Raw genomic sequence first — 53,672 nt, 5'->3', positions numbered from 1 at the left:
TGTTTCGCGACCAGCAAGTTCCGACTGTCCTCGGAGCCTGGGAGGTCATCGTCCTGAAGCATCTCGCGGAAGCGTTGCAAAGATTACAAGCTAATGTCTGCTTTCAGTCGTGACAAACATTGTCATTGGTCGCTTGATGGGGATAGGGGGAGCCTGTTGCCTCGGCTCCTCCCTCCCAGCCACCCGGCATCCGGATCCGCACCGGGCGGTTGGAGCAGTTGAAGTCGGCAGGATCGCAGTTCTCCCAGCCTGACGCGTGGCGTTGCTTATCCTGGTGCGGCGGATTTCATTTCTCGCTGCCGTGGCCCTTCGAGCTTCACCCTACCTGCCAGATCGGCGAGCTTCGCTGACGCGACCATCAGAGACCGTTCAAATCAGATAACCAGCGGTTCTCCCTTTCGCTCGTTCGGCCCTTCGTCCGCACTTCCGTGCTCACTACTAAGGCCTCTGCTTCTCGCTCAGGCTCGACACCGTCGCCCTTTGGCGTGAGGCGAGATCTCCCCAGGTAAGAGCGCACTCCTTCACTGCCCGACCGCCGGATCTACGCCACCGCCTCTTGGTCAAGAGAGCTTCGCCGTTCTTTGCCCGCTCGCCCTGGTCGGCACCGCCATATCCGATTCTTGTTCATCGGCCCTCAGTTTCGATCCACGCTTCCTCCTCACGGTTGGTCGCCCTTCCTCAGTTGCGCTTCGCTTCGCTCGCCATGACCAACTTACGTGGGGACTTCCACCCACAAGAGTGCGCCCATGCTGGGCGCACAACACGAAGCTGCTCGATCGGGTCCGTGCATCAACTGACCTTACTACACCAGCCGCATAGAAGGCTGGCGGCCATTCTACCCAGTCAACCGTGACCTTAGAATGTCATGAGATCTTTACGGTCATGACGATCAAAATTGCCCATCAAAACCTGCGAACCCATGGCGGCGACAGGACGGTACCTATCTCGATGGCTGACCTTGTGAAAGGTGGCCCCGAGGAGCTGCACCGTTCCAGAAGCGTCTGAAAAGTCGTTTCGTTTCAAAGTGTTGGAGCTGTGGTCAGCTGACCACTGGAAAACTAGCTGTTGGCGGGGCGTCTTACTCCAAAAAACTCCCTGCCAGTTGGCCCACGACAGCAGGTCGGGCGGAAAAACCTTGATCACTGGACCCGCTGGCTGGCGCTCAATCCTCATCCGGCGGCGATTAGACCGTATGTTCGTAGGGTGAAGGTGGCCCGCCCCCGCGGTAAGCTGAATTCGGGGGTTGCTCTGGATAGGCCGGAGCCGAGCCCCACGCTTAGCGAGGGCGAACCATGAAAGAAGATAGCGTAATTTTCGTCGGCTTGGATACGTCGAAATTGAAGATTTCGGTGGCCATTGCCGACGGAACCCGCAACGGCGAGGTGCGGTTTTTCGGCGACATCTCCTCGGAGCCGGCATCAGTGGCATCTATGGTCAACAAGCTTTCCAAGCGCGGAGCTAAGCTTCATTTTTGCTATGAGGCCGGTCCAACGGTTACGGTCTTTACCGGCATATTGTCGAACTGGGGCATGATTGCGTGGTCGTGGCGCCGTCACTGGTGCCCAAGCGTGCGGGCGACCGGGTGAAGACAAACCGCCGGGATGCCATGGGTCTAGCGCGCCTGCACCGGGCGGGCGAGCTGACCGCAGTCTGGGTCCCAGATGAAGGCCATGAGGCGATCCGCGACCTGGTGCGGGCGCGTGAGGCGGCCAGCGACGCGCTGAAACAGGCGCGTCAGCAACTTCAGTCCTTCTTGTTGCGTCATGGCCGGATCTATGCCGGACGCGAACCATGGACGCGTGCCCATACAAGATGGCTGACTGACATGCCAGGCCTTCGATCATCCCGCCCACCAAATCCTGCTGGCGGAATATTGCCAGGCAGTCGCGGATGCCTGCGTGCGCCTGGATCGGCTGACCAAGCTGGTCGTCGAGACCGCGGCATCCTGGTCAATGGCCCCGGTTGTGGCCGCCTACCAGGCGATCCGCGGCGTCGCGTTCATGACGGCGGTCACCTTTGTCGTCGAGATCGGCGACGTCAGGCGCTTCGATAATCCCCGTCAGTTGATGGCGTATCTCGGTCTCGTGCCGTCGGAAAGCTCAACCGGCGAACGGGTCAAGCGTGGTGGGATCACCAAGGCGGGCAATACAAGGGCTCGAAGGGTACTCATTGAAGGGGCTTGGACATATCGCTTCCCGGCTCGCGTGAGCCCGAAGATCCAGGCGCGACTGGACGACCTACCAAGAACGGTTCGCGAGATTGCTTGGAAAGCCCAGGTGAGGCTTTGCGCGCGCTATCGCAAGCTGATGGCGGCAGGCAAGCCGAAGGTCGTCGCGGTCACCGCCATTGCGCGAGAAATGGCAGCGTTCCTGTGGGCCATCGGGCAGGAGGTCGCTCCCATAGCAAAAGGCTAAAGGCGAATAACCAGCTTGAACAGAGACGCTTAACCCGCAAATTGAAATCATCTGCTGTTGGACAAAGATGGAGGCAGGGCTCCGGTGGGGAACCCTCGCAGGCTCTATGTGGCGGACAATTCCAAGCCCGAGATTAGACAGAGGCAGCCCCAGACGAACACACGGAAATGCGGTACCCAACCCGCGCATAAGAGTATGCCAGCCGTCGTCGAAATGCCCTGTCTCCTCCTTTGTTCAACAGCTACACGCATCGGCTTTCGTCCTCAAAACCGGAAAGAAAGACTCATGACTAAAGAGCTTGCAAACGAACATAAGAGAGCCCGGCGGTTTAGAGTAGGCCAAATGGCGCGGTTACGGCGGTTATTTCAGCATCATTTGTCGGGGTCTGGATCCGAGCGATGCGTGCGGCCGGAATTGGTTGTACAACACGACGACAGAACACCCACGGGACCGAGGTTCGCGAGCTTCTGTATCCGTGGCATCCCTGGTCCGGACGGCTTGTTCACGTGCATGAGGCGGTGTCTAAAGGGACGCATATTTTCCGCTGCAGCCTTTCTGGTTCTTCTTCTGGTCGACTTCTTGAGGTCCCGTCGTGGATGTTCGACCGATCAGTGAGTGGTTGTTGGCGCAGCCTGGCGGTCCCGCACGTCGATCTCGCAAGCCTGCATTCTTTGGCAAGATTGCTGAAGGACGCTGATGCCTCATCGCAATCTTCGGTAATGGGCGCAGCATTGGTCTCTCACGAAACGAGTCGGAGAGATGTTCATGCCTCGCCAGCCCATGACATGCCAGTTCGATCTGTTCTCGGCCCCGCAGCGGGGAAGACGGCAGGGACGCCGCAATGGCCGGAGTTGCCGGAGGAGACCCGCCAAGCGTTGACGGTGCTCATCGTGCGGCTGTTCGTCGATCACGCAAAGTGCGGACATGCCTGCCAACAGAAGGAGGCCGGTCATGATGCATGAGAAGATCGCGCCGCATCATCTGGAGCGGAAGGCCATCCTCTATGTTCGGCAGTCCTCGGCTCACCAGGTTCTGCACAATCGAGAGAGCAGCGCCCTCCAGTACGCCATGCGCGACCGTCTGGCAGCGCTTGGATGGTCACATATAGAGACGGTGGATGACGACCTTGGTCGTTCGGCCGCCGGCGGCGTGACCCGCGCTGGATTTGATCGGATGGTGGCGGAAGTCTGCCTTGGCAAGGTAGGCGCCGTGGCCGCGCGTGAGGTATCGCGCTTCGCCCGGAACAGCCGCGATTGGCAGCAACTCATCGAGATGTGCCGCGTTGTCGATACCGTCCTGGTCGACCAGGAAGCAGTTTATGCGCCCCGCCAGGGCAACGACCGCCTGCTCTTGGGTTTGAAGGGCAGCCTCAACGAGTATGAACTCGATCTCTTGCGTCAGCGTTCCCTTTCCGCCCGCTATGAGAAGGCTCGCCGCGGTGAACTCGTCGTCACTGTTCCGGCCGGCTTCGTAAAGGCCGGTGACAGGATCGAGAAGGATCCCAATCGGCGCATCCAGGAAGCCATCGCACTCGTCTTCGACAAGGTCACCGAACTCGGGAGTGCCCGGCAGGCCTTGCTATGGTTCCTTGAGCAGGGATTGGACCTGCCCGTCAGGTGCGCCAACGGTGACGTCATCTGGCGCAGGCCAAATTATGCCACCATCCACCGGATGATTGCGAACCCGATCTACGGCGGCGCTTATGCTTATGGTAAGAGTCGTTCCGTACCAGGATACGATGGCCGATCTGGAATTCGCCGCAAGGCGCGTGATGAATGGCTGGCGCTGATCCCGGATGCGCACGAAGGTTACATCAGTTGGGAACGGGCGGAGGAGATCCGCAAGATGGTCAGCGACAATGTACCGGCCAGTCGCCATCATGGAGCGCCGAAGCATGGCGACGCTCTGCTTGCCGGCCTGTTCCGCTGCAAAAGGTGCGGCCGGAAGCTGACGGTTCGTTACACAGGAGCCAACCATAACATCCCGCGCTATTCCTGTTGGCGAGGGTTGCTCGACAACGGCGAACCACGTTGCATCGCCTTCGGCGGTCTGCGGGTCGATGACGCGATCGAAGAGGCACTTCTCGGCGTGGTCGAGCCAGGAGCCATTGCCGCCGCCGTCGAGGCGGAACGCAATATGGCCAACCAACGCGATCAGGTTCAGGATGCCCTGATGCGCGACCTCGAGGCAGCACGCTATGTAGCCGACCGGGCATTCCGGCAATATGACGCGGCCGATCCAGAGAATAGGCTGGTGACGTCGGAGCTGGAAGCACGCTGGAACAAGGCGCTGACTGGCGTCGGTGAGATCGAGGCCAAGATTGCCAAACATCGGACAGTTACGCCGCATCCGTTCCCCATGTCCGCATCACAGGTAACCGCACTTGCGGGAAACCTTCGCGCCGTCTGGACGGCGCCGACAACCGATGCAAGGCTGAAGAAGCGCATCGTGCGCACGCTCATCAATGAAGTGGTCGCCGATCTCGATGATGGAACCTCTGAGATCGTCCTCGTCATTCATTGGGTTGGAGGCGTCCACACCGAACTGCGCCTGCCGAAGCGACACCGTGGCCAAAGAAATGCGACCCCTGACGACATTGTCGACGCTGTGAAACAGCTCGTCTTGATCGCCAATGATGATGTGATTGCCGGTGTCCTCAATCGCAACGGACTGACGACCGGCAATGGCAATCGCTGGACACGGGAGCGGGTCACCGCGCTGAGGTCATATCGCAAGATTCCGGTCTTCCGTCCGCAGATCGACGGGGTTGAGCCATGGCTTAATCTGGGCGGTGCGGCGAAGTTACTCGGGATATCGCCAAAGACGCTGCGTCTGGCGGCCGAGGCTGGCGATATTAAGGGGGCTCATCCGCTACCCGATGGCCCATGGATCTTCAGCCGTTCCAAACTCGCGACCCCGCAAGCACGTCAGATTCTCGATCGTGCCCGGAAGAACCCTCGCCACCCCGCGGGATCGCCTCCAGATCAGGAAAATCTATTCCTTTCAATGACATAGAAAGATGGGTGTTATGAAACAGGATTGTAATCGTCGGCCCATTCGGCAATGGCACTTCGGGCATGATCGAGGCCGAAGAAGAGGCTTTCGTTGAGCAGCTCGTCGCGCATGCAGCCGTTGGAGCTCTCGACATAGCCATTCTGCATCTCCTTTCCCGGCGCGATGTAGTGCCGCTCGACCTCATGATCTTTCGACCGGACAAGGATGGCATTTGAGGTGAGTTCGGTGCCTGTCGGAAACGACCATTCCAGGTTTGCCGCGCATAGGATGAGGGTCGTCAGCTCTCGAGCGACGCGACGACGCAAGATCGAGGTGTCCGGGATCGCCGCCAGGCATTCGCGCGTCACATCGTCGACGATGTTGAGCACGCGAAACCGCCTTCCGCAAGTGAACTGGTCGTGAACGAAATCCAGCTACCAGCGGGCATCGGCTTTCGCTTCGACCAGGATCGGGGCCTCTGCGGATAGCAGCAGGTATTTGTTCCTATTGTTTGCGTCCTATTCCTTCGGCGCCATCGCGCATTCGCGATTAGCCGGCGCAGCAGACCACCTTGCGATTTGCTCGCCGCGACGGTTCCAATGAATTACTGAATCGTGCGAAGACTTCGCTCCTGGCTTGTTTGTGCTCGACTTTGGAGCGACTTCGTATTGAGGTCACGGTCTACTGTTCCCCTAAGAGGCGTCATTTGGCTCAGGGCCTGACGGTAACCTACACACAGTCCCTCCAACCAGTCTCCTTCGAAAATCAGCGTCTTCCAAGGGGTTAGCTCTGTGGTCAGCTGACCACAACCGAAATCCTCAGCGGCAGGATAACGATCAGCCGCACCTACCCAGCCCTCAAACCACCTTGTCCGTTGGCCTTCAACAACGCCATTAACATCGGGCCAAGCGAGAATTCACCGCGCTCACTCCGACGCGTTAGATCCCGCAGATAGCCTCCAGGGGAGTTGATAAAATTAGCCCTTTCCAGGATGCACGCAATTGCCGCCGCCGCGTTCTCCGGTCCTAGCGCCTCGCAGGCATCCTGGTAGGCGGAAGGGCTTACCCCCAGCATAGATCGAACCACCACGGCGGCAGACATCAGATCTCGCCAGTTCCCCACGCCGCGTGGCGCATAGTCGCTGATCATCGGGCACGCCTTGAGCACCAATTCCAATGGGAATGCCCTTTGCGATTTATTCTTCGGCTGATGGCTCAAGCCAGCCTTTGCCCCCTGCTCCTTTTCGGAGCGAGGTTCATATTCATTGATGGATTCGGGTTTTGAATTCTGTATGTGCTGCTCAATACGAGCAGCATTGGTGCTAATTTCTTCATTATTCTCAAGGTTTTCCAATCGATTGAGCACTTCCTCACGGAGCATCAACATTTCATCGAGAACGCTAGTGACCCCTTCAAGGGTCGGAACACGCGGAATTCTGCTCACGAGCGCAACGTAGATATCTTCGGTCGTCTGCCAATCGCCGTCTGCGCCCTCGACCATTGCAGCCGTGATAAGTTTGCGAACATCCCGCCGGCAAATGGTAAGGCTCTCTTTGGCCTTCCTGAGAGAGGCTCTCTCGGCCGCCACTCTTTGCGCCAACATCGCCAACTCTTCCGATCGCGCCAGCAGGGGCGACAGGTCGAAGCCGAAAGCGTTCTCGATCCGGCCATCGTCGCCCTTACGGGCGAAGCGCTTGCCATTTGCGCTATCCTTACGGACGATTAACCCCGACTCCACCAGGATAGCTATATGCCGCCGCAACGTTGCGCCCGCCATTGCATGCGCCCGAAGCGCCAGTTGAGCATTCGACGGGAAGACAATCAATTGTGCGTCCTGACGCAACTCATTGTCAGGATAAAAGCTCAAAAGTGCGTCAAGAACGGCCAGGCTGTTCGACTGGATCCCGAGCAGTCCCATCGCGGCGGAAGCGTCTCTCAACACTTTCCACTTATCGGCAATCTTTCCATGCTTGATCTCTATTGCCGCCTGGCGCCGCACGAGCGCAAGCGTCATCGGCCGCCGCCCGAACGGCGTCGTCACATTCCCCGAGTGCATTGTCTCTCACCTTTCACCAGGCAAACGAAATTCGCTCACCAAAACGGCGCCAAAGACTCTTGACGAGGATTCGAGGAAATGCGATTCTGTTCTTGCTACAGAGACAGAAGGGCTTCCACGACGGCGACGTTGAGGGAGCTCTTTTCTTTTGCGGGTTACACTCCCTGTTTCCGTTGATGCGTTGCGCGATGCTCCTGGTAGAGCGCCGGCAAATGCTCGAGTACGAAAGCCGCGAAATCCGGCGTGGCTTTCCTGTCAATGGTAATTTCGACCTTGCTCTTGCTCTGCGTGACCTGCGCAAGCCTGTCGCCATCGGGGGTCGACATGACGTCTGGCAACCCGCGCGCAATCCGACGCGGTTTCAAATGGTCGATCACCGCCTTGAACCGGTCTGACGACGGCAGCGCCTGCACCTCTTCCGAGGCCGCATATTTCGCCGCGCCTCCCGGAGACGATGCTTTCTCAACCAGCTCTGCCAATTGCTGCCAACTTGGGCGTCCAACGCCTGGAGCGGCGCCAATGGCATCGATCAATTCAGAGGGGAGGGCGTCGACAAGCAGGAGCATCTTCGACAAGTTGCTTTTGTCGATTGACATTGCCGCGATGACGATTTCTCGTGGAAACTGCTTGTTTAGCTTGTGTGCGAAACGTGCCTTTTCGATGAAGGTGAGGTCTTCGCGCTCATTGTTTTCCTGACCCTGTGCGATAACCAACTGCTCGTCCGTCAAGTCCCGAACAACCGCCTTGACCGGCAGTCCTAGCTCCGAAACGGCGCGCAGCCGGCGGTGTCCAAAGGCAACCTGGTAGCGCGCGGGTTTAACGGGATGAGGTCTCACAAGGATTGGGACCTGCTGTCCTTGCTCGCGGACGGATGCAAGAAGTCCTTCGATATCACCTTGCATACGATCCTGAACGAAGGACGACTCGATTGACGACGTGTCCAGTTCAACCACGGCCTGACCTTCGGCTAGACGCCGCTCGATCTCGTCGGCACGACCAAGACGATCATTTTGCTCGCGCAACGCGTTACCGATGTTTGCAGTCAGCTTCGTCGCTGGATCTCGTTCTTTTCTGGTCACGCCGAGAAGCGGCATGGAGCGAGTCTTTGCCGCTCTGTGTTCAGCAGCTGATGAGCTGTCGGGGGCGTCCGTGGAGACGTCAAGGAGGTGCTTCCGACTCGATGTGGTTCTACCCCATGCTTTTTTGATCAGAGTTTCGATCTCGTCGTTGACGGCGTTCATCGCCTCTAAGGCCCGATCATAGGTTGAGCGCGTGAACTGTCCGCGCTCAACCTCAAAGAGGGTTTGATTTGTCAGACCAGCGTCCGAAACGGCCGTCGTCTTGAGCATCGGAAAATTGAGGACATTTTCGCCGAAGATCGAACGCAGATAGCCCACCATCTGGTTCTGCGGGCCATCGCTCGGTTCAAAACGAGTGACGAGGTAGCGCATCCAATTGAACTTGAACTGGGCGCCTGCATTCTCGATTTCCCGAAGGAGATTCGAGGTCATCGCCAGAAACTGGTTCATCGACATTACATCCAACATCTGCGGATGGACGGTGACGAGGATCGAGGTTGCGGCAGTCAGAGCCGAAAGAGTGAGGTAGCCAAGTTGAGGAGGGCAATCGATAACGACGACATCGTAGTTGTCCGCGATGTCTTCGATGACCTGACTGATCCGACCGTAAAAAAGCGTGTCGCCTTCCTTCCGGTTCATAAGCGCGCGGGGGTGTCGTGCTCGAACTCCATCAGTTCAAGATTGCCGGGAATTAGATGAAGATCCGGGATGTACGTTCCTCGGACAACCTGCTCGATTGGGACCTGCTCGTCATCATACCGGATGGCGCCATAGAGTGTTTCGTTCGGACCAACGTCAGTTTCTGGCTGACTGCCGAAGAGTGCGGAAAGGCTTGCTTGGGGATCAAGATCAATCGCCAGAATTCGGTAGCCACGCATTGCCAAGTACTGTGCCAGATGCGCGGCCGTCGTCGTCTTGCCCGAGCCGCCTTTGAAATTCATCACCGAGATGACTTGAAGCTGCTCTCCCGTGCGACGATGGGGCAGGTGGCGCCGGTTCCCGCGGCCAATCAGGTCCAGGTGCTTACGGATTGAATGAATATCTTCGATCGTAAACGTGCGTCGACCGCCAGGACTCATGCTAACGTGCAATTCAGGCATTTCCGAAGCAGTTTGCCTAAGATAAGACTCACCGATGCCAAGCAATTTTGAGGCTTCTGACGGTGCAAAGGATCGAATGCCCTTTTCGGACGTCGGCGGGAAGACCTTGAGATGATGGGCTTGAAGTTGGCTGGAGAGAGCGTCGGCATGACGCTCCATCAATGCGGTCAACCCTTCGACGACTGGCGCTGTTTTTGCTGCGGTCTTCGCCATCTCAAAACCCATTTCCTGCAAGTGGCGGAATTTTTCGCGAAACCGGTAAAGTTCCGCCACTAGCTATTAGAGCCGATTCTGCAATTTCAGCAAGGGCTTTTAGGTTAACGAAAGGTTAACGCGGAGAAGCCCGAAACGTAGAGCAAATGGATATTTCCGTTTAGAGCCTGAAGCTTAGCAAGGCCGCGGCACCGACGGGTTCACGGTATGTTTTACTGTGAATCCTACAAATGTGCCCGCGGCGATTTCGGCGAAAAGCAGAAGACTTCGGCAAAGGCGGTGATCTCCTTGCCGCGACTCACTCACAAAAAACCTTGTAGGATTCGACAACTGACGCCCGATTCCGATTCGTGCTGAGTTCCCGTCGCCTAACAACGACGGAGAAATCCATGCAGGTATTCGCGATCTCGACACCAAAAAATTGCTACGAAGCGCAGCTGGTTCAGGACCATCATAGGCTACGTGCGTCGGTCTTTTCCACTCGCTTGAATTGGGATGTGGAAGTGGTCGACGACTGCGAGGCAGATGGGTTTGACGCTCTCGGCCCGACTTACATCCTGGCTGTCACCGCGGCTGGACGGCTTGCAGGATGTGCGCGCCTTTTGCCTGCGATGGGACCGACCATGCTGGCAGACGTATTTCCATCGCTGCTCCCAAAAGGCCGCCTGAACGCTCATCCCCTGATGGTCGAGAGCTCTCGCTTTTGCGTCGACACCGCCCTCGAAGAGGGGAGGGGAGACGGTTCGGTTCACGAGGCAACGCGGACCATGTTCGCCGGCATCGTAGAATGGTGCCTGGCGGGCGGTCTCACCGAAGTCGTTACGGTAACGGATATCAGGTTCGAGCGAATTCTTGCTCGCGTCGAATGGCCTCTCCAGCGCCTGGGGCAGCCGGAGAAGATCGGTGCCACCACCGCCATCGCAGGCACGCTGCCAGCAAACGCTGAGACCTTCCTGAGGTTACGGCCGCCGAACTACCAATCCAACCTCACCGCCTGCAGTCATCAAGCGTAACGGAGACCACTTTGACCCAGCTTCCTTCTCATCCCCGGCTCGTGCGCAAACTTCAGGAGGCGCTTGGCGATCAACTCTGCATCGCGCTCGAGGACGCGGCGGTCGTCGATATCATGCTCAATCCCGATGGAAAGCTCTTTATCGAACGGCTGGGCCACGGTGTTGCCCCGGCCGGAGAAATGTCCTCGGCGGCCGCGGAAATGGTGATCGGAACCGTCGCTCATGCCCTTCAGTCGGAGGTGGACGACGAGCAACCAATCATCTCGGGCGAATTGCCGATCGGCGGCCACCGTTTTGAAGGGCTGCTGCCTCCAGTGGTGGCCAAGCCCGCCTTCACTATTCGGCGCCGAGCGTCGCGGCTCATCCCGCTCGACGACTACATCCGGTCCGGGGTGATGGGCGAACATCACGCATCGACGATCCGAAGCGCCATCGCCGCAAGGCTCAACATCATCATCTCGGGAGGAACAGGTTCCGGCAAGACGACGCTCGCGAACGCGGTGATCGACGAAATCGTCAAATCCGCGCCGGAAGACCGTCTGGTCATTCTCGAGGACACCGCCGAGATTCAGTGCACGGCTGAAAACGCCGTTCTCCTGCACACCAGTGATACCGTCGACATGGGGCGTCTCTTGAAGAGCACGATGCGGCTTCGGCCTGACCGCATAGTCGTTGGTGAGGTCCGCGATGGCGCTGCGCTCACATTGCTCAAGGCGTGGAACACCGGCCATCCCGGCGGCGTCGCGACAATCCACTCCAACACCGCCATGTCGGCGCTGCGACGACTGGAACAATTAACTGCCGAAGCAAGTCAGCAGCCGATGCAAGAGGTGATCGGCGAGGCGGTCGACCTGATCATCTCGATCGAGCGGACGCCGCGCGGTCGGCGCGTCCGCGACGTGATTCAAGTCGAACGGTTCGCTGGGGGGCAATACGAAACTGAGTCCGGCCAGCTCACCGAAGAAGAGGAGGCGCGCCATGTCGCGTAAAGTTTCCCTCGTCACCATCACGCTCCTTGCGGCCCCGGTCGTGCTTGCTTCATTTGGTCCGGCTCTCGCCAGCTCCTCGGGCGGTGGTCTGCCTTGGGAAGGACCGCTGCAGCAAATCCAGGAGTCGATCACCGGCCCGGTTGCGGGCGCCATTGCGCTCGCGGCAATGGCGATAGCGGGCGGCATGCTGATCTTTGGCGGCGAGCTCAACGATTTTGCGCGACGTCTCGTCTACGTCGTGCTCGTTGCCGGCATCCTTCTCGGTGCGACTCAGATTGTCGGTCTGTTCGGTTCGACCGGTGCGTCAATTGGATTGGCGAAACAACAGCTCAACCCGCCTGCGGGCGGGGAGGCGGCCGATGGCTGAGTCGCTTACCGGATTGCAACGCAATCTCATCCACCGGGCTCTTTCCCGTTCAAATCTTTTGATGGGAGCGGATCGCGAACTGGTGCTGCTCACCGGACTTGCGGCCGTGATCCTAATCTTCGTCGTCCTCACAATCTATTCGGCGATCTTCGGTGTCGCCGTCTGGATCCTGGTCGTCGGGGTTCTCAGGATCATGGCGAAGTCCGACCCACTAATGCGACAGGTCTACATCCGGCACATTTCCTACAGGCCCACCTACAAGGCGACGAGTTCGCCTTGGCGCCGATACTGAGGAGGCGCCCATGGTAGCTCTGAAACGTTTGCGGACCACAGGCCCATCCTTTGCCGATCTCGTTCCTTACGCCGGTCTTGTCGATAACGGCGTTCTGCTTCTGAAGGACGGCAGTCTCATGGCGGGTTGGTACTTTGCCGGCCCCGACTCCGAAAGCGCGACCGCTCTCGAGCGCAACGAGCTGTCGCGGCAGATCAATTCGATCCTCTCTCGGCTCGGAAGCGGCTGGATGATCCAGGTCGAGGCGATCCGCATTCCGACCATGGACTACCCATCCGACGATCGGTGCCATTTCCCCGATCCGGTAACACGGGCGATCGACGCCGAGCGCCGGGCGCATTTTGCGCGCGAACAGGGACATTTTGAGAGCAAGCACGCAATCGTTCTCACCTACCGGCCGCTGGAGTCGAAGAAGACGGCACTGAGCAAATACATCTATTCGGACGAGGAAAGCCGCAAGAAGTCTTATGCGGACACAGTGCTCTTCGAGTTCAAAAACGCCATTCGGGAAATCGAGCAGTATCTGGCGAACAACCTTTCGATCCGTCGGATGGAAACGCGCGTTGTCAGGGAACGAGGCGGGACGCGAAATGCACGGTACGATGAATTGCTGCAGTTCGTTCGCTTCTGCATCACCGGCGAGAGCCACCCGATCCGGCTTCCCGACGTTCCCATGTACCTCGACTGGATCGCGACTGCCGAGCTCGAGCATGGGCTGACGCCGAAGATCGAGAGCCAGTTTCTCGGGATCGTCGCAATCGACGGGTTGCCGGCGGAAAGCTGGCCGGGGATCCTCAACAGCCTGGATCTGATGCCGCTCACCTATCGCTGGTCGTCGCGCTTCATTTTCCTCGATGCCGAGGAGGCACGACAGAAGCTCGAACGCACCCGGAAGAAATGGCAGCAGAAGGTCCGGCCCTTCTTTGATCAATTATTCCAGACGCAAAGCCGGTCCGTTGACCAGGACGCCATGACAATGGTGGCCGAGACCGAGGACGCAATTGCACAGGCTTCGTCGCAGCGGGTCGCCTACGGCTACTACACGCCGGTGATCGTGCTGTTCGATCACGACCGCGAAGCACTCCAGGAGAAGGCGGAGGCGATCCGACGGCTGATCCAGGCCGAGGGCTTCGGAGCGCGGATCGAAACGCTTAACGCCACCGATGCCTATCTTGGTAGCCTGCCGGGCAATTGGTACTGCAATATTCGCGAGCCCTTGATCAACACCAACAATCTGGCCGATCTTATCCCGCTCAATGCGGTCTGGTCAGGTAGCCCGATCGCGCCGTGTCCATTCTATCCGCCAAATTCAGCGCCGCTTATGCAGGTGGCGAGCGGCTCCACACCGTTTCGCCTGAACCTGCATGTCGGCGACGTTGGACATACCCTCGTGTTCGGTCCGACGGGCTCCGGCAAGTCGACCCTTCTGGCGCTGATCGTCGCGCAGTTTCGACGCTACGAGAACGCCCAGGTCTTTGCCTTCGACAAAGGCAACTCACTGCTGCCGTTGACGTTGGCAGGTGGCGGCGACCACTACGAAATTGGCGGAGACACTGAAGGGGAGGGGAAGGCGCTTGCCTTCTGCCCGCTCTCCGAACTCGGAAGTAATGCGGACCGGGCCTGGGCGAGCGAATGGATCGAGATGCTGATCGCGTTGCAAGGCATCACAGTTTCGCCTGATTATCGCAATGCCATCTCCCGGCAGGTCGGCTTAATGGCAAGCGCCCCGGGCCGATCGCTCTCAGATTTTGTGTCTGGGGTCCAGATACGCGAGATCAAGGACGCGCTTCACCATTACACGGTCGACGGTCCGATGGGCCAGTTGCTCGACGCCGAGCAGGATGGCCTTTCGCTTGGCGCGCTGCAAACCTTCGAGATCGATCACCTCATGAATTTGGGAGAGCGCAATCTAGTGCCGGTGCTTACCTACTTGTTCCGGCGCATCGAAAAGCGCCTCGATGGCTCTCCAAGCCTGATCCTGTTGGACGAAGCTTGGCTGATGCTCGGTCACCCCGTTTTTCGCGCAAAGATCCGCGAGTGGCTGAAAGTGCTGCGCAAAGCGAATTGTGCCGTTGTTCTCGCCACACAATCGATCTCGGACGCGGAGCGCTCGGGGATCATCGACGTCTTGAAGGAATCTTGCCCGACGAAAATCTGCCTTCCGAACGGTGCCGCGCGCGAGCCGGGAACGCGGGAATTCTATGAGCGCATCGGCTTTAACGAGCGCCAGATCGATATCGTCGCGGGCGCAGCCCAAAAGCGCGAATATTACGTCGCCACGCCAGAGGGCCGGCGGCTGTTCGATATGACGCTTGGCCCCGTCGCGTTGAGCTTCGTCGGGGCTTCCGGCAAGGACGACCTGAAACGCATCCGGGCGCTGATTGCCGAACACGGCCGTGACTGGCCGATCCATTGGCTGAACACGAGAGGAGTTCACGATGCCGCATCGCAGCTCAATTTCGAGTAGATGGCTGACGGGCTTAAGCGCCCTCGCAATCGGAGTTGCTACCGTGGCGCAGGCCGAAGCTGGCACCGCCACCGGCGCAGCAACCGAGTGGACTCAGGTCCTCAACAACGGCGAACTGGTTTCCCTCGTCGGTCAATCCGGCGAGCAGATTCAGAATCAGCTGACACAGATCAGCCAGCTTGCGCAACAGATCGAGACCCAGCTGAACATCTATCAGAACCTTCTCCAGAACACGGCGACACTGCCGTCTTACATGTGGGGAAAGGTCGAAAGCGACCTCAATCGGCTCCGCAGCATTGTTGACCAGGGGCAAAGCATATCGTTCTCGATGGGGAATGCCGACGATGTCTTGCAGCAGCGCTTCCAGAGCTATGCCAACCTCAAGACCAACCTTCCGAATGCAGCCAGCTTCACATCCACGTATCAAACTTGGTCAGATACCAACCGTGACACGATCGCCAGCACATTGAAGGCGGCAAGTCTCACGGCCGATCAATTCGACAGCGAGGAAAACACGATGTCAACGCTGCGCGCGATGTCCGAGACCGCCGACGGGCAAATGAAGGCGCTCCAGGTCGGTCACGAAATCGCTTCGCAGCAAGTCGCGCAGATGCAGAAAATGCGCGGGCTCGTTTCACAACAGATGACCATGATGGGCACCTGGCTCCAGACCGAGCAGACTGACAAGGATCTCGCACAGGCTCGTCGGGAAAAGTTCTTTGGCGCGACTGCACCATCCACGTCCGGCGGGGAAAGGATGAAAGTCGAATGGTGAGAACCAAGTTGATCCTGACCTCTTTCCTGAACGTGGTCGGCATTCTACGCACGGCTTGGCTCATTTTCGAAAGACAGGCGGCGCATGAGCGCCGCGCCACGGTCTTTGATCCCTCGAGAGATTATCCCACCTCTGGCGGGCATAAAATGAAGGTCGAATGGTGATCATCATGGGCGCCACAACAAGCTTCCGTGTGCTGCGAGCCGCGGTGTTGGTCGCCGCACTTACGGCGGTGGCAGCTCAGCCTGCATTCGCCCAAGAAGGATCGGTGCTGACATCACTTCAAAAACAGATCACGACGGCTGCCAAAGGGTGGGAGACCACCGTCATGGATGCTGGGAAATCGTTGTTCTGGATTCTCGCGACGATCGAGATTGGCATCGCTGCCGTCTGGCTCGCAATCCAGGCCGCGTCACTTGATAGTTGGTTCGCAGAGTTGGTGCGACGGATCATGTTCGTCGGCTTCTTCGCCTTCGTGCTCGCGCAAGGGCCAGCCTTCGCCAAGGCCGTGGTCGACAGCCTATTCCAGATTGGCGCCGGCGGTGGAACTGCTTCACCTGCCGACGTCTTCAATGCCGGCCTCGCCGTCGCAACCAAAATGTCGGAGAAGATCCAGTTCGGCCTCTTCGAGGACAACGCGCTCGCAATCTCGGCAGCTTTCGCCATGGTCGTCGTCGTCATCTCGTTTTCGCTTGTTGCAGCGATTTTCGTGAGCGTGATGGTGGAGATGTATATCGGTCTGCTCGCCGGGATGATCATGCTCGGGCTTGGCGGATCATCCTACACCAAAGATTTCGCGATCCGCTATCTGGTCTACGCCTTCTCGGTGGGAATGAAGCTCATGGCGCTTGTCATGATCTCGCGTATCGGATCGGAGGTCCTGATCGGGCTCGCGAACCAACCTGATATCGGTGACCAGTTTCAGACAGCATTGGCGATAGCCGGTATAGCCGTCGTCGTCTTCATCATCGCGATCTACGTCCCCAGCATCTTGCAAGGCGTGGTGCAGGGGGCATCAGTTTCCGGAGGGATGGAGGCCATTCGCCACGGCGGACAAGCCGCGTCCTTCGCCGCCGGCGCAGGTTTTCTCGGAGCAGGGGCGGCGGGGGCCGGGTTTTCGGCGGGCCAAGCCGCTCGAGCTGCGGGCTCGTCAGTCGTGGGCGCGGCCTTCAAAGGCCTTGGCGCCGGCGTCGGTTCTGCTGGCAACGCTGCGGGATCCGCAACCAAGGAGAAGGCGATCGGCTCGCCCGGCGCCTATGCGGGGTCGATCCTCGGGCTCGCAAACGCCAAGCTTGATGAAAGCCGCAGTGGGCACAGCGCCGCCAAGCGACCACCCGAACTCAACGACTAGCAAGAAACAGAAATGGATGGATCCATGGCAGCAAACAGCGCTCCCGAAAGCCCGTATCTCGCCGCACGCCAGGAATGGTCGGAACGATATGGCTCATACGTCAAAGCCGCAGCCGCCTGGAGACTGGTCGGGATCCTCGGCATGACAATGGCTGTGATCGGCTTCACTTACGCCTTATATCTAAGCGCACAGGTCAAGCTCGTGCCCTACATTGTCGAGGTCGACAAACTTGGGACGTCGGTGATGGCCGGCTTTCCAGCGCAAATTGAATATGCCGACGAACGCGTGGTCCGCGCGACCATCGGCAACTTCGTGAGCAGCTTTCGCTCCATTACACCGGACGCCGTGGTCCAGAAGCAATATATCGACCGGACCTACGCACTCCTGAGGACTTCGGACCCGTCCACGGAGAAGATCAATGCCTGGTTCCGTGGCAACTCGCCATTCGAGAAGGGGAAGACGTCGACGGTCGCGATCGAAGTCAACAACATCGTCGCGCTCTCCAACCAGACATATCAGATCGACTGGACCGAATATGAGCGCGACCGCAAGGGAAAGGAGATGGGCACGCGCCGGTTTCGGGGCATCGCCACGGTCACGCTGACCACGCCTCAGGACGAGGCGACGATCCGGGTCAATCCGATCGGCCTTTACGTCCGTGATTTCGACTGGACGGCACAGCTTTGATGCGGGGAAATTAAATGAACAGAACAGGATTGATCATGGCCGCCGGCTGCATTGCAGGGCTCGCTCTTGCGAGCGGCACATTGGCGCAAGGCATGACCTCGAACGAGGCGAAGGGAACGAGAATTTCCAGGACGTGGCGCGGAACGGCCGGTCTCGTCACGACCGGTCCGGATGGAAAGGTCATCTTCCTGTTCGGCGAAACCCAACCCTCGGTGGTCTGCTCGCCGCTGCAGGTATGCGATATCGAGTTGCAGGGCGGCGAGATCGTCCGCGACGTGCTTGTCGGCGACACGGTGCGATGGAAGGTCGAGCCGGCGACGTCGGGCGCGACCGGGGGGCAGGCCATCCATTTGGTCGTCAAACCATCCGAAGCCGGGCTCCTTACCTCGATGGTGGTTACGACGTCGCGACGCACATACCATATCCAGCTCAAGTCGCATCCGACCCAATACATGGCCCGCATCGGTTTTGAGTATCCCGACGATGTCTCGATGAAGCTCGGCGACATCAATGCGCGGCTGGAAACCGGAGGCATTCAAGGCGCCGCGCCCGATAAGCTTAACTTCTCCTATTCGGTGAGCGGCACCGCCGCCTGGAAACCAAAACAGGTCTATTCCGATGGAGCAAAGACCTACATTCAGTTTTCAAAGGCGATCGCTGGCCAGGACGCTCCGGTCCTCTTCGTCGTCTCGGGCGGTCAGAACCGCATCGTCAATTTTCGCATGAAGAATGACATGATGATCGTCGACTACGTGGTCGACAAGGCGATCCTCCTTTCCGGCGTCGGATGGCGACAACAGAAGATCACGATCAAGCGGGGAGGGTGATCATGCGCAAGCTGCTGTTAGCCTCGATCGCCGTCGCCTTCTCTTCCGGTTGCCAGACGGCCGATGAAGCATTGACCACCGGTGTAACACAGAGGGCTGTCACCGGACCGGCCACAAGCGCCGTTGCCGGTGACATGGCCGGTCGGTTGGCCGAGCAGATCGGCTCTGCCAGAGTGACGACGATCCAGATGAACAACGACCAATCCGAGTTTGCGACCGCGCTTGAGGCGGCCCTCAAAGGATGGGGATACACCGTCGTTACAGACAACAAGATCGGCAAGGACATCAAGCCAGTCGAGCTTGCCTATGTGATCGACAGCATTGAGGGCCAGGTTCTCGCGCGGATGACCACCGCTTCCATCGCGATCAGCCGCGCCTACAAGCCGACAGCGGATGGCGCCACGCCAGCGGGTCCTCTTTCGGTCATGCGGCGCAATTGAAGAGGAGACCATGGTGCAATCGCTTCAACTTGGCGCATCCGGCCAGGCCGACGATCAAAACGGCATGCGTCGCCTCAACCGTCTACCGATCATCGTCACCATCATCTTGGTCGTGCTGTTTTGCGGCATTGTCGTGACCGGCCTGTCGTGGCGAGGACTATCCTTCAACCGCGGCAACGACATCGACAGCGCCTCCAATACCCCGGCGACAAATTTCGGCGAACAGCTCAAGCGTGGAGTTCCAGACGGCATTATCGGCGAGCCGGTTGAACGCGGATCGTTTCAGCCCACGCCCGTCATCGAGCAGAAGGTCGAGACTGAAGAGCCCGTTCCCGAGCGGCGGCCGGTGGACCGGGACCCGCGTTCCGGTATGGAGTCCGAGGAGGAATGGAAGGCGCGTCTGAAACGCGAGCAGGACGAACAATATATTCGGGAAGAGCAGCGCCAGCTGATGGCGAGGCTACAGGCGCGCGCAACTGCATTGGACTCGCCGCTAAAGGTGAATGTGTCTGACGCGGAAGAGGCTGCGGCGAACACCAACGATACTGCTCGACAGACCGACAGTACGACGAACGACGCCTCCGATCTTTATGCGGCTGCGATGAGATCGGGGTTATTGGGACAGAATGTCGATGGGAACGCCCAGGCCTCAAAGGAAGACTTTTTCAACCAGGATATCAAAGACCTCGGTTATCTGCCCAATCAGGTTGTGCCGCAGTTGTCGCCGTATGAGCTCAAGCGGGGGGCGTTCATCCCGGCCACGCTGATCACCGGCCTGAATTCCGACCTACCGGGACGCATTACCGCGCAGATCAGCCAGAATGTCTATGACAGCGCCACGGGACACCGTCTTCTCGTGCCGCAGGGCGCCAAGCTATTCGGCCGCTACGATTCGAAAATCTCCTTCGCTCAGGAGCGGGTTCTGGTCGTCTGGACCGACCTCATATTCCCGAACGGTTCGACGCTGCAGATCGGCGGCATGGCCGGCACCGATGCTGAAGGCTACGGCGGGTTCAAGGACAAGGTCGATCGCCATCTCTGGCGGACTTTTGGTTCAGCCGCTCTAATCGCGCTGATCGGAAGCGGGATCGAAATGTCGGCGCCCCAGAGTTCGACGCTCGCAAGCCAGGAATCCGCCTCTGACGCGGCAAGGAGCAATTTCGCGGAAAGCTTCGGCCGTGTGGCTGAGCAGACGATCTCGAAAAACCTGAACGTCCAACCGACCATCCGCATACGCCCCGGTTACAAGTTCAACGTTCTTGTCGATCAGGACATCGTTTTCCCGTCGGCCTATAGCGGCCCGTAACAGCCAAGACGATAGCTGCAAGCGAAGTCCGCGGCTTGGCGGCGGTAAAATCTTCCATCTTATGGTCTTGTTTTAGATCGACCAGAGCTTGAATACGCGCAGAACGTGAGTAGACATATCGGTGAGCGACTGTGGCATGCGTCCCACGGCTCTCATGAATCCGAGATTGGTTGACCTTGGGCCGGCTCTTCGCCGGCCTTGATGACAAGGGCGGCCAAGTTGCGGCGAGATCAGGGCCCTAGCGGCACGGGAGAAGGCAGGATAAAGGTCAATGGACGAAGACTTTCGCTCACTCATCGACATGGCCGAAGCCGCGCGCGATGAACGTATGATCAAGAAAGCGGTCAAGAGCTTTGCGCATGCATGTGGGTTCGACTATTTTGCGTATCTACAAACCGAAGGCGCTGAAGTGAAAACGTTCAATTCTTACCCTGAAACTTGGGAGGGGATTTACCTTGCCCGTCGCTACGCGCGGATCGACCCTGTGGTGACGGAGGCCAAGCGCCGCATGGACATGTTCGCCTGGACCTCCGACGACTGGCCGGCTCGCGGTTCTTCGGAACTCCGGCAGTTTCGCGACAAGGCAGTCGAGCACGGTATTTGTAGTGGAGTGACCATTCCCGTCGAAGGAAGCTATGGCTCGACAATGTTGCTGACATTGGCGTCATCGGAACGAAAGTCGGAAATACCGAAATTGCGTGATGCTCGAAAGGCAATGCAGGCGGTCATGGCTGTCCATTACAGCCTGAAGATCGTTGGCGCGACGACGCTCGTGGCTCCAAGACAGGCGCTTTCCCCAAGGGAGGGGAGGTGCCTGATGTGGGCGATGAAGGGGAAAAGCGCGCCGGAAACCGCCATGCTGACGGGCATCAACGCGAGGACGGTACAGCACTACTTGGACAGCGCGCGCCGAAAGTTCGAGGCCAAGACCGTTCCCCAACTCGTCGCAATTGCCAAGGACCGTGGCCTGTACTGACCGTCAGCCCTCCTCCTCTGACGAAATAAATGGAATATAGCCGAGGGCGTCGATGATCTCGGAAAGCTCTTCCTGCTGGTCCTGCGCCTTCTTCTGCCTTAAAAGATATTCGTCCTGCAAAGTCTGGAGAACATCGCTCGACACGGTGGGATCGCGGCTGGCGCTGAGCCATTCTTCGTAAACAGCCTCGTCGGCGCCAAGCATACTGCGGTGTTTCAGCAATGCTGAGACGGCCAGCGCCTCCAGTTCAGTTTTCGTGAGTGAACTATAGCGAGAAGCTCCCTCGTTTTCTTCGGGCTCTCCGGACGCATCACACTCGCTCATCCGCTTCTCCTCACACATCGTCCCCACTCTTCAAACGCTACTCACCGCAGTATATCGTTTGGGCCGCCGGTGTACGGCCCTGATCGCCATCATCCAGCTCAATCGACTCAAAGATTAACGCGCGGCGGCCACCAATAGCACGCGCCAGGCGGAATCGGAACTATACTTCCTAGAACAATAGTTCGGATTCAGGTTCCGCTCATGTCATGGATCTCAACGAGGTCATGGCGATGAACTTGCGTCGAATACGCCATGGCAAAAAACTGACGCAGGAAGAACTGGCCTACCGAACTGGTCTGAGCATGCGTCATATTGGTGCCATCGAACGTGCCGAGACGTCCGCAACCCTCACTGTCCTTGGCCAGATCTCTGACGCCCTTGGTGTCGATCCATCGGATTTTTTAGCAAGAACAAGTCCGACCTGCCGTGGCAACGCCCCCATCAGCTCCGGGTGCGCCAACCGGTCGTAAATTTCAGCACATTCCTCATCTCGAAGCTGTTGCACCGTTTCGCGGGCGCGTTCGCGCTACGATTGCTCAGCCAGTGTGAGCGAAAACGGTATCGTTGGAGCCGACCGCATCTCAAGGCCGAGGGTCCTTCGCCGTACAGCCTGTAGGCAACGATAGTGTGCTGACCTGACGCGCTTCCGCAACTGCAGAAATTCGCGCGATGACCAATTCCTGGATGCGCCGACACGCGAATCCTCCTGCGCTCCTTGGACCGTTTTACCTCTGTTCGAAGCAGGCGATCGTCCATTTGACATGATCATGCATTGGACAACAGATATAGCATTGGGGAGGCAGCCGGCGAGTGGACATGGTCCAAAGTGGCCAGCGTTCCGTTGCATGGTGGCGCCGGGACCAAGCGAGGTCGGGACGTTTACGCGATCAATCGAGATACAGAGACTTAGAGGCCTTTTTGACCGCCGATCCTCGACAGATCAATCCGCATTCCGGCTTTGCCGACTTCTTCCAACTCCTGAGGTTCCGCATCGGTCTGGGAGGGGGTGGCTTCGTCCACGAACTCAGTCTCCCCGCCGTCCTTCAGCTCGGTCTGATTAATGATAGCGCCGCCTGGATCATCCGCCTGAAACACCCCTACCCCTTCGAACACGCCGGTTTTCCAGGCGTAGACCGAGTCCTCGAAAATCTGCGGAAAAACATCGTCGCTTTTTGGATTGCCGTACCATTTGGCGACGATCCTGATGATCTTGGCGAACATAGCCGTTCCCTTGCGCAGGTTCTGGCAGGCGTCGATTAAATCTGGTTTGAGATCCGCCAGGTCCTTGACCCCCACACCGGCCGGAAACTGCGTCAGACCGACACGAACGACAGCCTTGCCGGTATATTGACGCACGATGTCCATCGCCTCGTCAGGTGATTTGGCCTTAGGCACCAGGATCAATCGGCCGCCCGATCGGACGGTCACCGCGAGAGGATCGGCAGAGCCCGCGGCAGTGACGAACTGTTCGACGATCGCGGGTGTGAGTGAAGGGTCGGCGCAGTCTTTGATTTGGGCCGCGTCGAGCATGGGACCTCCTCTGCATCAATTGTTGAAAGAGAAAACCAGCGGCTTGGCAAACAGTTTTGCCCAGGCGGCGGTACTGGCGCGCTGGATCGCGACGATGGACGTTCCCTTGGTCCACCAGCCGTTGCCGACAGCAACGATCAAGTCCGGACCTCCGAGCATCGATTGCAACACCGGCCAGACGATCAGTTGCTCGTAGCAGATCAGTACCGCCACCCGGCTGGAGCCGAGTGTCACGACGGGATTTGCGAAGATGTTCGATTTCGCGCCGGCGTTGCCTCCGAAGAGGGGCTGCCAGGGCTGCCACATCGACCCAGGGACAGGCATCCGTTCCAGGTAGAGGATCCGACTGCCACCCGCCGATATTGCGACAATCACATTATCGTATCCGGCCGCGTCGACGACTGCCGCACCCGCGAGAACGGTAGTGTCATGTCCTTCTAGCCCGGGTCTCCATAGCCGCTCTACTGTTGGCGTCCAAAAGCCCAACGCACTTTCCGGGAGGATGAGTCTTCGAGCACGGTCGGACGCTCGGTCAAGCACCGTTGCAATCAGATCACGGTGACGAACCATGCTGGTATCCCGCCCAAGCGAGGCACCCAATTCGAGATCGACGCCCCGCCATTGTTCGGGTAGCTTCGGATCGGTCCAGAAAGCGGCGGACCAGACCCAGAAGGCAGTAAGGCCTATGGCGACAGCTGGCCAGAGGCGGGAAACGAGGCCCGCCAGGCCGGCTGTCGTGACGGCCAGTCCCCACCATCCCCATCCCGGAAACACGACGCCTGCAGCCGTGATGGGATGCGCCCAGCCGGTAATGCCGAAAGGGGCACTGCCACTAGGAGCGCGGCCAGAATATAGCGAGTTGGTCGACGACCAGCATCCTTCGTCCACAGCAGCGCGTGCACTGCCACAAAGCTTGCGGAGGCAGCCAGCCACAGCAGCAGGCCCGGCCAGATATCCGCTGCATAGAAGGTGGCCACGCCTTGCGGCAGGCCGCGTGACGCCGACAGGAAATATGCGGCGGAAACCAATGTTACCGTCGATCTCGTTCTCGACAGCGACCAGAAGACGGGAAAACCGAGCGCCACCGGCAGCAACAGCATGTGGCCACTCCATGCGACCGTTCTGACCCCGAGCGAGGCGATGACAAGCAGTGTTGACCACCCCCAATTATGGCGCATAGGTCAGCACCTCGCGCGCCAGACCGACAATGGCAGATGCCGGCACAGGCCCGAAGTAGCGCGAATCGAACGAGCCGGCGAAGGCGGAATGCAGGAAGACGTCACCGGGCGGCACCACGCCGCCGGAAAACCGTGTCAGCGGCCGACCTTCTCCATCTTTTCCCGAGACCGCGGAAGCACGAACCGAGCGCCCATCGACCCTTACCTCGTTCGCGACCTCGACCCGCTGACCGCCGACCGCAGCCACCGACTTGATCATCGGGGCGAGATGGCCGGGGCAAAGGCCGGAGCGGAGGTAACCCCGAGTTCTCGCTTCGCGCATAGTGGCTGTGTCTGGCGGGCAGATGAACACCAGGTCGCCAACGCGTGGCGAACGGTTGAGGAGGACGATCTGCCAGAGGCCGAGCGGCTCGCTCGGCGTCAGGTTGACGCGATAGCCACCCAGGTAACCACCCAATGACATCAGCGCGGCGGCGCCCGCAGCAACTGACAGAGTGCTGGCGGCTCGCCTTCGCTGGGCAGAGGCTCGTGTGTGTGTTCGAACTTGAAGCGTCATTTAAGCGAGAGCCCCTGGCTCCTCGTTTGCCGCAGCGTCACAGTCTGCTTAAGTGCTTCGGTCGTGCGCTCATGCGCCGAAAGTTGCTGAAGCGTGCGCATAGCGCTCCAGGCCGTTTGCACCTCCGCCTTTTGCCCCGCAGACATGCTTGAGGTCACTGACTGGAAGGTCTGACCGCTCGTGTCCTTGGCCGCAAGCTGCAGGAAGGTGCGTTCCCCGAAACGTTCCGATACGGCTCTCGCAAAGCCTTCGAGTTCGGCCTTCACCAAGTTGTCGGCGAGCGCGTATTCGAGGCCTGCGGGAAGATCGTTGCGATCGATGGCGTCACGGACGCATTCGAGCGTTTGTTTTGCCGCCGGCGACAGCGCTGGAATGTCTAGGGAGACCTTCAGGCGGGCAGCGTGCTCCTCGGCTTCATATTTGTGTTCCGCCTCCGTGCGCTGAAGCAGATAGCGTTCCAGGTTCCGGGCAAGCGCCGGTGCATTGGTGACGGCCATTTCTCGGGCCTGCTTGTCGGCGCGGCCGGCAAGGAGCCCAGTCTTACCTTTCAAGGCACCAAAGCTCTCCGGTTCGGAACCGATCCTGGCAATAGTGGATTTCGCCGCAGCTTCGTCCTTCAGCATCGCCTCGACGTTGACGGCCTTGAACGCTTCTTCCGGCTGAGCGTAGACGAGATGGAAGCGCCCCGAGACTTCCTCCCATTGCTTCTTCAAGCCGGGGTCGGCGGCAAGCCGGTCTTCGACGGCCTGTTCCAGCGATTTTGGGAACGTGGTGATGCCCGATACCATGGGTTTTGCCTTCTTGATGCTGCGCGGTTGAGTAGTCTTGGCCGCGCCGGCGGACAGACCAAGCCTGCCGGCGATCGCCGCCAGACGTGCGCCAAGCTCGGCGAGCTTCGACTTTTGCCGGACGGTCCACGCAAGGCGGTCGCGAACGACAGTGCGTGCGACGTTAACGAGGTGAAGACCACGGGCCTCGGCGAATCGAAGGGCTTGGGCGTAGAAGCGGCCGCTGGCGTAGTCGAGCGTTGTTTCCTTGGCTTGTCTGCGCGACAGGATCGGGCTCAGTCCGCCTGCCTTGGCAAAGGATCGCCGGCCGTAATACAGGCCAAGGTCTTCGCGATGACGCGTCATGGCAACGTAGGTGAGATGGCGGTCAAGCGAGAGGGACGCCAGTACTTTCACGCGATCGACGGTGGCACCTTGGCTCTTGTGGATCGTGGTGGCATAGCCGTGATCGAGATTGGCGTAGAAGCGTTGCTCGACCGTGACCGGGCGGCGGTGCTCGCCTTCTCCGACTTCCGCGACGATGCGCCCGGGCCCTGCCTCAAGAACCTTCGCGAGCATACCGTTCTTGACGCCGAGCGAACCCTCGTTTTTCAGGAACACGATCTGGTCGCCGGCTGCAAATTTCCGGTGTCCGTCGTCGGTTCGGAAGGCAAAACCCTCCGCGACGAGACCGCGCTCGACGAGCGTTGCCCGAGCCATTTCGTTAAGCATGCGCACGTCGCGACGCAGATGGGCGAGGATTATCGCTGTTTTGGCAGGATCGTAGTCGCGGTTCCAATCGGCGATCAGTGCCTGCAGGGCATCAGCCTTCAGCTCGGCTCCGTGGACACGGCCCTGCGCGCGATAGGCTTCCACGGCTCTGCCAATATTTCCGCGGGCCAGATCGAGCGACGCGTCGCGCATCCATTGCAGGCGCTGGCGATAGATGGTTTCGAGCTCGGCATAACCGATGCGATCGACAATGGCGCGGAGGGCAGCTCCGGCTTCGATCGGCTGCAGCTGTTCCGGATCTCCGACAAGCACCAGTTTGGCGCCAGACTGGGTTGCCGCTTCGACGAACAGCGCCATCTGCCGCGACGACACCATGCCCGCTTCATCGAGAACGAATACGGTCTTGTCGTCGAGCTGACTACGGCCCTGGTTCCAGCGCAGTTCCCATGATGACAGCGTGCGGGAGACAATTCCGGCTTCCTTCTCCAAACCCTCGGCGGCCTTGCCCGCAAGCGCCCCACCGACAACGCGATAGCCGGCGGCTTCCCACGCTTCGCGCCCCGCCTTCATCGTCGTCGTCTTGCCGGCACCGGCACGTCCGATCACCGCGGCGATGCGCTCGCCGCCAGTAATATGTGCGATCGCCGTCTTCTGCTCGTCCGAGAGGCGCAAGTGACGCGCGAAGGTGGCTTCGCGCACAGCTTCCGCAATCCCGTGAGAGGAGCGTTGAGCCAACCAGATCGCGCGGTTGGCCATCTCCGCCTCGAGCCGGATGAGATCCCGCGTCGTGTAGCGCGCCGGCTCGCGTCGGCCGCTTGAAAGTTCGATGCGTTCGCGTTCGAGCCGGAGCGTCTCCGGGCTTTGCAGGATCCTTGCCAACAGATTTTGAAAGAGGCCAGCGTCGTCGATATTGCGGTGGAGGATCTTGGCGACGTCGCGTTCGTCGAAGACGCTCTTCTCCCGCGTGATCAAGTCGAGCACGAGCTCGGGGCGGAGCTGGATGCGGCGGGAGTTTTCAGCCCGGCGCTCCTCCAGCAGCTCCAGCCGCTCCAGCGAAATATCCCGCTCGGCTTCTTTCGACTTCCGTTCGATCGCCTTGGCGCCGACACCGAGGTGGACGGTCGGCGCGAGCTCGATCCCCTGCTTCTCGAAGGAGCGGCCGTCGACGCGGAGGTCTAGGCCGGCAAGCGCCAGGTGCCGGTTCTGACAGGCGAACCAGCCGTCGCGAAAGGCGTTGAAATCGTCGAGGCTGCCGGCCCAGACCTCGTAGACGATCTTGCCGGCATCGTTGCGCAGAGGATTGCCGTCAGGGCCGGTCAGTGCGACCTTCTTGGCTCCGAAACTATCTTCGGTCAGCGGCCGGAGCGTCGTCATCAAGTGCACATGCGGATTGCCGGGTGCGTCGTGATAGACCCAGTCGGCCACCATCCCCTTCGATCTGATGTACCGCTCGACGAAATCCCTCACCAGCCCGATGTTCTGCGCGGTCGAGAGTTCCACCGGCAGCGCAATGGTCACGTCCTTGGCGAGTTGGGCATCGACACGTTTCTCGAAGGTTTCGACGCTATTCCAGAAGGCCTCGGAGGCCCCGGAGACGGAGCGATCGGTAATCATCGCCCGCAGCCATTGCGGTGCATCGACCGGGACCACGAACTCTTCATGCAGCAGGCCCTGCTTGCGCGTGTAGTCAATCGCGCGGGCCTCGCGCTCGTATTCCATCTTCGCGCAATGCCGGTAGGCCGCCGACAGCACAGCGCTGCGGCCGGAGCCGCGGGCGACAATGCTGACGGAGAAATGAGGGACGGCCACAGAGGAGTTATCTCCCGATTGCGAGCAAAATCAACTTGTTCGGCAGCGAGATCGGCCCCGCCAGGCGCTATCAAAAGGACGTCGCGTCAGCGACGTATAATTGCGCCCTTCGGATGCCGCCCTTGTCGAGCGGCCGGGATCATCCAGGAAAGCATCGCCCTTGGCGATTGTAGTATTCACAGTAGTGCGTTCCGCACCGACATTCGGAAGATGGGTCCCAAAGACTAGCTTTCGCACCCAAGGAGACATCCGGACATGAAGAAACCTACCTCGAAAATCCGCGACGAAATCGCCAGGCTCCAAGAACAATTGAAGCTCGCCGAGACCCGGGAGGCCGAGCGGATCGGCCGGATCGCGCTGAAAGCCGGGCTCGGCGAAGTCGAGATCGACGAGAGTGAATTGCAGGCAGCGTTCGAGGAACTGGCGAAACGATTTCGCGGAGGCAAGGCCCGTCCGAACGGAGGGAAAGGCGCCTCCAACAATGGGGAGGGGGGCACACTCTCCGCGCAACACCCGCCTGGCGCGGCTGAGGGCAGGACTGGCGAGGCTTGAGCGAATGCGAAGATCCACGACATCCGACGCCCGCAAGAAGGACACACGCGAAAAGATTGAGCTCGGCGGCCTTATCGTCAAGGCGGGGCTGCGAGACGAGAAGCGCGCGCTACTGCTCGGGCTCCTCATTGATGCCGCCGCGCGACTGAAGGAAGACGCACAGGAGCGCTCACGGCTTGCCGTTATCGGTGCTGTGGCGTTTAGAGAGACCCATGAATAGGATCGTGCTGTTCGTTGCACCCTCAAGTTTGATGATGCTGGCGGCCATCGGAACGACAGGGATCGAACACTGGCTCGCCCCTTTCGGCAAGAGCGATGCCGCCCGGCAGATGCTCGGCCGCGCCGGTATCGCTCTGCCCTATGTCGCCGCGTCGGTCGTCGGCATCGTCTTCTTGTTTGCGAGCGCCGGCTCGGTGCGGATCAAGACGGCCGGATGGGGCGTTGTCACCGGCGCGATAGCCGCGCTCCTCATTGCTGTCATGCGCGAGGCATCGCGACTCTCCGCGTTTTTCGAACAAGTCCCGGCCGGCAGATCGATCTTCAACTATCTCGATCCCGCAACGGCGATCGGCACCACCACGGTGCTGATGTCGGCGCTGTTCGGCGTGCGGGTGGCGATTGCCGGTAATGCCGCATTCGCCAAGGCCGAGCCGAAACGCATCGTTGGAAAACGGGCTCTGCACGGCGACGCGGACTGGATGAAACTATTACTAGCCGAAAAATTGTTTCCCGAGACCGGCGGAGTCGTCATCGGCGAGTGCTATCGCGTCGACCGCGACAGCACTGCATCCCAGCCGTTTCGCGCCGGCAGTGCCGAGACCTGGGGAGCAGGTGGCAAGTCGCCGCTGCTTTGCTTCGACGGCTCGTTCGGCTCGTCTCATGGCATCGTTTTCGCCGGATCGGGCGGCTTCAAGACGACGTCAGTCACGATTCCGACGGCGCTGACATGGGGCGCTGCGCTCGTCGTCCTCGATCCGTCGAACGAGGTCGCGCCAATTGTGTCGAAACACCGTGGCAACGCCAACCGCGACGTCTTCGTCCTCGATCCGAAGCAGTCGGAGATCGGTTTCAACGCGCTCGACTGGATCGGCCGCTTCGGCGGAACGAAGGAGGAGGATATTGCCTCCGTCGCATCGTGGATTATAAGCGACAGCGGTGGCGCCCGTGGGGTTCGCGACGACTTCTTCCGCGCCTCGGCCTTGCAATTGCTCACCGCGCTGATTGCCGACGTTTGCCTCTCCGGCCACACGACGGAAAGCGACCAGACGCTCCGGCAAGTACGCAAGAACTTGTCCGAGCCCGAACCCAAACTGCGAAAGCGGTTGCAGGAAATCTACGACGATTCAAGTTCAGATTTCGTGAAGGAAAATGTCGCGGCCTTCGTCAACATGACACCGGAAACCTTCTCGGGCGTCTATGCTAACGCGGTCAAGGAAACCCACTGGCTATCCTACCCGAACTACGCCGCCTTGGTGTCGGGAACGAGTTTTACGACGGGTGATCTTGCAGACGGAAAAACGGACGTGTTCATCAATCTCGATCTCAAGACGTTGGAGACGCATTCGGGCTTGGCGCGGGTCATCATCGGTTCGTTTCTAAACGCGATCTACAACCGCAACGGCGAGATGCGGGGAGGGCGCTCTTCCTCCTCGATGAGGTGGCGCGCCTCGGCTACATGCGCATCCTGGAGACCGCACGCGACGCCGGCCGCAAATATGGTATCATGCTGACCACGATCTACCAGTCGATCGGCCAGATGCGCGAGACCTACGGCGGTCGCGACGCTGCCAGCAAATGGTTCGAGAGCGCAAGCTGGATATCCTTTGCAGCGATCAACGATTCCGAGACCGCGGACTACATCTCGCGCCGTTGCGGCATGGCGACCGTCGAGATCGACCAGATCAGCCGCAGTGTTCAGTCGAAAGGATCGTCGCGCACGCGATCGAAGCAACTCGCCGCCAGACCCCTGATCCAGCCGCATGAGGTGCTGCGCATGCGGGCCGACGAGCAGATCGTCTTCACCGCTGGCAACCCGCCGCTCAGATGCGGACGCGCGATCTGGTTCCGCCGCGACGATATGAAGGCCTGTGTTGGGACCGAGAAAATTCTACCGGTCAATTGCACTAGAGAGTAAATTGGCGGCAGCCTCAGCTTTATGGTGCGCGAGCAGTCAAAATCTCGAAGCGAATGTGTCTGCGCTCGCTTATCCTTGCCGCGCTTCCGATTCTACAGCACCGTTGCGAAAACTGGGGCCGGGCGAGGGCAGACCGATATTTAAGCTCGATGGGCCGCACGAACTTTGCGCAGACTTTGCGGCTTGCTTGACGCGAGGATCCCCCTGAGCTGAAGAAGGCCGGCTGCAACAGCGCCGAGCATTGGCGCAAATATATAAAGCCACAGTTGAGAGAGTGCCGCCCCTCCTGCGAAAAGTGCTGGGCCGATCGATCGTGCTGGATTCACAGAAGAACCAGAAACCGTGATACCGCCAAGGTGGATCGCAACTAAGGTAAGTCCAATCGCCAATCGTGCGACAGCGCCCCCCTCTGCCGTGCATTTGAGGAATACAGTCACGAACAGGAACGTGGCGATGAACTCAAAAAGGAACGCGGCTCTCCACCCATAGACTATCCAGCCGGTTTGAGCGAAACCTTCTATGGTGATATCGTACCCGCCGACCTTTTCCATAGCGATAAGGTAGAGCGTGCCCGCCGCCGCGATAGCTCCTGCACATTGAGCAGACGCATACCCGACAAAGTCCCACGCTCTCAGTCGGCGCGACACAAGGAAACCCAGGCTGACCGCCGGATTAAGATGCGCACCCGAGACTGGGCCAATCGTGTAGGCCATAGCAACCACGGTCATTCCGAAGGCTAAAGCGACACCCAGCAGGCCCACCTCTAGACGCATATAGAGCAGTGTGCCGCAGCCGAGGAAGACAAGCGTAAAGGTTCCGAAGAATTCGCAAACATACTTTTTCATGTTTCACTCCATTAATTAGACCCCGCGAAATTTTTCGGTGTCATCCTCGTGCCGCCAAGCGTTCCACACGCACCGAACCAATCATCGTATCAGGTTCTGAAACTCCGCTCTTGATTTAAAATCAGTCCTCGTCCGACGAGGCCGGCATCAGAGCCTTTGGTCAAGCGGAGTTACCAAAACCAGCAAATTTCGTACCAAATGAAAATCGCATCACGGCGTCACTCCGATGGCTTCGGTCTTACGTTCGAAACGTGTGATGAACAGGATCTGCAGGCGCATGCCGTTTCCGAGCCGAATGGACCCAAGCTGGGCTACGAACAAAGCGCCAAGCGCCCATTCAGGCTGTCGAACGAACAGCGACGCTTTTCATGGTCTCCAAGCTCGGAAGGTGGCGCAACAGCAGGACTGGGACAAGGTTTGATAAGCGCGCGAGGGATACGTTCGCGAGAAGTCGAGCTTGCCCCGGTCAAGACAGGCACACGATCCTTGGGCCTCGCCGTAGTTCCAATCGGTTCAGCTGTCTCGTGGCCCTCGGCGATGAACCGATTATCCGGTTGCCAAGGCAGATGCCCCGTGATCGGATCGCCACACATCGTGACATTCGTGTCCCATGCCGGTTCCGCGGATGCGGATGCGGCGGTTTCTACCCAGATGACGGCCGGTGTAAAGAAGGCACTGCGCTTGCACGCAATGTCTCGCGCAAGCTGACCGTCAAGGCAAACACCAGTGCGCGGCTGACGGAGGCACTTGCGGCGAGGACCGCAACGTCACTTTCCACCCCGCAGGCTCAATACGATCCAACACAGGACGATCCTGAGCGCGATTGAATTACATGCTCATTCGCTTGTCCCCATCTCAGCTGTCCACATGTCTCGCAAATGTCGGGCACCCGACACCTATTGTCGAATTGTCGAGATTAGAACGTTTGTTCGCCGGTCTCTCCGCCAAATACCGATCAATCCGCCCATCGATAAACAAAAATCATCTTCTTGGAGCATCTGAGCAGTTGGCATGGTGTTTGCTGATCCCTGGTTACAAGCGGCAGAAAGCAGTCTGCATGATGGCGGTTCATGAAACGAACGGAACGGAGGCCACATGACGGTTCGTCATCGAACCGACGTTCTACCAAGCGGCCTGCATAGTCCGCCGGCGGAAGGGGCAATCCCGACGTCACAGCTTGCAACCAACTCAATGAGAAGGAAAACGCTATGACCAAGATTTCCGAAAGATCCTTTGAAACGATCGAAAACCCGGCGTCATCGCCGCTCAAGGTGCCAGATCAGTTCGGCGCATCCGTTGAAAAGGGGAACAAGCAGGTGACAGAGGCTTTTTTGAAATTTGCGTCCGGTGCTGAAGCGACACAGAAAATGCTGCCTCCGATCCTCGAAACGACAAGTCTGTTCGGCAACGAATTGTCGTGGAAGACGATCGCTGCACTGCAGGCCGACGCCGAGGCCAGCTTCTCGCATCTGCAAGCTTTGCTTAGCGCAAATTCGCCGTCGCAGGTCCTCGAACTGCAGTCGACCTTCCTGCGCAAGCGGGTTGAGACAAGTTTGCAGCACGCCAAGGAATTCCGGGTACTCGCAAGCAGGACGGTGGAGGAAATCTCAAAGCCGGTCAAGGATGCTTTTGACAAGGTGCTGACGGACCTCAAGGCGACGTAAAACTGAGGAGACACCTAAATCGCCTGGACGGATCGTGATCGAAGCTTCTTTTGAGGAGTTTAAGACTATCTTTGACGAGTTGGTCATTGGGAGAGGATAGCTCCGCGGCAAAGACACCAATCGCTATGGCAACGATAGCAGCAGCCGCCCTTTTTAGGGCGGCCCACTTTATCAGTCGTCCATTTCAAAGGTGCGGTATTCGCCGCTTTCGTTGTCGTAAACCTCGACCTCGACCGAGCCTCCAGAACGCTGGATGCTTTGGACATCAACGTCACGGTACTCGCCCGCTTCGTAGTCGTAAACCTCGACGGTCTGTCCCGATCTGACTAGATTGCCTTTGCCAATCTCGACCGCACCGCCAGAATCGCTATCTACACCATCCCAGGCGAAGGTGTTCGCCGGAAGCGATAGCGTCAGGACGGCGGCCACCAACAACGATTTCAATGGCAATGGTAATCTCCGGTCTTGTGATTGGTGTGGCAGCCGTTTGAATCCGTTCCGCCACTGTGAGCGGAAGCTGCCGAAACAGACAGCGAGAACGTGGACCATGCGACCAAGATTGCGATTGCGATTTTCATTTCTAACCCCGACGGCAACAGGTGGGTGCGAGTTAGCTCGCCGCGCCTCGCGGAGTTGCCCAGAGAGTTGGATGCCCCACCCAAGAACATCTAATTCAATTTACACTAATCGAGTCGAGCACATTAGTACGAGGAACTACAATTTGGAGTATGGTAATTCGGTGACGTTCGATCCAACCTCGTGAACAGCCTGCGACGGAGTAACCTTTCGCAACATTGTGCACACGCCGCGCGCAGCGAGTGTCTGGTCAGGACTGGCATGGTCGCTGCGTTATCGCTTGCACCACGGCCGAGGCTCCGGCGGGAAGCTCATTCTGACAGACAAAGGCCTTGCGGTCAGAATGCCATGAAGGGGTGCGTGGGCACGAGCGCGTTGTCGAAAACAGCAAACCCCGCAGAGAATTCGTTCGATCGAGCCGGTGCGCAGTGCAACGAGCACGGCCGATCAAGGATGATGAAGAGTATCGGAGGTGGCATGAAAGAGGCCGCGCCCACCGAGAACGGATATCTGAGATGGATATGCTCTTTGGAAAGTCACGCCTTGCACCGCCTGGCTTACCTTACCTGGGTTTTCGCGAACTCAATGAAGGAGAGCAAACCATGACTGCCCCTTATCATTATCACATCGGCGTGGACTACCACAAAAGCTACAGCCACCTTGTCGTGCAGGACTCTGCCGGGAAGACATTGCGATCCGGCCGTGTGAAGAACGACCGCCAGTCTCTCGGATCGTTTCTGGAACGGTATCGGGAGAACAGCCATGCAGTGATCGAAGCGACCCGCAACTGGATGGTGATGTATGATTGGCTGGACGACATCTGCGACGATGTCGTTCTGGCGCATCCGTTGAAGGTGAAGGCGATCGCCGACGCCAAAATCAAGACGGACAAGATCGACGCGACGGTGCTGGCGCACTTGTTGCGTGCCGATCTGGTGCCGGAAGCCTGGGCACCAACGGAGAAGGCGCGGGACCTTCGCGTGGCGCTTCGTGAGCGGATGTTCTATGTACGGCTGCGCACGATGGTGAAGAACCGGGTTGTGACAGTGTTCGACCGTTACCCAGAGCAGACGGCGCAGTTGAAGAAGCTGGGCGACCTGTTCAGCAAGACCGGCCTCCAGCAGCTCGCCACGCTCAACGTATCAGCGATCGACCGAATCCAGATCGACCGCGGGCTAGAGTTCATCGGCGACATTGACGGGCGGATCAAGCAGGCCGAAGCCACGATCAAGGCGATGACGAAGACCAACGGCAATGTGAAGCTGTTGAAGACCATCCCTGGCATCGGGGAGTTCTTCGCCCGGCTGATCGATGCGGAGATCGACGACATCGATCGCTTCCGGAATCCGAAGAAGCTGGCTGCCTATGCCGGGCTTGTTCCCTCGACCTACTCGAGCGGTGGCAAGACCTATCATGGGAAGATCATCAAGCAGGGCAACAAGTGGCTGCGCTGGGCCTTCGTCGAGGCTGTTGCACCGGCCGTCGCTGCCGACTCGCAGCTTCGTGCCCAATATGAACATTTGAAGCGCAATTCAACCAACAACAAGGCGCGTGTCGCGATCGCGCGCCAGCTTTTAACGATCGCCTTCCAGATCCTGCGTGACCAGCGCCCTTACGAGCGTCGCGGCGTCGTTGGTGAGGAAGGTGCATCGGCAACGATATCCCGGCTGTCCCGATGATTTCTTAGCGAGCCCGGCAGGTCTGGGCTGAGCTCTTATCGGAGAATGGGAAACCGGGAACCGAACGCCACTATGTGACCGAAGCCGGAAGGAAACGGCATCAGGGGCACGGATTGGAGAATGGTTCAAGACCGGAGGACGGAACACGCCGTCCTTCGAACGGGGAAGATTTTTCCGACCGGCCGAAACGTCGGTCAAAGTAAAGCCAAACCCAGGGAAAGCCACGAAAACAAAGCGTTTTTTTCCTTGTGTTCTTTCATTGGAGAAATCAGCATAGCGGCCGCACGAAAGTGCGGGATTTCGGGAATTCTCGCCGTGCGAGAGCGGGAAACAGCGCAGCCGCAGGAGCCTCAACATAGTGGCCCGCAGGGGAGGCGGGACCGACTGCGCCCCGCGCCTCGCACACCGCATGGAGGCACCTTGTCCGCAAACGCAGATGAAACTGAGTCCAAGATAGGTTGAGGAAAGCAGGAGAGGAGCAGGCAAATGGCGAAATCGAATGTGGTTCCGTTCAGGAGGCCGCGGAAGTCCGGCGGCAAGATCGATCGCCGTAGCCCGCAGGGAAAACCTCGAACGGGACAGAGCGGTTCGCGCAAATCACTGATGGCAGTCATCTCAGCTATCGTCGTTGCTGCGGCAGGCTGGCTTGCCTTCGGCGGCGCCGGCAACCTCCCCGGACTGCCGGCTGTGGCCAAGACACCGGTAGCGGACTCAGCGTCGGCCGCCTTTTCAATCTGCAGCGACGGTCGTCATGTGAATTGCGTCGTCGACGGCGATACATTCTGGTTCCAAGGCGAAAAAATCCGCATTGCGGATATCGATACACCTGAGCTCAGCCCGCCTCGCTGCGAGGCGGAACGGATCAAAGGCGAGGCCGCGAAAGCACGCCTGCTGGCGCTCCTCAATGCCGGCGCGTTTTGGCTTTCGGCCGGCTGGCGCGACGAAGACAAGTATGGCCGCAAGCTCCGGACCGTAATACGATCAGGACACTCGCTCGGAGCCACTCTCGTCAACGAGGGCCTTGCCAGGCGCTGGGACGGTGCAAGACACGGATGGTGCGGCTGAGGACCCGCGAGAGGATCGTTGCCGGATGGCCGAAACCGCCCGGCGGGTTCGGGGAGCGTAAGCGAGTAGAGCCGTGCGCCGAAGGCGTCTCGCCCAAGCCCACCACTCGCGTTTCATAACAGATCTGAATCAATCAATACCGACCGATTCATAAGTGTCGTTGGACGGGATTCCCGAGATCAGCGATTTTAACCTCATGATCTCGCAACCCTACCATCTCTATGTCGAGCGCTCAGACGCGTCCAGGAACATGTCGCGCTACTACGCCATGTCGATCGAACCCAACCTGTTCGGGGACGTCTGTCTCCTGCGTAAATGGGGCCGCATTGGAGCCAAAGGCCAGATGATGGTCCATCATTTCGGACGGGAAGAAGATGCCGTCGAACTGTTTCTCGATCTGCTCCGACAAAAGCGAAAACGCGGTTACCGCCCGCGCGCCTCTGTGGCGAGTTGAGAAAGGCCCGTCGAAGCGGGCCATGTGGGCGCCTCATCGGCGCCGGTCCCAATCGGTCTCGAAGGACACCTCGATCTCGACGAAGAACGGGATCTTGATCGCAAGCTTCAGACCGAGCTTGCCCTTGCGGCAGAAGTGGCTGATCACCTTGCCGAGATTCCGGAGCCGGCGGCCGGTGGCGGCGAGGAATTGGGCGAGTTGTTGCATGGCGTTTCTCCTTTCGAAATGCGGTTATCGCAGGGGATAAGCGGCAGACCGGAAAGGCGGGACGCACCCAAAGGGCCGGAACGGACGTGGAGGACCTGCCGGCGACCGAATTTTGATCCGCGAGGAGCCGCAGCGCGGCGGGGAAAATTCTGGCGGCGGCAGGTTGCGTCGTGACGAACGGGCTGCAACATCCCCGATGACAGATGACGGCAGGTCGAAAGGAAGAGGCTCAACGGGTCGTCCTCGCCATCATTGCGATGGTCTCGTCGGCATCGCAACGAAGGGCCGCTCTCGACGCCCTCCGGCTGGTCGAGCCCGCCGCGGGATTGATTATGATCCTGTGCACCTGATGTAGCTGACACGGGAGGCGCTTACCGCGATACCGGTTTGCCACGTGATATCCTTGATGATCGGCGCAAGTGAGCCAAGTTCGTCATCGGTGAGCGCAATCAGCTCCGGATAGTCGATGTCGACGCCGGTATAGTCCGCCGTCAAAGCGCTGGACCAATCGCCGCCGTTGATGCGGTATTCATGCGTGTCGAAATCGATGTCGAGTTCATCGAGCAGGATGATGGTGAAGCGTCCGAAGATCTCGGTCTCACCTTCCAGCCGGTACGCCGCATATTCGTCGTCGCCGGCAAGAACGCTCCGCTCCAATGCCATGATGGTCCGGATACGACCGGCAGCCGCCTCAAGCCCTTCGAGCAGTCGATCATGGAGCTTTCGCGAGACGTCGGTATCGCAGCCGAAGCGGTTTGCCAGGACGACGAGCCGGAAACCGGAAAGCTTGGTGTAGAGCGCAAGGTTCTGGTCAGATGTCATTGTGTGATCTCCTTCATCTTGATGACGGAGACCGGCCACTCTGTGGCAAAGAGGGGTCAAGGACCGCGGACCGCGGCTTGCAAGCGGGGGAACCAATTTTTTCGGGAAGCGAAGTGCAACGCAGCGGCGTTAAAATTGGGGGAGACCGCGCCGTCCTTGACGCCGGATTTGCTGGAGTAAACTGGGACGTCAGAGAGAGAAGAGACCCGCGGACCCGGAGGGGACGCGACCGTATCCGGTGTGAGCCGGAGGGGAGCGTTGAGGGGTGAATCCCTGACAGCCGGAAGGCCGGTCGATCCGGCCGACCGGCTCATATTCCGGCAGAATGAGAGCCGCCTCAGAAGGGCGGCTCGGCTTCGATAGTGCCGTCCTGTTCGGCAAGCGCCACGGCCAAATCAGCCTGGGCGAGCTGAAGCTCCGCTTCGACCTGGCACCGCTCGACGGCGTCGCAGGCGTTCCTCAACTCGGCACGCAGTTCTTCGATGTGCTGTTCGATGGTCATCGTCTCATCTCCTTGAGTTCGTGAAAGACGAGACGGCGGGGCGGGACGAGATGACGGGGTCAAGGAGCGCGGAAGCGACCGGCGGAGCCGGCGAGTGGGGGTGCCGATTTTGTTGGAGCGAGGAAACCGGAGCGGAGGCAAAATTGGGGGCGACCGCTCGTCCTCGAGGCCGGCATTTCTTCCCGGCACGATAGCATCCACTGAGCAGACATATTCCGGTTCCGTATCGCACCGAAAAAGCAGGCGGCAGGCTCGATGCCTGCCGCCGGCTTGTCTTTGTGACCAGTTGGCCCCGCCTTGGTGGCGGGGCCGTCCGGGCCTCAGTCCCGGTTGGGGCGGGACCAGATCAGCTGGTAGCCGTCCTCGCCCTCGACCTCGGTGAGGGTTGCGTAGATCGGAGCGGGGAAGCTCGGGTCATCGAGCTTGACCGAGAGGTAGTCGCGGTCCTGCTCGGAGCGCTTCTGCCAGGCCGCACCCAGCTCGACATTGCCGGCGTAGATGCGGTAGTGCGGGCCCTTGTCGGAGGGGTTTTCGACGCGGGCGATGCGGGCCTTGACGTTGAGGGCGAGCGTGCGGATCGAGCCGTTGAAGCCGGTTTCGGTGGAGGTGAAGGTGCCGATGGTTGCCATTGTCGTATTCCTTTGCTGTTTCGGGCCGCGCCCATCGCGGCCTCGATGGCTGTCGCAAGGATCGGGGACGATCGGACCGCACCCGGAGGGCCGGAATGAAATGGTGGGCGCCCGGAAAAACTTTGTTGTTCCGCGAGGAATGGGCGCACCGCGCTCAGGGGAAGAAAGTTTTGGAAGGCCGTTGCGGGAGGACGATCGAGGCGAAGCCGGTTTTCGATCAGACATGCCTCATCGAGCCCACGAAGGACGTGGCCTGGCTCAGGGCCAAAGGAATATGGCGATGGCAGCTGCGCCCCGACTGCCTGCCGGGTCCCTGCAACGGTGGGGCTGCCGCCTTGCCACATGTCAAAATCAGGCGTCCGGGAACAGCCGAACAAGGGCGTTGCGTTGGCCGTTCTTCGGGCTATCGTCGTGTTCGCGAATCGTCGCCTGGAGGACCTATGCGTCAGCAGCCAAAGCCGTTTACCGTCGAAATCAAGCCGTCCCGGAAGCTCAAACCGATTGACCGGAAAACCTCGATCTGGGGCAAACTGGACCTCACGGCTGATCCCGACACGCTCTCCGCGTTGAGGCCTGAACAGGTGCCGGCCGCTGGCGAGACCAACGACCGACGCTGATGGCCTTCAGGCCGCGAGCCGCTCGCCAGCGGTTTCGGGCTGCAGGGAGTGCAGGAAACTGACGGCCCGTTGCGCATGCGCCGCCGCCTGGAATATCGCCCGTCTGTCGTCGACCAGGACCTTGAGCCAGGAGTCGAGGTACGAGGCGTGATCGGGGCGGGGCTCGAGCTCGGGAGCAATGCCGAGATCGGCGCACAGGAAGCAGCTGCCGAGTTCGGCGATCAGTTCCTCTCGCGCCCGCTCGGATTTGTCCTTGGCATAGCGGCTGAGGTCGCGGCCGAGGCGATGCGCCGGCGCCGTCCAGTGCGTGACCTCGTGACTCAAGATCGCATAATAGCTGGCCGTATCCTTGAAGCTCTCAAACGGTGGCATCTGGACGATATCGGCGGCCGGCGCAAAGAAGGCCTGGTTGCCGCCGTGGCGGATCACAGCACGGGTGTTGCGGAAGAAGCTGTCGGCACGCTCGAGGCGCTCGACCGGGTCCGGCGCGGGCCCCGGCTGGTGATAATATTGGTCGGGCAGTCCGTCGATCTGTTCGACGTTGAAGACGCTGTAGGCCTTCAGGAAAGGGATCTCCCGCTCGACCTCGCCGCCATTTCCGTCGGTTTCGGACTTGGTGAACCGGCTGGCGAAGACGACCGTCGCCCCGGTCTCGCCCTTGCGGACAGCAGCGCCCAGTTCGAGGGCCTGCTTGAACGTCATCCACGTGGATGACGTATATCCCCGGGCGCTGCCTTCCGACCAGAGAAGCAGCACGTTGACGCCCGAATATGGCTGCCCGTTATGACGCAGCGGCCGGGTAATACGGCCGACCATATTCTTGGCGTTCCATGGCTTCATCCACGGCCGCACGCCCTTCGCCAGATCTTCAACGATTCTGTCCGTGATGCGGGTATAGAGATCCACCCGTTGTCTCTCCGTACTGCTCATCTTCAAGCCTCCGTTTTGAGGCCGCGCCCGTCGCGGCCCGTTGCGGAGGGCAGAAGGCAGGAGCCGATCAGCCGGCCGATGCACCGGAACGGCCGGAACTTAAGTGGAGGACGGCGGAGCCGTTGCATCTGCCGGCAAGCTCCTGCAGACCCGACAAGCGGGACGGGCCGCAACGGACGTGCCACCTGCCTGATTTCCGATTCCCTTTTGGCCGCGTCAGCGACACGAAAACAGGCCGGCTCCGTCAGGGAGCCGGCCCTTCTCGCGTTTATCGAAGTGCGGGGCCGAAGCCCCGCCGGCATGGCCTAGTCGAATGCCGAGATCTGGGCTTCGGCGGCCTTGCGGCCCAGCGAGTGACCCGGCTGCTCGACCGGCCGGTCGAATGGCTTCCAGGTCTCGCCGATCACCTGGGCATAGGCGGCAACGGCGCCTTCGGCCGCCATTCTAAGCGAATGGGCCTGTATGCCCATGTCGGCGGCGAACTCGCGCTTGCGCTGGGCGGCGCTGTCATAACCGACAGGGCCGTCGAGGTCCTCGTCGCGGGCATCGTTGGCGGCTTTGGCGGTGGCATCGCGCGCCTCGGTGACAGCGCGGCTGTAGAACTGGCCGGCGCCGTGGGCAGAGCCGACGAAGGCGCCGACGATGCGCTGCAGGTGGATCTGCATGGCCTTGTCGCCCAGGCCATCACCGAGCGCATCGGCGGTGTCGATGACGAGCCGTTCGTGCAGGTCGCGGATGCCGTCGCTGTCGATGACGGCGGTGCCGAAACTCTCGGCGATCTTCAGGGCCTGGCTGGCGTCGGGGCATGTCAGCCGGACCATTTCGATGGTGGCGCCCTTGCGCAGCTGCACGACGCGGGCGGGTTGGCGAGAGGAGGGTGCGGACTTGGCCATGATCGTTTCCTTTCGAGGTCGTCCGATCGGGCTCCGGCCCATGCCGGCTTACCCTTCGGTGCGGTCATTCCGAACCGGCGGAAGACGGGCGTTTCAGGGTCCGGCCCTGCCTGGACGAGCGGAGCCGGTTTGCGTGCGACGGGGGCAAACTGCCCTCGAAAGAGCACGCGAGCCTGCTCCGCGAAGGACGGCGGGGTCCGGCCGCCCCGCGGCGCGACAGCGACCTTGAAGCGCACGGCCGCCGGTTCAGACCGCAGCAAAACCGAAGGCAATCCGGTTTTGTGAGGCAGATGGCGTCCTCGATGAATGACAGGGGCTAACGGGCAAGTAAGCCTGTGCGCCGACGACGCTCGACCGGCTAGGCAACCAATAGTATTGCAGCCAGGCTCGCAAAACATTGCCGCCATCATCGGGCGGCCCACCCAACCAAGCATTGTTCAGGGGCTCTTCATTGAGAACCCTGCTCGTGCACGGAGTGATGAAAATGAGAGCCGAGGGACAACATGGAGTGGAACACCGGATACGGCGAAAATATTGACAATCGCACGTTATGGCATCGCAAGGCCGGCAGCTATGGCGGCGAGCATCTGCCGCTCAGGGGCGGCTTAGGGGTAACGGATAGGGAAGACCCGCGTGTTAGGAGCACCTTTGTAGATCGGGCTTCGGTCCGCTCGGCATTCATGATTGATCGCACTCCATGTCGTCGATATCCTCGGCCAAATCCGCGGCGTGCTCCGACAAAATGGCAGCGACGTTTTCGAGGAGCATAGCTAAATCGGGATCGTTTTCGAAAAACTGTTCCAGTTTGGCCTTTAGCTTTTCGATATAGAAGTTATGAATATGCAACGATCCATTCATCTCTGCGAGGCTTGGCATGTTGTGCTCCGGATATGAGAGGTAGGATTACGTCGCCTTGATACACGCGTGCGCGACCGGGCGCTATCTGTTGCGGTCTTATAGTAATGTGACGCTTGATTTGCATCGACCGCGTCAATCGTCGGCGCCTCGAGCTTTTACTTCGGCAAGTCGAGCTTCAGAGTGCGGTTTCGAGGTGAACCCGGTTGCTTTCGGTGAGAAGTCCCACGCCTGCGCATTTCAGTACTCTCGATTTCTATCTGCTGAACGGCTTCGAGGAGGTCGGCCGCCGGTGACTATTTGGCATCAGGATTGGCTTTGGAGCCACTTGGCGCGTTCTGCGAGGAGTCGGGCATGCCGCCGGCGATCAACCTCCGTTTCAGCTTCGTAGGAAACGCTTCAGTAGAATGGCATTTTCTGTGACGGGCCGTCGTTCCTCGACCTGTAGAACCTGGATCAGCGATCGCTGCTGGGCGAGCTTGTCCTCCCACGCTGCGAGTTTCTCGGGCACGACCTTGCGATCGTTGGCGCGGCGCAATTCGTTGATCTGCCGACGGTTGGTGTAGATCGCGATCCGCCGGCGTGCGCTTGGCGTGCGCGCGCCGCGGCGATCAGCCGGTGCGGTCCTGCCGGCTAGCCTGGGCTTCGATCGGCGCGTCATCTCCAGCAATTATCGAGCGGTTCGGCACCTAAGTCCTTCATGCCCCTTTCCTCCGCCGACATCGCGACCGGCCGGGTCCAGGGCCGGCTTGAACCGGGCGGAGCCTGCCTCGACGCGGCTGGGGCGCAAGCGGCACGCCTCCTTCTCTTTCCCACCCACCCTTTTCCTGTTCTCATTCCTCTGTTTCACGCGAAGCTTCAGAGCCTCGTTCCAATCCTCTCGCGGTGGGCGGAGCCGCATCCAGTCGCAGCCGGCGCCGTCGGCAAGCGCCCGTAATCGCCCAGCAAACATGTCGCCTTGAGGATTGGCGTCTGTCGCAGCGACGAGTTGGACATTGCGACGTGAAGCAAGCGCACCAAGGGCTGCGGCCGTGGTCGGAGACCAGCCGCCGCCGGTGCTGAGATAAAGCGTTCCATCACGCAATCCTTCGATGGCGGCAAGGCTCATGGCGTCAATCGCAGCTTCCGTCACAGCCAGGCGCATTGAAGCGTCCGAGCCAAAGCGGAACAGGACCTTCGCTCCCCCGGTGGCAAAGCCGCGATATTGCGGGCCGCGCGCCTCCCATCCGGTGATGTCGCCGGCATGGTTCGTATGAGCGGCCCAAAGGCTGCCGTTCGGGCCTTCTCGAAGGAGGTCGCGTTCGATCGCCGTGCGGAGCAGATATGTCGGAAGGCAGCGCTCGTTGTGCAGGTATTGCCAGGTCGATGAGCCTTGCCACGGGCGGCGACGTGCCTGCCAACGATCGGAAACGGAAAACTCGGAGTTGGCGACAGGGCTTCGAGATTGCCATCCTGGCGCGGAAATTTTGAATCCCACGAGAACTCCCGACCTTTTCGACGGCTTCGAGAAAGCCGGCGCGATCGAGGTGCTCGACGAGCCCAAAGACATCGCCTTTCGCCTCGCTTAGGGGGTCGAACCATCCGCGCCCTTCATGCGTGACTATGACAATCTCACTGCTGCGCCGAAACTTCACTGCCCGACGGGAGCTCTCCTTGGCGTCAACGGCAAAACCGGCCTCTTCCAGCACCGCGGCGCAGGATACGGCCTCGCGAAGGCCCTCTATCTCTCTTCTTTTCATTTTCCTTCCGATCACGAGTGATCGCCTCCTGCTCGTCAGCGTTATCTATTAGCCGCTTCAGCGGCCGCGAAGAGCAAAGGCCGCAACGGCGCGGCTGGCAACCTAGTGAATTATACAAAGTCGGCCGCGGCGAAGCCTCCCTTGCGGCCCCGCCGCTCGCAAGCGGCACGGCCGCAGGCCATGTCGCCGCCCGCTCAATGCCAAGGCGTGTATTCATGGACGATCTCAAGATCGTCGTCTACGTCGATTTCGTCGGACGGCAGGACGCCGTATTCGCGGTCGACGGAAAAGATGGTGGCGGGGGCCATCAGGTCGGAGAGAGCTGGAAAGTGCGTCTTAGCGATCTCGATAGCTCCAGCTAACAAGCTCCCGAAAACAGATCGCGGGCACCCGGCGTGACATATCGGACGCTTTCGACTGGCGAAGAACCCAGCAACTTGGTATCTCACCGCGTAGGCGGCAGGCCGGGCAGGGAAGTTGGTAATGGATTCACGCAGGGACATAGCCGAGCGGGTCATCGCGCGTTGGAATGCACGGGGAATTCGGCTCGATGAAGACCCGGGTTTCATGGAACTGGTCGCTCTTTGGACGGCAGGGAGGATTGCGTCCGATGAAATGCGCCGCCGATATTCTGCGCTTCAGCGCGAGCGGTCGCTGTCCAGGTCAAATCCACTTGGTGTGAATCGCTGCGACGAAGGGGCGGATGTCGATCATCGGTCGATTGCGATTCCAGACGATGGACCGGATGACCGGGGAGGTCTCGGACTGCCGCCGCAAGGATAACTTTCACGAAGGGCTCAACGGAAGAGAAGCTCCTTCGCCGAGTTGCTTCGCGCGGGAATGCCGAGAATAAAATCGAACACCGGTTCCGGATTTCCTGGAATCGCGACCTAAAACAGGCGGCGTTCCCGCGGCTCCTTCCACCGTGCGCTCGAATCCGAATTTTCAAAGCCTCAAGCAGCGCGCCGAAAGATCGCCATCACTTCAAGCTGTCTTTTCGATCATACGAATGGCCGCCTCAATCGAGTCTGCGCCGAGCAGCACCAAAGCATCCTGCAGGCATCGCTCGATATCGACGACGGTTCGGTCCTCGATCCGCGCGATCTCTTCCAACGTTCTGCTCTGTTTCAGCCATCGGAGGGAGGCCAACTGGAGGGGGCAAAGCTTCGACGTATCCATTATCGAACGATCCTCTCTTGCTGGATGAGTTGCCTCGGAGTCGCATAGCGTGCTCATTTCTGGGAAACGTACGGCACGGGCGTGGACTTGCGCGCAGCCGTCGGGCGCTCCACCAGAACGATTGTTCGCGGGAGGTCGGATGCCACGCTCAGCGACTTGAGCTCATCGCCCAGGCGCTTGTCCGCTTCGTTGAGGCGGTGATGAAGGCGATGGTAATCCGTCCAGGTTGGCGTCCGAAAGGTCTCGAGCCATCGCGAAGGCTGCTGAACATCGCGCGTGAGGGTCCAATGGCGTGCGCCGGCTCGGCTTTGAACATGCCGCCGTCTGCGCATGATCTCAAGAAAGACAGCGGCGTTTTCTTCGGCAATCGCATATTCCGTCGTCACCAGAATTGGGCCGCTTCTCGGCTTCAGATCGAGTGCAGGTACTGGCGCATCGAAGGCGCCGGAGGCTTCGAGTTCAGACTCCAAGCGGTTGCTGATCGGCAGCTTGAGCCCAAGTGCGGCGACCAGCAACGAGGCGGCAGCAGAACATGCCAAGGATAAGGAGAGGGAATGGTTTTCGGCGATAATTCCCCAGAGCCAACTGCCAGCGGCGATCCCCCCATAAGTAAAAGCGCTGTAGATGGAAATCGTGCGACCCACCACCCAGCGCGGGCTTGCCAACTGCACGTTGACGCCGAACCCCGACCATCCGGTTACCCAGCCGGCGCCGCCGAAGGCGAGGCAGACTGTTGCGATGATCAGGGAAGACGTCAGCGCAAGTGAGATCGCACATACCGCGCACGCGACACATGCCAGAACAATCAGCAGTTCCTGCGTGACCGCGCGCCTGAGTGGCGGGTTCACGAGCCCCGCGATCAGCGCGCCGGCGCCGAAGCCACCCATGAGAATACCGTAGTCGATTGGGCCGCCCTGCAAGAGTTCTCTTGCGACGAGCGGCAGGAGCGCCAGCATCGAGGTTCCGGTCAGCCCAAACAGCGTACCGCGGACAATAGCTGCCTTGATTTCCGAGGATATCGCCGTGAACCGCAGTCCATCATAGATCGCCGTCATGAGCGCTTCGCGAGGGAGGGGCGACGCTTTCACGGTCCACTTGTTTCGCCACAGAGCGGTGAGGGGCGCGACGAAGCCAAGCGTGGTGAGCGCGAAAGTGACGAGCGGCCCAAAAATCGCAACGATGATGCCGCCAAGCGCGGGACCGACGCTACGGACCGTGTTGAATCCGACATTGAGAAGGGTGACGGCCGACGGCAGATAGCGGCGCTCCAGCATGTCGCCAAGCGAAGCGCGCCACGCGGGATCGCTGAGTGCGATACCGCAGCCGTCAAGGAAACTGAACGCCAGGATCATCCATGGATCGGTGATGCCGAAAGCCATCAGGATCGTCAGCATCGCCGAGGCCGCCATCATCAGGCTTCGGCCGACGATCATGACCATGCGCCGGCTGTAGTTGTCGGCAATCGCGCCAACGAAAATCGCAAGAAAAAAGGCAGGCAGGGTAGACGAGGCCTGGACCAGGGCGACCATCACATCCGAGGTGGAAACGGTGGCCATCAGCCAGCTGAGAGCCACCGTCTGCATCAGCCAACCCAGGCTGGAGAGCTGAGACGCGAAGAAAATCGAACGGAACGTCGAATTCTTCAGTGGCGCCAGTAGGCCTACGGATGCTGTCCCTTCATTTGATGGCATGTCATTCGGTCTCTTTCGGACGGGGCACTTCGGCCGTCTTTGCGGGGCGGCGGCGATGAGGGAGGGCAGTGGGAACTGGGTTGGCCTTACTTCCTCTCTCCGGCCTTGAGCCTGTGAGCAGAGGGTCGCAAGTTCCGCTTCGGCGGGCTGCGGCAAGACCACAATCAAAAACAGAGGAAAAAGCGGCTGTCGTCGACCAGGGATCGACGACAGCCGAGTGAACCTGGATGGCAGGGGTTGATGCCACTCCCAGGCCAGGAGCCGTGTCGGACTTGCGGCTATTCTCCGCAGTCCTAGTGATCGTGAGGTTTTGTTTTTGGTCGGCGCCGCCTTTTAACCGTTGCTGCTCGACGGATGGTCTCATCACTAATCACCTCACGGACGCAAAACGCGCGGGACTGGATGGCTCCGGGTTCGTCGCGCGTCCGTTGTACGTTCAATAACGAGCTCAGTTTCCGCAGGCTTTTCACTCAAATGCAAAGCGGCGAGAAGCTGGGAGACGTCCTGATCCGATAGAGAGAGGCGATGATGCAGACGCCGGAAACTCATCCAGGCCGGCGTGCGAAACGTTTCCGTCCAATGGGAGGGCTTTCGAAGATTTCGCTGGAGCGTCCAGGCGCGCGCGCCTGCGTGAGCTAAGGCGTATCTGCGAGTGCGCATGTGATCGAAGAAGCTGTCCAGGTCGCTTTCGTCTATGGAATACTCTGTCCTCGCTGCAATCGGACCGCTTTGCGGCTTCAGATCAAGCGCCACCGATGGAGCCGGAAAAACCGCGCCCTGCTGGTCTCCCTCCGCCCCCAGATGCACCTGCAAGACCAACCCTGACGCAGCAACAAGAAGCAGGGCGGCCGCGGCCAGCTCGAGAGAAGAAGCGAGCGAATATGACTGGGCAACATGGCCCCAGATCCAGCTGCCGGCTGCCATGCCGCCGGATAGGAACGCATAATAGATCGAGAGCGTGCGGCCGACGACCCAGCGCGGACTTGCCAATTGCACCCAGACGTCAAAGCCGGTCCAGGTGATGATCCAGCCGGCGCCGCCGAAAGCAAGCGCAAGTGTTGCTGAAGGCACAGAGGAGGTGAAGGCAAGTGAGATGCAACACACCGCGCAAGCAATGGAAGCAATTGCCATCAGCCATTCCTGCCTTAAGAGCCGGTTGTTCAATCCGGCCACGCAGGCGCCCGTTCCAAAACCTGCGAAAAGAACGCCGTAGGCGATGGGGTCGTCGGCCAAACGATCGCGGGCGACGAGCGGCAGAAGTGCGAGGATAGCAATAGCGGCCGGGCCGAAGAGGGTTGCGCGCATGATTGTCGCCCGGATATCGGACGAAAGCGCCGTGAACCGGATGCCATCTCGGATTGCGGTCGACATAGGCTCCGCAGGCAGAGGAGACGGGCGCGCGTGCCACTTGTTACGCAATACCGCGGCGAGAGGCGCCAGGTTGCTGCATGCGGAGAAGAGAAAGGCGGCCAATGGTCCGAGAAAGGCGAGAATAACCCCGCCCAGCGCCGGCCCAACGCTTCGCGTCATGTTATATCCAGTAGACATAAGCGTCACCGCGGCCGGGATATCCCCCACGGAGGCGTGCCAGGCGGGGTCATTCAGCGCAAATCCGCAGCCTGCGATAAATCCCAGCGCTAGAATGAGCCAGGGACTGAGGAAGTCGAAGGCGGCGGCACCTGCCAGTGCGACAGACGCTAGCGCGATCAATGACAGTCCTATGATCATCACCGATCGGCGGCTATGAGTATCGGCGATGATGGAGAGTATGAATGCCGGAAGCGTTGTCGACGCCTGTACGAGCGCGACCGTCAGATCGGAAGCGGTGATCGTCACCATCAGCCAACCAATCGCGACGGTCTGCACAAGCCATCTGAGATTTGCGACTTGCGCTGAACTCCAAATCGAACAGAATGCTGCATTGCGCAGCGGAGCAGGGGTGGTTGCCCCGGTCATGGAAACGTCTTCGATCTGCATCTGCATTTAGGTTACTCTGACGCTTCCCATCATCTCGCTGACGAAGGAGCTTATCCGTAACCACGATATGATTTCCGGCGTTATTCAGCTGCTTGGCGCAGGAACACTGCATCGAGCAGGAGAGACACCAGGCACGTAGCGCCGGTGTGAAGGCGGGCCGCCTGATATTCTCCCTCGCGAATCTTTGAACCGGCCGCCGAAATTTGTCCCTTCAGAGTTCACGCACGGCACTGCCGGTTCGGCCAACTGCCAAAGGCTTTCCCAGACCTCATGCGCCTCCCATACTCGCCGGGATTTGGCCCTAGACGGAATCGCGCGAGGCGCAACGGCCCGACATGGTAGCCGTGGCTCGCCAGACGCGCACGGGATGCGGCTGCCGACCCGGAAGTAAGCACAATCCGGAATAAAGTTAGGGTAACGGGCCGCGAATTTTCGCAGCAGCCATGACCATATCATCTATCGCTAAGGACCTCACGAGAGGCTCCCCACAAGGTCAGAAAAAGGGTGCCTAGAAGTGACTAGCGAAAACCTTGATTCACTCCGATGGCTTAAAAATCAGGCCAAACATATTGCGGATGGCACCTCGTCGCCTTAAAGGTTTTTGCAGCGGCAATCTGCTTTGCAATCGTGAAGGATTTGTTCATGGCCACCGGAACAGTTAAGTTTTTCAATGGAGACAAGGGTTTTGGCTTCATTACGCCCGACAATGGAGGCGCTGACGTGTTTGTGCATGTGTCTGCTTTGCAGGGCGCCAGCAATCTGAGCGAAGGGCAAACTGTGAGCTACGATGTCGGTCAGGATCGGAAGACTGGTAAATCGAAGGCAGAAAACGTACGCGTTCTTTGATTTGCGATCGTCTAGTTTGTCCATCGAACTTGGCCTTGCAGGCCGTTCGTTGTTGCGGGCGAAATCCTCAGATTGGAGCTCGAATCCTGTCCTTCGGGCTTCAGGTATTTCGAGGAGTTGATTCCCAAATCCCCTCCGGGAGCTGTGTGTCGGCTTCGAAATACAGCAGTTAGACATTCCTTCACTTGGACTTAAGCTCGACGTCCAGACGAAGAGGGCGCAGCGGGTACGTTGTCCAGAGTAAGCTTCTATTCCCGCATACTAGTGCATACCCGCGGATTTCCGCCGCCGCGTGGCGCGGTTGAAGGTACTGCCTTACGTGACGCAATAAATCTAATTATATGATGTCAAGCGGATCGCGATCTCACAAATGCTGGCAAAGCAGGGGTGTCCCAATATGCAATTTCCCATGTCGAACTTGAGGGAAACATCGAAACAAAAATGATCTACAACCCAGGCAAGTTGACCCTTTGCCGTGACTGAGAGCTTGTGGATCCACTCGGCGTTTGCCCGCGGTCCGCCTACGGCAATAGGCCGGATTTGTCCCTCATCTTTCTGGACTGCGTGGGCAAGGAGACGTGCGGGTGGATCGCCGGCTGGCACGCCGCTACCGAGGGTACGGTTCCACAGCTGACTGACTAGCGTCAGGCTGAATTCGCCAACCGTCTCTCTCTGGGAACCTCCCAGCGTTATGAAGAAACAAATTTCGAGTCCAGCTTTGCCAGAAAGACACGTTCAGTCTCGGGTTGCTTGATCCATACGTGGCAGCGGTAGCCTGATTGTCGGCAATTGCATCAAGCGCGCGGAGCGTGGGCGGCTCGTCCGCATAGATCCTCGTTAATTCAGCCCTCCACGCTGCACAATCGTCCATCGTAGGCCCGCGTGTCTCTTCGACAGATGCGAGCAGATCATAGTAGCGCTTTTGTAGGCGCTCATGGTGATGTGCCTTTCCACTAAAATCAAAGATGAGTTGTACAGCTCCGAGAGTAGCCGAAGCCAAACCTAACACAAACGTTCCTCGTGGGCTGTTGATAAAGACCTGCGCTGCGTAACTCGTTCCACCGAGAATGACTGCCAAATTGAGAAATCGGCTGACGCGTTCCAACCATGCACGTCGCGCAATATGGTAAAGCGCGTTGCGCAGAGTGTTGTGGCGAATGCCGTGCACCTCGTTATAGCAGTCATCCTCTACGTTGGTCATTTCTATCCCTTCCTGGGAGGTGGCGGCGGTGGTTGAGTTCCAACATGCCGTGTTCCACCTTTTTCGATATGAACGGGTGGCCGTGAAGGCGCCGGAGGACGCGGTGGCGGTGGCGAGCGTTTGTCTGACATAGTTTTCTTTCCAACTCGTTTTGGTTTAGAGGATCTATGCCGGAAGCAGCATAGACAGTGACAATTCCATCAGGCAATCAACGGTTCTCTTTCCGATAAACTAGCTATCATGCATTGAAATGAATGAACAATTCGCCGATTATGATCTTGCTACTTCCGCAGAGCGTTCTTAAGCAATGGCAGATATTTCTGGACCTGCTCGCGGTCGCTTTTCTTTTCCGTATCGGAAAGTTGCGAGAACGGCGTAGCAATCTGTCGTTCCCATTTGGCGACAAGATTTGCAGGAATGACGATAGAGCCATCAGGTTGCTTAAGGGATTGGCCGTGCACATATTTCTGCCAGTGGGCCCAACGTTCGTGTTCGATGCTGGCTAATTCGTCCACGAGGCCATCTAGGATGTCGTCAAGGGCCATTGCTTAGATCATCCCCGCTCCAACAAGCTTTCGATAGTGCTCACCTAGCACGGTCAGCTCGCAGCCCTTACTCTGCATTGCAGCGTGCCACATATGAGGTGCGTTTACCGGCCGGACCAAGTTGACCTTCACGTATCTCTGAAGGATCGCAAAAACAGAATTCTTTGCGGGATCTGGCTTTGGGATTGTTGGATCGTTCTTTTGTTCGTCATTGCGTTCGGGCTCGTATTCGGGATCAAGCGGAAATACGTAGTCCTGCGAAGGGAACAAGGTCGCCAATTGCTGCAAATCCGCAAGAGGAATGGGGGCGTCAGCCTTTTTCAAAGACACGAAAGTTTTGACGTTAGTTTTGAACAGCGGCCGTTGACCGGCCCAAGGCCCGAGCGACTGATCAATATGGGCGTAGACGCTCCCCGGCGTGACATCTCCGACAAGATTGGCGGCTGCGCCAGCCAACGCGTCTATCAAGAGGCCCGTGAAAACGCCACCCGGTGTGGGTCCGTTCATTTCAAGTGCATACTGTTCTGCGGTTGACGCGGTGAGTATGGTCATCCCGGTCACGATTTCGAAAACACCCTTCATAGTCGGGTTTTCACCAGCGATTCCGCTGTGGCAACTATCCAGGATGATGACTTTGTTGGTGGCTGGGGAGTTGGCTGCGATGGTCATGACCTCATTCAAGGCAAGACCATCGTCTCCTACCTTGCAATCTCCCGCACATAAATAGCCACCTGTATCCTCGATGTAGCCATGCCCGGCAAAATAGAACAACGCAATCTCGGACCGGTCGGCAAAAAGCGCTCGGACAGCCTCCTTAAGCTCCGCTCGCTCTACAATGTCGCCCCGTCCGGTACCGGTAATTAGCTTGGGCGTCTTGAAGTTGGTTGTACCGTCTGCGTTACGTTCGAGGGCTGCACGGACAGAGTGAGCATCGTTTACGCACCCATTCAGACATGCAATATGCTCATAATGATCGATACCTACAATCAACGCTTTACGCATGAGGCTCCTTACAGGCTATCGATCCAATTGCTGATGTTTGCCCACGTCCATTCCATTGTTTCGACGCCGGCAATTTGAGTGTGATCGTCCTTGTAGGCCCAGATTCCCCGTACAGGCACACCTACTTCATGAGCGCACGCGATTTCCCAATTTTGGCCTGTCGATGATATCGAATTTTTCGTCACGATCACGAGAACCCCAGCCGAGCGCAAGATTCGGGTCTTCACTTTGTTTTTCCAGTCGGATTCGTATGCCTCTTTCACCGACATGTCGATGTATTCGAACGGCGTGCCCGTGTTCAGCGACTGACCTTTTATCATGTCCCGAATACTCTCGTCTTCGATGGCAAAAGCCACGAAGATGACTTTCTTAGTTGCCATGTGATAATCTCCATCGCCGATCCCCGGCACTAAAATGATTTATTTGCATTGATGAGAATCAAATCGCAGCCACAACAATGGTGAAGTCCCGCAAACCGACGACAGCTGCCATGCGCATCCTGGATGCGATCTCTGATCGGCGGCCGGCCGAGCTTCCCATGGCAAAGTCCTTGATCTGCATCAAAGGATGCGAGCCGGTATCGTAGTACTTATACCGCCATATCACTGATATCGATGGTCACGACGTGTCCCCCATTGATGTGTCCTCAGCCGGACACTTTCGTCGGAGCCCTCACAACGGCAAAATACTGCCGCGCCCGAGACAATGTGCAGCGTTTAATAGGGAGTTTCTGCAGGTCCGCGGCGATTTTCGGGCGAGTCCGCAGGAATGCTGCAAGTAAACGCAGAGCGCTCCTTGACGACCCATCGACCGTAGACAGATGTTCG

Annotated in this window: 48 protein-coding genes and 5 pseudogenes; 26 read left to right on the top strand and 27 right to left on the bottom strand. The window is 59.2% G+C overall.

Annotated features, from left to right (window positions below; translation table 11 throughout):
- The first annotated feature begins 1,292 nt into the window (after positions 1–1,292).
- From MF410_RS34005 to MF410_RS33995, 3 genes and pseudogenes are all read left to right on the top strand, one after another.
- A pseudogene (locus MF410_RS34005) lies at positions 1,293–2,414 on the top strand (IS110 family transposase).
- A gap of 398 nt (positions 2,415–2,812) precedes the next feature.
- Entirely contained in the window at positions 2,813–3,376 is a 564-nt protein-coding gene (locus MF410_RS34000; protein WP_239621094.1) for a hypothetical protein, read from the top strand.
- Positions 3,366–5,429 (top strand): recombinase family protein, encoded by a 2,064-nt coding sequence (locus tag MF410_RS33995; RefSeq protein WP_097622254.1) that lies wholly within the window; start codon positions 3,366–3,368, stop codon positions 5,427–5,429. The genes MF410_RS34000 and MF410_RS33995 overlap by 11 nt, the downstream gene beginning before the upstream one ends.
- A gap of 23 nt (positions 5,430–5,452) precedes the next feature.
- Here the strand turns inward: MF410_RS33995 and MF410_RS33990 are convergent.
- The 4 genes and pseudogenes from MF410_RS33990 to repA form a co-directional block, all read right to left on the bottom strand.
- Positions 5,453–5,884, bottom strand: a pseudogene (locus tag MF410_RS33990) (integrase core domain-containing protein); the annotation flags it as partial.
- A gap of 370 nt (positions 5,885–6,254) precedes the next feature.
- A complete protein-coding gene (repC, locus tag MF410_RS33985) occupies positions 6,255–7,463 on the bottom strand; it encodes a plasmid replication protein RepC (protein ID WP_096771944.1) in 1,209 nt (402 codons plus the stop codon).
- 155 nt (positions 7,464–7,618) lie between these two features.
- Complete coding sequence (gene repB, locus MF410_RS33980) at positions 7,619–8,671, bottom strand: plasmid partitioning protein RepB (RefSeq protein ID WP_239621170.1); 1,053 nt, start codon at positions 8,669–8,671, stop codon at positions 7,619–7,621.
- A pseudogene (repA, locus tag MF410_RS33975) lies at positions 8,645–9,855 on the bottom strand (plasmid partitioning protein RepA); the annotation flags it as partial. The gene repB and the pseudogene repA, both read right to left, overlap by 27 nt.
- Before the next feature lie 389 nt (positions 9,856–10,244).
- Between repA and traI the strand changes: the two are divergent.
- From traI to MF410_RS33915, 12 genes are all read left to right on the top strand, one after another.
- Positions 10,245–10,868: an acyl-homoserine-lactone synthase TraI gene (traI, locus tag MF410_RS33970; protein ID WP_088396720.1), complete on the top strand. Its 624-nt coding sequence runs from the start codon at positions 10,245–10,247 to the stop codon at positions 10,866–10,868.
- Between the two features lie 11 nt (positions 10,869–10,879).
- Positions 10,880–11,857, top strand: coding sequence for a P-type conjugative transfer ATPase TrbB (gene trbB, locus MF410_RS33965; protein WP_096771942.1), 978 nt, complete (start codon positions 10,880–10,882; stop codon positions 11,855–11,857).
- Positions 11,847–12,224 (top strand): TrbC/VirB2 family protein, encoded by a 378-nt coding sequence (locus MF410_RS33960; protein WP_088396718.1) that lies wholly within the window; start codon positions 11,847–11,849, stop codon positions 12,222–12,224. Before trbB ends, MF410_RS33960 begins: the two co-directional genes overlap by 11 nt.
- Positions 12,217–12,516 carry a conjugal transfer protein TrbD gene (locus tag MF410_RS33955; RefSeq protein WP_088396717.1) on the top strand — a complete coding sequence of 100 codons (300 nt, stop codon included), beginning with the start codon at positions 12,217–12,219 and terminating at the stop codon, positions 12,514–12,516. Before MF410_RS33960 ends, MF410_RS33955 begins: the two co-directional genes overlap by 8 nt.
- A 10-nt stretch (positions 12,517–12,526) precedes the next feature.
- Positions 12,527–14,983: a conjugal transfer protein TrbE gene (locus MF410_RS33950; RefSeq protein WP_096771941.1), complete on the top strand. Its 2,457-nt coding sequence runs from the start codon at positions 12,527–12,529 to the stop codon at positions 14,981–14,983.
- Complete coding sequence (gene trbJ / locus MF410_RS33945; protein ID WP_096771940.1) at positions 14,955–15,758, top strand: P-type conjugative transfer protein TrbJ; 804 nt, start codon at positions 14,955–14,957, stop codon at positions 15,756–15,758. The genes MF410_RS33950 and trbJ overlap by 29 nt, the downstream gene beginning before the upstream one ends.
- 157 nt (positions 15,759–15,915) lie before the next feature.
- A complete protein-coding gene (gene trbL / locus MF410_RS33940; RefSeq protein WP_239621092.1) occupies positions 15,916–17,109 on the top strand; it encodes a P-type conjugative transfer protein TrbL in 1,194 nt (397 codons plus the stop codon).
- 24 nt (positions 17,110–17,133) lie between these two features.
- On the top strand, positions 17,134–17,796 hold the full coding sequence (locus MF410_RS33935) for a conjugal transfer protein TrbF (RefSeq protein ID WP_096771947.1): 663 nt from the start codon (positions 17,134–17,136) through the stop codon (positions 17,794–17,796).
- A 14-nt stretch (positions 17,797–17,810) separates the two neighbouring features.
- Positions 17,811–18,623 (top strand): P-type conjugative transfer protein TrbG, encoded by an 813-nt coding sequence (gene trbG, locus MF410_RS33930; protein ID WP_088396714.1) that lies wholly within the window; start codon positions 17,811–17,813, stop codon positions 18,621–18,623.
- A 2-nt stretch (positions 18,624–18,625) separates the two neighbouring features.
- Positions 18,626–19,063 carry a conjugal transfer protein TrbH gene (trbH, locus tag MF410_RS33925; protein ID WP_096771938.1) on the top strand — a complete coding sequence of 146 codons (438 nt, stop codon included), beginning with the start codon at positions 18,626–18,628 and terminating at the stop codon, positions 19,061–19,063.
- 10 nt (positions 19,064–19,073) lie between these two features.
- On the top strand, positions 19,074–20,369 hold the full coding sequence (gene trbI, locus MF410_RS33920) for an IncP-type conjugal transfer protein TrbI (RefSeq protein ID WP_096771937.1): 1,296 nt from the start codon (positions 19,074–19,076) through the stop codon (positions 20,367–20,369).
- A gap of 271 nt (positions 20,370–20,640) precedes the next feature.
- Entirely contained in the window at positions 20,641–21,345 is a 705-nt protein-coding gene (locus MF410_RS33915; RefSeq protein ID WP_088396711.1) for an autoinducer binding domain-containing protein, read from the top strand.
- Positions 21,346–21,348: 3 nt separating this feature from the next.
- Here MF410_RS33915 and MF410_RS33910 read toward each other — a convergent pair whose 3' ends face one another.
- Positions 21,349–21,669: a transcriptional repressor TraM gene (locus tag MF410_RS33910; RefSeq protein WP_096771936.1), complete on the bottom strand. Its 321-nt coding sequence runs from the start codon at positions 21,667–21,669 to the stop codon at positions 21,349–21,351.
- A gap of 206 nt (positions 21,670–21,875) precedes the next feature.
- Here MF410_RS33910 and MF410_RS33905 point away from each other — a divergent pair, with 206 nt between their 5' ends.
- A complete protein-coding gene (locus tag MF410_RS33905) occupies positions 21,876–22,139 on the top strand; it encodes a helix-turn-helix transcriptional regulator (protein ID WP_088396709.1) in 264 nt (87 codons plus the stop codon).
- 436 nt (positions 22,140–22,575) lie between these two features.
- Here the strand turns inward: MF410_RS33905 and MF410_RS33900 are convergent, their stop codons facing one another.
- From MF410_RS33900 to traA, 4 genes and pseudogenes are all read right to left on the bottom strand, one after another.
- Positions 22,576–23,199: a TraH family protein gene (locus MF410_RS33900; RefSeq protein ID WP_088396708.1), complete on the bottom strand. Its 624-nt coding sequence runs from the start codon at positions 23,197–23,199 to the stop codon at positions 22,576–22,578.
- A 15-nt stretch (positions 23,200–23,214) separates the two neighbouring features.
- Positions 23,215–24,377, bottom strand: a pseudogene (locus MF410_RS33895) (conjugal transfer protein TraB).
- Positions 24,367–24,933 carry a conjugative transfer signal peptidase TraF gene (gene traF / locus MF410_RS33890; protein WP_096771935.1) on the bottom strand — a complete coding sequence of 189 codons (567 nt, stop codon included), beginning with the start codon at positions 24,931–24,933 and terminating at the stop codon, positions 24,367–24,369. The pseudogene MF410_RS33895 and the gene traF overlap by 11 nt, the downstream one beginning before the upstream one ends.
- Positions 24,930–28,241: a Ti-type conjugative transfer relaxase TraA gene (gene traA / locus MF410_RS33885; RefSeq protein ID WP_096771934.1), complete on the bottom strand. Its 3,312-nt coding sequence runs from the start codon at positions 28,239–28,241 to the stop codon at positions 24,930–24,932. The genes traF and traA overlap by 4 nt, the downstream gene beginning before the upstream one ends.
- 255 nt (positions 28,242–28,496) lie before the next feature.
- Here traA and traC point away from each other — a divergent pair, with 255 nt between their 5' ends.
- The 3 genes and pseudogenes from traC (at position 28,497) to traG (ending at position 30,927) form a co-directional block, all read left to right on the top strand.
- The gene (gene traC, locus MF410_RS33880) at positions 28,497–28,793 is read left to right on the top strand and encodes a conjugal transfer protein TraC (protein ID WP_088396705.1); all 297 of its coding nucleotides are present in this window, start codon (positions 28,497–28,499) and stop codon (positions 28,791–28,793) included.
- Positions 28,794–28,797: 4 nt separating this feature from the next.
- A complete protein-coding gene (traD, locus tag MF410_RS33875; protein WP_170961519.1) occupies positions 28,798–29,013 on the top strand; it encodes a type IV conjugative transfer system coupling protein TraD in 216 nt (71 codons plus the stop codon).
- Positions 29,006–30,927: pseudogene (gene traG, locus MF410_RS33870) on the top strand (Ti-type conjugative transfer system protein TraG). The gene traD and the pseudogene traG overlap by 8 nt, the downstream one beginning before the upstream one ends.
- A 140-nt stretch (positions 30,928–31,067) precedes the next feature.
- On the opposite strand, the gene MF410_RS33865 reads toward traG, so the two are convergent.
- A complete protein-coding gene (locus MF410_RS33865; RefSeq protein WP_096771932.1) occupies positions 31,068–31,772 on the bottom strand; it encodes an aquaporin in 705 nt (234 codons plus the stop codon).
- Between the two features lie 1,208 nt (positions 31,773–32,980).
- Here MF410_RS33865 and MF410_RS33860 point away from each other — a divergent pair.
- Entirely contained in the window at positions 32,981–33,436 is a 456-nt protein-coding gene (locus MF410_RS33860) for a phasin (RefSeq protein WP_096771931.1), read from the top strand.
- Between the two features lie 171 nt (positions 33,437–33,607).
- Here MF410_RS33860 and MF410_RS33855 read toward each other — a convergent pair whose 3' ends face one another.
- The gene (locus MF410_RS33855) at positions 33,608–33,886 is read right to left on the bottom strand and encodes a DUF5334 family protein (protein WP_239621089.1); all 279 of its coding nucleotides are present in this window, start codon (positions 33,884–33,886) and stop codon (positions 33,608–33,610) included.
- Positions 33,877–34,014 (bottom strand): YHYH domain-containing protein, encoded by a 138-nt coding sequence (locus MF410_RS33850; protein WP_096771945.1) that lies wholly within the window; start codon positions 34,012–34,014, stop codon positions 33,877–33,879. The genes MF410_RS33855 and MF410_RS33850 overlap by 10 nt, the downstream gene beginning before the upstream one ends.
- 600 nt (positions 34,015–34,614) lie before the next feature.
- On the opposite strand from MF410_RS33850, the gene MF410_RS33845 reads away from it, so the two are divergent.
- From MF410_RS33845 to MF410_RS33835, 3 genes are all read left to right on the top strand, one after another.
- Positions 34,615–35,691, top strand: a complete 1,077-nt coding sequence (locus MF410_RS33845) for an IS110 family transposase (protein ID WP_096771929.1) — start codon at positions 34,615–34,617, stop codon at positions 35,689–35,691.
- Between the two features lie 603 nt (positions 35,692–36,294).
- Positions 36,295–36,756, top strand: coding sequence for a thermonuclease family protein (locus tag MF410_RS33840; RefSeq protein ID WP_239621087.1), 462 nt, complete (start codon positions 36,295–36,297; stop codon positions 36,754–36,756).
- 196 nt (positions 36,757–36,952) lie between these two features.
- On the top strand, positions 36,953–37,210 hold the full coding sequence (locus tag MF410_RS33835; protein ID WP_096771927.1) for a WGR domain-containing protein: 258 nt from the start codon (positions 36,953–36,955) through the stop codon (positions 37,208–37,210).
- Positions 37,211–37,243: 33 nt separating this feature from the next.
- On the opposite strand, the gene MF410_RS33830 is transcribed toward MF410_RS33835, so the two are convergent.
- From MF410_RS33830 to MF410_RS33815, 4 genes are all read right to left on the bottom strand, one after another.
- Positions 37,244–37,417, bottom strand: coding sequence for a hypothetical protein (locus MF410_RS33830; RefSeq protein WP_170961518.1), 174 nt, complete (start codon positions 37,415–37,417; stop codon positions 37,244–37,246).
- A 330-nt stretch (positions 37,418–37,747) separates the two neighbouring features.
- The gene (locus MF410_RS33825; protein ID WP_096771926.1) at positions 37,748–38,239 is read right to left on the bottom strand and encodes a hypothetical protein; all 492 of its coding nucleotides are present in this window, start codon (positions 38,237–38,239) and stop codon (positions 37,748–37,750) included.
- Between the two features lie 337 nt (positions 38,240–38,576).
- A complete protein-coding gene (locus tag MF410_RS33820) occupies positions 38,577–38,741 on the bottom strand; it encodes a hypothetical protein (protein WP_170961517.1) in 165 nt (54 codons plus the stop codon).
- Between the two features lie 320 nt (positions 38,742–39,061).
- A complete protein-coding gene (locus MF410_RS33815; protein ID WP_096771924.1) occupies positions 39,062–39,370 on the bottom strand; it encodes a DUF736 domain-containing protein in 309 nt (102 codons plus the stop codon).
- A 95-nt stretch (positions 39,371–39,465) separates the two neighbouring features.
- Here MF410_RS33815 and MF410_RS33810 point away from each other — a divergent pair, with 95 nt between their 5' ends.
- Positions 39,466–39,987 (top strand): hypothetical protein, encoded by a 522-nt coding sequence (locus MF410_RS33810; RefSeq protein ID WP_179874271.1) that lies wholly within the window; start codon positions 39,466–39,468, stop codon positions 39,985–39,987.
- 6 nt (positions 39,988–39,993) lie between these two features.
- Here the strand turns inward: MF410_RS33810 and MF410_RS33805 are convergent, their stop codons facing one another.
- From MF410_RS33805 to MF410_RS33785, 5 genes are all read right to left on the bottom strand, one after another.
- Positions 39,994–40,917, bottom strand: coding sequence for a zincin-like metallopeptidase domain-containing protein (locus MF410_RS33805; RefSeq protein WP_096771923.1), 924 nt, complete (start codon positions 40,915–40,917; stop codon positions 39,994–39,996).
- A 305-nt stretch (positions 40,918–41,222) separates the two neighbouring features.
- The gene (locus tag MF410_RS33800) at positions 41,223–41,810 is read right to left on the bottom strand and encodes a hypothetical protein (RefSeq protein ID WP_096771922.1); all 588 of its coding nucleotides are present in this window, start codon (positions 41,808–41,810) and stop codon (positions 41,223–41,225) included.
- Between the two features lie 678 nt (positions 41,811–42,488).
- Complete coding sequence (locus MF410_RS33795) at positions 42,489–42,686, bottom strand: hypothetical protein (RefSeq protein WP_141399564.1); 198 nt, start codon at positions 42,684–42,686, stop codon at positions 42,489–42,491.
- A 358-nt stretch (positions 42,687–43,044) separates the two neighbouring features.
- Positions 43,045–43,326, bottom strand: coding sequence for a hypothetical protein (locus tag MF410_RS33790; RefSeq protein ID WP_239621084.1), 282 nt, complete (start codon positions 43,324–43,326; stop codon positions 43,045–43,047).
- A 9-nt stretch (positions 43,327–43,335) separates the two neighbouring features.
- Positions 43,336–44,142, bottom strand: coding sequence for a DUF3991 and toprim domain-containing protein (locus MF410_RS33785; protein WP_239621083.1), 807 nt, complete (start codon positions 44,140–44,142; stop codon positions 43,336–43,338).
- A gap of 477 nt (positions 44,143–44,619) precedes the next feature.
- Here MF410_RS33785 and MF410_RS33780 point away from each other — a divergent pair, with 477 nt between their 5' ends.
- The gene (locus tag MF410_RS33780; protein WP_170961516.1) at positions 44,620–44,766 is read left to right on the top strand and encodes a hypothetical protein; all 147 of its coding nucleotides are present in this window, start codon (positions 44,620–44,622) and stop codon (positions 44,764–44,766) included.
- Between the two features lie 622 nt (positions 44,767–45,388).
- Here the strand turns inward: MF410_RS33780 and MF410_RS33775 are convergent.
- The 3 genes from MF410_RS33775 to MF410_RS33765 all read right to left on the bottom strand — a co-directional run bounded on the left by MF410_RS33775 (position 45,389) and on the right by MF410_RS33765 (position 49,251).
- Complete coding sequence (locus MF410_RS33775) at positions 45,389–45,583, bottom strand: hypothetical protein (protein ID WP_170961515.1); 195 nt, start codon at positions 45,581–45,583, stop codon at positions 45,389–45,391.
- Between the two features lie 53 nt (positions 45,584–45,636).
- On the bottom strand, positions 45,637–47,274 hold the full coding sequence (locus tag MF410_RS33770) for an MFS transporter (RefSeq protein WP_239621082.1): 1,638 nt from the start codon (positions 47,272–47,274) through the stop codon (positions 45,637–45,639).
- Positions 47,275–47,649: 375 nt separating this feature from the next.
- Complete coding sequence (locus MF410_RS33765) at positions 47,650–49,251, bottom strand: MFS transporter (RefSeq protein WP_096772332.1); 1,602 nt, start codon at positions 49,249–49,251, stop codon at positions 47,650–47,652.
- Positions 49,252–49,893: 642 nt separating this feature from the next.
- Here MF410_RS33765 and MF410_RS33760 point away from each other — a divergent pair.
- A complete protein-coding gene (locus MF410_RS33760) occupies positions 49,894–50,097 on the top strand; it encodes a cold-shock protein (RefSeq protein ID WP_007636633.1) in 204 nt (67 codons plus the stop codon).
- 1,482 nt (positions 50,098–51,579) lie between these two features.
- Here MF410_RS33760 and MF410_RS33755 read toward each other — a convergent pair.
- From MF410_RS33755 to MF410_RS33745, 3 genes are read right to left on the bottom strand one after another with little or no spacing between them, the layout of a single operon-like run.
- Positions 51,580–51,843 (bottom strand): hypothetical protein, encoded by a 264-nt coding sequence (locus MF410_RS33755; protein ID WP_088397079.1) that lies wholly within the window; start codon positions 51,841–51,843, stop codon positions 51,580–51,582.
- Positions 51,844–51,846: 3 nt separating this feature from the next.
- On the bottom strand, positions 51,847–52,845 hold the full coding sequence (locus MF410_RS33750) for a caspase family protein (RefSeq protein ID WP_096772330.1): 999 nt from the start codon (positions 52,843–52,845) through the stop codon (positions 51,847–51,849).
- 8 nt (positions 52,846–52,853) lie between these two features.
- On the bottom strand, positions 52,854–53,225 hold the full coding sequence (locus tag MF410_RS33745) for a hypothetical protein (RefSeq protein WP_096772329.1): 372 nt from the start codon (positions 53,223–53,225) through the stop codon (positions 52,854–52,856).
- Positions 53,226–53,672: the final 447 nt, after the last annotated feature.

The sequence above is a fragment of the Rhizobium sp. C104 genome (genome assembly GCF_022354505.1).
In the GTDB taxonomy this organism is placed as follows: Bacteria; Pseudomonadota; Alphaproteobacteria; order Rhizobiales; family Rhizobiaceae; genus Rhizobium; species Rhizobium redzepovicii.
The sequence above is the reverse complement of the archived record's forward strand: the minus strand, read 5'-3'. Positions and strand labels throughout refer to the sequence as shown.

Bases quoted from the DNA above. Each gene is read 5' to 3' on its own strand.
- MF410_RS34000 (WP_239621094.1), top strand. From the start codon at position 2,813: ATGCGTGCGGCCGGAATTGGTTGTACAACACGACGACAGAACACCCAC.
- MF410_RS33995 (WP_097622254.1), top strand. From the start codon at position 3,366: ATGATGCATGAGAAGATCGCGCCGCATCATCTGGAGCGGAAGGCCATC.
- repC (WP_096771944.1), bottom strand. From the start codon at position 7,463: ATGCACTCGGGGAATGTGACGACGCCGTTCGGGCGGCGGCCGATGACG.
- traI (WP_088396720.1), top strand. From the start codon at position 10,245: ATGCAGGTATTCGCGATCTCGACACCAAAAAATTGCTACGAAGCGCAG.
- MF410_RS33960 (WP_088396718.1), top strand. From the start codon at position 11,847: ATGTCGCGTAAAGTTTCCCTCGTCACCATCACGCTCCTTGCGGCCCCG.
- MF410_RS33955 (WP_088396717.1), top strand. From the start codon at position 12,217: ATGGCTGAGTCGCTTACCGGATTGCAACGCAATCTCATCCACCGGGCT.
- MF410_RS33950 (WP_096771941.1), top strand. From the start codon at position 12,527: ATGGTAGCTCTGAAACGTTTGCGGACCACAGGCCCATCCTTTGCCGAT.
- trbJ (WP_096771940.1), top strand. From the start codon at position 14,955: ATGCCGCATCGCAGCTCAATTTCGAGTAGATGGCTGACGGGCTTAAGC.
- trbL (WP_239621092.1), top strand. From the start codon at position 15,916: ATGGTGATCATCATGGGCGCCACAACAAGCTTCCGTGTGCTGCGAGCC.
- MF410_RS33935 (WP_096771947.1), top strand. From the start codon at position 17,134: ATGGCAGCAAACAGCGCTCCCGAAAGCCCGTATCTCGCCGCACGCCAG.
- trbG (WP_088396714.1), top strand. From the start codon at position 17,811: ATGAACAGAACAGGATTGATCATGGCCGCCGGCTGCATTGCAGGGCTC.
- trbH (WP_096771938.1), top strand. From the start codon at position 18,626: ATGCGCAAGCTGCTGTTAGCCTCGATCGCCGTCGCCTTCTCTTCCGGT.
- trbI (WP_096771937.1), top strand. From the start codon at position 19,074: ATGGTGCAATCGCTTCAACTTGGCGCATCCGGCCAGGCCGACGATCAA.
- MF410_RS33915 (WP_088396711.1), top strand. From the start codon at position 20,641: ATGGACGAAGACTTTCGCTCACTCATCGACATGGCCGAAGCCGCGCGC.
- MF410_RS33910 (WP_096771936.1), bottom strand. From the start codon at position 21,669: ATGAGCGAGTGTGATGCGTCCGGAGAGCCCGAAGAAAACGAGGGAGCT.
- MF410_RS33905 (WP_088396709.1), top strand. From the start codon at position 21,876: ATGGATCTCAACGAGGTCATGGCGATGAACTTGCGTCGAATACGCCAT.
- MF410_RS33900 (WP_088396708.1), bottom strand. From the start codon at position 23,199: ATGCTCGACGCGGCCCAAATCAAAGACTGCGCCGACCCTTCACTCACA.
- traF (WP_096771935.1), bottom strand. From the start codon at position 24,933: ATGACGCTTCAAGTTCGAACACACACACGAGCCTCTGCCCAGCGAAGG.
- traC (WP_088396705.1), top strand. From the start codon at position 28,497: ATGAAGAAACCTACCTCGAAAATCCGCGACGAAATCGCCAGGCTCCAA.
- traD (WP_170961519.1), top strand. From the start codon at position 28,798: ATGCGAAGATCCACGACATCCGACGCCCGCAAGAAGGACACACGCGAA.
- MF410_RS33865 (WP_096771932.1), bottom strand. From the start codon at position 31,772: ATGAAAAAGTATGTTTGCGAATTCTTCGGAACCTTTACGCTTGTCTTC.
- MF410_RS33860 (WP_096771931.1), top strand. From the start codon at position 32,981: ATGACCAAGATTTCCGAAAGATCCTTTGAAACGATCGAAAACCCGGCG.
- MF410_RS33850 (WP_096771945.1), bottom strand. From the start codon at position 34,014: ATGAAAATCGCAATCGCAATCTTGGTCGCATGGTCCACGTTCTCGCTG.
- MF410_RS33845 (WP_096771929.1), top strand. From the start codon at position 34,615: ATGACTGCCCCTTATCATTATCACATCGGCGTGGACTACCACAAAAGC.
- MF410_RS33840 (WP_239621087.1), top strand. From the start codon at position 36,295: ATGGCAGTCATCTCAGCTATCGTCGTTGCTGCGGCAGGCTGGCTTGCC.
- MF410_RS33835 (WP_096771927.1), top strand. From the start codon at position 36,953: ATGATCTCGCAACCCTACCATCTCTATGTCGAGCGCTCAGACGCGTCC.
- MF410_RS33830 (WP_170961518.1), bottom strand. From the start codon at position 37,417: ATGCAACAACTCGCCCAATTCCTCGCCGCCACCGGCCGCCGGCTCCGG.
- MF410_RS33825 (WP_096771926.1), bottom strand. From the start codon at position 38,239: ATGACATCTGACCAGAACCTTGCGCTCTACACCAAGCTTTCCGGTTTC.
- MF410_RS33820 (WP_170961517.1), bottom strand. From the start codon at position 38,741: ATGACCATCGAACAGCACATCGAAGAACTGCGTGCCGAGTTGAGGAAC.
- MF410_RS33815 (WP_096771924.1), bottom strand. From the start codon at position 39,370: ATGGCAACCATCGGCACCTTCACCTCCACCGAAACCGGCTTCAACGGC.
- MF410_RS33810 (WP_179874271.1), top strand. From the start codon at position 39,466: ATGAAATGGTGGGCGCCCGGAAAAACTTTGTTGTTCCGCGAGGAATGG.
- MF410_RS33805 (WP_096771923.1), bottom strand. From the start codon at position 40,917: ATGAGCAGTACGGAGAGACAACGGGTGGATCTCTATACCCGCATCACG.
- MF410_RS33800 (WP_096771922.1), bottom strand. From the start codon at position 41,810: ATGGCCAAGTCCGCACCCTCCTCTCGCCAACCCGCCCGCGTCGTGCAG.
- MF410_RS33795 (WP_141399564.1), bottom strand. From the start codon at position 42,686: ATGCCAAGCCTCGCAGAGATGAATGGATCGTTGCATATTCATAACTTC.
- MF410_RS33790 (WP_239621084.1), bottom strand. From the start codon at position 43,326: ATGACGCGCCGATCGAAGCCCAGGCTAGCCGGCAGGACCGCACCGGCT.
- MF410_RS33780 (WP_170961516.1), top strand. From the start codon at position 44,620: ATGGACGATCTCAAGATCGTCGTCTACGTCGATTTCGTCGGACGGCAG.
- MF410_RS33775 (WP_170961515.1), bottom strand. From the start codon at position 45,583: ATGGATACGTCGAAGCTTTGCCCCCTCCAGTTGGCCTCCCTCCGATGG.
- MF410_RS33770 (WP_239621082.1), bottom strand. From the start codon at position 47,274: ATGCCATCAAATGAAGGGACAGCATCCGTAGGCCTACTGGCGCCACTG.
- MF410_RS33765 (WP_096772332.1), bottom strand. From the start codon at position 49,251: ATGCAGATCGAAGACGTTTCCATGACCGGGGCAACCACCCCTGCTCCG.
- MF410_RS33760 (WP_007636633.1), top strand. From the start codon at position 49,894: ATGGCCACCGGAACAGTTAAGTTTTTCAATGGAGACAAGGGTTTTGGC.
- MF410_RS33755 (WP_088397079.1), bottom strand. From the start codon at position 51,843: ATGGCCCTTGACGACATCCTAGATGGCCTCGTGGACGAATTAGCCAGC.
- MF410_RS33750 (WP_096772330.1), bottom strand. From the start codon at position 52,845: ATGCGTAAAGCGTTGATTGTAGGTATCGATCATTATGAGCATATTGCA.
- MF410_RS33745 (WP_096772329.1), bottom strand. From the start codon at position 53,225: ATGGCAACTAAGAAAGTCATCTTCGTGGCTTTTGCCATCGAAGACGAG.